General features: G+C 66.3%; 62 protein-coding genes and 1 pseudogene (2 of these 63 running past the window's edge). 45 read left to right on the top strand and 18 right to left on the bottom strand.

The genetic code is table 11. The annotated features are described in order from the left end of the window. The 32 genes from WS78_RS12710 to WS78_RS35840 all read left to right on the top strand — a co-directional run. Positions 1-480, top strand: partial view of a lipocalin/fatty acid-binding family protein gene (locus WS78_RS12710; RefSeq protein ID WP_059575398.1) — the 3' portion only. It extends 342 nt beyond the left edge of the window; only the last 480 of its 822 coding nucleotides appear in the window; its start codon lies off the left edge, out of view; its stop codon occupies positions 478-480. Between the two features lie 61 nt (positions 481-541). Then, complete coding sequence (locus WS78_RS12705) at positions 542-1069, top strand: hypothetical protein (RefSeq protein WP_226377144.1); 528 nt, start codon at positions 542-544, stop codon at positions 1067-1069. Next, on the top strand, positions 1066-1239 hold the full coding sequence (locus tag WS78_RS35850; protein ID WP_156437407.1) for a hypothetical protein: 174 nt from the start codon (positions 1066-1068) through the stop codon (positions 1237-1239). Before WS78_RS12705 ends, WS78_RS35850 begins: the two co-directional genes overlap by 4 nt. After that, entirely contained in the window at positions 1236-1706 is a 471-nt protein-coding gene (locus tag WS78_RS12700) for a RusA family crossover junction endodeoxyribonuclease (protein WP_059575401.1), read from the top strand. The genes WS78_RS35850 and WS78_RS12700 overlap by 4 nt, the downstream gene beginning before the upstream one ends. Positions 1707-1716: 10 nt before the next feature. Further along, positions 1717-2304, top strand: a complete 588-nt coding sequence (locus WS78_RS12695) for a hypothetical protein (protein WP_059575403.1) — start codon at positions 1717-1719, stop codon at positions 2302-2304. Positions 2305-2590: 286 nt separating this feature from the next. Then, the gene (locus tag WS78_RS12690) at positions 2591-3061 is read left to right on the top strand and encodes a hypothetical protein (protein ID WP_059575405.1); all 471 of its coding nucleotides are present in this window, start codon (positions 2591-2593) and stop codon (positions 3059-3061) included. Further along, the gene (locus WS78_RS12685; RefSeq protein ID WP_059575407.1) at positions 3058-4332 is read left to right on the top strand and encodes a hypothetical protein; all 1275 of its coding nucleotides are present in this window, start codon (positions 3058-3060) and stop codon (positions 4330-4332) included. The genes WS78_RS12690 and WS78_RS12685 overlap by 4 nt, the downstream gene beginning before the upstream one ends. After that, the gene (locus WS78_RS12680; RefSeq protein WP_226377143.1) at positions 4333-5790 is read left to right on the top strand and encodes an anti-CBASS protein Acb1 family protein; all 1458 of its coding nucleotides are present in this window, start codon (positions 4333-4335) and stop codon (positions 5788-5790) included. Between the two features lie 3 nt (positions 5791-5793). Then, a complete protein-coding gene (locus WS78_RS12675; protein ID WP_059575409.1) occupies positions 5794-6630 on the top strand; it encodes a hypothetical protein in 837 nt (278 codons plus the stop codon). A 1-nt stretch (position 6631) separates the two neighbouring features. Further along, positions 6632-8479, top strand: a complete 1848-nt coding sequence (locus WS78_RS12670; protein WP_059575411.1) for an NUDIX domain-containing protein — start codon at positions 6632-6634, stop codon at positions 8477-8479. A 3-nt stretch (positions 8480-8482) separates the two neighbouring features. Then, the gene (locus WS78_RS12665; RefSeq protein ID WP_059575413.1) at positions 8483-9079 is read left to right on the top strand and encodes a hypothetical protein; all 597 of its coding nucleotides are present in this window, start codon (positions 8483-8485) and stop codon (positions 9077-9079) included. Positions 9080-9091: 12 nt separating this feature from the next. Then, a complete protein-coding gene (locus WS78_RS12660) occupies positions 9092-10117 on the top strand; it encodes a hypothetical protein (RefSeq protein WP_059575415.1) in 1026 nt (341 codons plus the stop codon). A gap of 79 nt (positions 10118-10196) precedes the next feature. Continuing rightward, entirely contained in the window at positions 10197-10715 is a 519-nt protein-coding gene (locus tag WS78_RS12655) for a peptidase associated/transthyretin-like domain-containing protein (protein WP_059575417.1), read from the top strand. Position 10716: 1 nt separating this feature from the next. Then, positions 10717-11175 carry a hypothetical protein gene (locus WS78_RS12650; protein WP_059575419.1) on the top strand — a complete coding sequence of 153 codons (459 nt, stop codon included), beginning with the start codon at positions 10717-10719 and terminating at the stop codon, positions 11173-11175. Continuing rightward, on the top strand, positions 11175-11609 hold the full coding sequence (locus WS78_RS12645; RefSeq protein ID WP_226377142.1) for a hypothetical protein: 435 nt from the start codon (positions 11175-11177) through the stop codon (positions 11607-11609). The genes WS78_RS12650 and WS78_RS12645 overlap by 1 nt, the downstream gene beginning before the upstream one ends. Continuing rightward, a complete protein-coding gene (locus WS78_RS12640) occupies positions 11609-12568 on the top strand; it encodes a hypothetical protein (RefSeq protein WP_059575421.1) in 960 nt (319 codons plus the stop codon). The genes WS78_RS12645 and WS78_RS12640 overlap by 1 nt, the downstream gene beginning before the upstream one ends. 4 nt (positions 12569-12572) lie before the next feature. Next, entirely contained in the window at positions 12573-12866 is a 294-nt protein-coding gene (locus WS78_RS12635) for a hypothetical protein (protein WP_059575423.1), read from the top strand. A gap of 18 nt (positions 12867-12884) precedes the next feature. Beyond that, positions 12885-14207, top strand: a complete 1323-nt coding sequence (locus tag WS78_RS12630; RefSeq protein WP_059575425.1) for a hypothetical protein — start codon at positions 12885-12887, stop codon at positions 14205-14207. Between the two features lie 12 nt (positions 14208-14219). Further along, on the top strand, positions 14220-14663 hold the full coding sequence (locus tag WS78_RS35845) for a hypothetical protein (RefSeq protein ID WP_065494859.1): 444 nt from the start codon (positions 14220-14222) through the stop codon (positions 14661-14663). Then, positions 14660-15268: a hypothetical protein gene (locus tag WS78_RS12615; protein WP_059575429.1), complete on the top strand. Its 609-nt coding sequence runs from the start codon at positions 14660-14662 to the stop codon at positions 15266-15268. The genes WS78_RS35845 and WS78_RS12615 overlap by 4 nt, the downstream gene beginning before the upstream one ends. A gap of 120 nt (positions 15269-15388) precedes the next feature. Next, positions 15389-17077, top strand: a complete 1689-nt coding sequence (locus WS78_RS12610; protein WP_059575431.1) for a lytic transglycosylase domain-containing protein — start codon at positions 15389-15391, stop codon at positions 17075-17077. A 1-nt stretch (position 17078) separates the two neighbouring features. After that, the gene (locus WS78_RS12605; protein ID WP_059575433.1) at positions 17079-17813 is read left to right on the top strand and encodes a hypothetical protein; all 735 of its coding nucleotides are present in this window, start codon (positions 17079-17081) and stop codon (positions 17811-17813) included. Beyond that, positions 17810-18088, top strand: a complete 279-nt coding sequence (locus WS78_RS12600; RefSeq protein WP_059575434.1) for a phage baseplate plug family protein — start codon at positions 17810-17812, stop codon at positions 18086-18088. The genes WS78_RS12605 and WS78_RS12600 overlap by 4 nt, the downstream gene beginning before the upstream one ends. A 3-nt stretch (positions 18089-18091) precedes the next feature. Continuing rightward, the gene (locus tag WS78_RS12595; RefSeq protein ID WP_226377141.1) at positions 18092-19063 is read left to right on the top strand and encodes a hypothetical protein; all 972 of its coding nucleotides are present in this window, start codon (positions 18092-18094) and stop codon (positions 19061-19063) included. Next, the gene (locus WS78_RS12590; RefSeq protein WP_059575436.1) at positions 19056-19709 is read left to right on the top strand and encodes a hypothetical protein; all 654 of its coding nucleotides are present in this window, start codon (positions 19056-19058) and stop codon (positions 19707-19709) included. The genes WS78_RS12595 and WS78_RS12590 overlap by 8 nt, the downstream gene beginning before the upstream one ends. A 12-nt stretch (positions 19710-19721) precedes the next feature. After that, entirely contained in the window at positions 19722-20069 is a 348-nt protein-coding gene (locus tag WS78_RS12585; protein WP_059575438.1) for a hypothetical protein, read from the top strand. Next, the gene (locus tag WS78_RS12580; protein WP_063889417.1) at positions 20066-21481 is read left to right on the top strand and encodes a baseplate J/gp47 family protein; all 1416 of its coding nucleotides are present in this window, start codon (positions 20066-20068) and stop codon (positions 21479-21481) included. The genes WS78_RS12585 and WS78_RS12580 overlap by 4 nt, the downstream gene beginning before the upstream one ends. Positions 21482-21505: 24 nt before the next feature. Then, a complete protein-coding gene (locus WS78_RS12575; protein ID WP_226377140.1) occupies positions 21506-22384 on the top strand; it encodes a hypothetical protein in 879 nt (292 codons plus the stop codon). 16 nt (positions 22385-22400) lie between these two features. Continuing rightward, complete coding sequence (locus WS78_RS12570; protein ID WP_156432275.1) at positions 22401-23354, top strand: hypothetical protein; 954 nt, start codon at positions 22401-22403, stop codon at positions 23352-23354. Next, entirely contained in the window at positions 23354-23563 is a 210-nt protein-coding gene (locus WS78_RS12565) for a hypothetical protein (protein WP_059575445.1), read from the top strand. The genes WS78_RS12570 and WS78_RS12565 overlap by 1 nt, the downstream gene beginning before the upstream one ends. 12 nt (positions 23564-23575) lie before the next feature. Then, a complete protein-coding gene (locus tag WS78_RS37565) occupies positions 23576-24118 on the top strand; it encodes a hypothetical protein (RefSeq protein WP_059575447.1) in 543 nt (180 codons plus the stop codon). Then, positions 24118-26631, top strand: a complete 2514-nt coding sequence (locus tag WS78_RS35840) for a beta strand repeat-containing protein (protein ID WP_156432274.1) — start codon at positions 24118-24120, stop codon at positions 26629-26631. Before WS78_RS37565 ends, WS78_RS35840 begins: the two co-directional genes overlap by 1 nt. Here the strand turns inward: WS78_RS35840 and WS78_RS12545 are convergent, their stop codons facing one another. Further along, the gene (locus WS78_RS12545; RefSeq protein ID WP_226377139.1) at positions 26632-27411 is read right to left on the bottom strand and encodes an SGNH/GDSL hydrolase family protein; all 780 of its coding nucleotides are present in this window, start codon (positions 27409-27411) and stop codon (positions 26632-26634) included. A gap of 112 nt (positions 27412-27523) precedes the next feature. Between WS78_RS12545 and WS78_RS12540 the strand changes: the two genes are divergently transcribed. The 6 genes from WS78_RS12540 to WS78_RS12515 all read left to right on the top strand — a co-directional run bounded on the left by WS78_RS12540 (position 27524) and on the right by WS78_RS12515 (position 30267). Beyond that, positions 27524-27745 carry a hypothetical protein gene (locus tag WS78_RS12540; protein WP_156432273.1) on the top strand — a complete coding sequence of 74 codons (222 nt, stop codon included), beginning with the start codon at positions 27524-27526 and terminating at the stop codon, positions 27743-27745. Further along, on the top strand, positions 27742-28359 hold the full coding sequence (locus WS78_RS12535) for a glycoside hydrolase family 19 protein (protein WP_059575454.1): 618 nt from the start codon (positions 27742-27744) through the stop codon (positions 28357-28359). Before WS78_RS12540 ends, WS78_RS12535 begins: the two co-directional genes overlap by 4 nt. A gap of 61 nt (positions 28360-28420) precedes the next feature. Continuing rightward, a complete protein-coding gene (locus WS78_RS12530) occupies positions 28421-28972 on the top strand; it encodes a hypothetical protein (protein WP_226377138.1) in 552 nt (183 codons plus the stop codon). A 3-nt stretch (positions 28973-28975) separates the two neighbouring features. Then, on the top strand, positions 28976-29182 hold the full coding sequence (locus WS78_RS12525; RefSeq protein ID WP_059575455.1) for a hypothetical protein: 207 nt from the start codon (positions 28976-28978) through the stop codon (positions 29180-29182). A gap of 42 nt (positions 29183-29224) precedes the next feature. Next, the gene (locus WS78_RS12520) at positions 29225-29662 is read left to right on the top strand and encodes a hypothetical protein (RefSeq protein WP_059575457.1); all 438 of its coding nucleotides are present in this window, start codon (positions 29225-29227) and stop codon (positions 29660-29662) included. Beyond that, positions 29659-30267 carry an alpha/beta fold hydrolase gene (locus WS78_RS12515; RefSeq protein ID WP_059575459.1) on the top strand — a complete coding sequence of 203 codons (609 nt, stop codon included), beginning with the start codon at positions 29659-29661 and terminating at the stop codon, positions 30265-30267. Before WS78_RS12520 ends, WS78_RS12515 begins: the two co-directional genes overlap by 4 nt. Positions 30268-30574: 307 nt before the next feature. On the opposite strand, the pseudogene WS78_RS35835 reads toward WS78_RS12515, so the two are convergent. Next, positions 30575-30685, bottom strand: a pseudogene (locus WS78_RS35835) (AraC family transcriptional regulator); the annotation flags it as partial. Positions 30686-30698: 13 nt separating this feature from the next. Between WS78_RS35835 and WS78_RS12510 the strand changes: the two are divergent. Continuing rightward, complete coding sequence (locus tag WS78_RS12510; RefSeq protein WP_059575461.1) at positions 30699-31055, top strand: pyridoxal-phosphate dependent enzyme; 357 nt, start codon at positions 30699-30701, stop codon at positions 31053-31055. Between the two features lie 503 nt (positions 31056-31558). On the opposite strand, the gene WS78_RS12500 is transcribed toward WS78_RS12510, so the two are convergent. The 4 genes from WS78_RS12500 to WS78_RS12480 all read right to left on the bottom strand — a co-directional run bounded on the left by WS78_RS12500 (position 31559) and on the right by WS78_RS12480 (position 37278). Beyond that, positions 31559-32686 (bottom strand): porin, encoded by a 1128-nt coding sequence (locus tag WS78_RS12500; protein WP_059575465.1) that lies wholly within the window; start codon positions 32684-32686, stop codon positions 31559-31561. 241 nt (positions 32687-32927) lie between these two features. Further along, complete coding sequence (locus tag WS78_RS12495; protein WP_226377137.1) at positions 32928-33323, bottom strand: hypothetical protein; 396 nt, start codon at positions 33321-33323, stop codon at positions 32928-32930. A gap of 732 nt (positions 33324-34055) precedes the next feature. Next, positions 34056-35183 carry a hypothetical protein gene (locus WS78_RS12490; protein WP_059575467.1) on the bottom strand — a complete coding sequence of 376 codons (1128 nt, stop codon included), beginning with the start codon at positions 35181-35183 and terminating at the stop codon, positions 34056-34058. Between the two features lie 694 nt (positions 35184-35877). After that, complete coding sequence (locus WS78_RS12480; RefSeq protein ID WP_059581054.1) at positions 35878-37278, bottom strand: GGDEF domain-containing protein; 1401 nt, start codon at positions 37276-37278, stop codon at positions 35878-35880. A gap of 700 nt (positions 37279-37978) precedes the next feature. Between WS78_RS12480 and WS78_RS12470 the strand changes: the two genes are divergently transcribed. Continuing rightward, positions 37979-38581: a DUF1326 domain-containing protein gene (locus WS78_RS12470; RefSeq protein WP_059581050.1), complete on the top strand. Its 603-nt coding sequence runs from the start codon at positions 37979-37981 to the stop codon at positions 38579-38581. 48 nt (positions 38582-38629) lie between these two features. Further along, positions 38630-39424 (top strand): DUF2182 domain-containing protein, encoded by a 795-nt coding sequence (locus tag WS78_RS12465; RefSeq protein ID WP_038744808.1) that lies wholly within the window; start codon positions 38630-38632, stop codon positions 39422-39424. Positions 39425-39646: 222 nt separating this feature from the next. Here the strand turns inward: WS78_RS12465 and WS78_RS12460 are convergent, their stop codons facing one another. After that, positions 39647-40285 carry an FMN-binding negative transcriptional regulator gene (locus tag WS78_RS12460; RefSeq protein ID WP_059581020.1) on the bottom strand — a complete coding sequence of 213 codons (639 nt, stop codon included), beginning with the start codon at positions 40283-40285 and terminating at the stop codon, positions 39647-39649. A 119-nt stretch (positions 40286-40404) separates the two neighbouring features. Between WS78_RS12460 and WS78_RS35830 the strand changes: the two genes are divergently transcribed. After that, complete coding sequence (locus WS78_RS35830) at positions 40405-40566, top strand: hypothetical protein (protein WP_156437601.1); 162 nt, start codon at positions 40405-40407, stop codon at positions 40564-40566. 390 nt (positions 40567-40956) lie between these two features. Here the strand turns inward: WS78_RS35830 and WS78_RS12455 are convergent, their stop codons facing one another. The 3 genes from WS78_RS12455 to WS78_RS12445 all read right to left on the bottom strand — a co-directional run bounded on the left by WS78_RS12455 (position 40957) and on the right by WS78_RS12445 (position 44119). Next, positions 40957-42288, bottom strand: a complete 1332-nt coding sequence (locus WS78_RS12455; RefSeq protein ID WP_059581015.1) for a carotenoid oxygenase family protein — start codon at positions 42286-42288, stop codon at positions 40957-40959. A gap of 17 nt (positions 42289-42305) precedes the next feature. Then, complete coding sequence (locus tag WS78_RS12450) at positions 42306-43010, bottom strand: DUF2239 family protein (RefSeq protein WP_059581010.1); 705 nt, start codon at positions 43008-43010, stop codon at positions 42306-42308. A gap of 209 nt (positions 43011-43219) precedes the next feature. Then, the gene (locus WS78_RS12445; protein ID WP_059581006.1) at positions 43220-44119 is read right to left on the bottom strand and encodes a LysR family transcriptional regulator; all 900 of its coding nucleotides are present in this window, start codon (positions 44117-44119) and stop codon (positions 43220-43222) included. Positions 44120-44368: 249 nt separating this feature from the next. On the opposite strand from WS78_RS12445, the gene WS78_RS12440 reads away from it, so the two are divergent. Beyond that, positions 44369-45142: an SDR family oxidoreductase gene (locus WS78_RS12440; protein WP_059581003.1), complete on the top strand. Its 774-nt coding sequence runs from the start codon at positions 44369-44371 to the stop codon at positions 45140-45142. 271 nt (positions 45143-45413) lie between these two features. Here the strand turns inward: WS78_RS12440 and WS78_RS12435 are convergent, their stop codons facing one another. The 3 genes from WS78_RS12435 to WS78_RS12420 form a co-directional block, all read right to left on the bottom strand. Then, positions 45414-46781, bottom strand: a complete 1368-nt coding sequence (locus WS78_RS12435) for a DUF2242 domain-containing protein (RefSeq protein ID WP_059581046.1) — start codon at positions 46779-46781, stop codon at positions 45414-45416. 513 nt (positions 46782-47294) lie between these two features. Further along, positions 47295-47771 (bottom strand): DUF934 domain-containing protein, encoded by a 477-nt coding sequence (locus tag WS78_RS12425; RefSeq protein ID WP_082717309.1) that lies wholly within the window; start codon positions 47769-47771, stop codon positions 47295-47297. Beyond that, positions 47768-49561, bottom strand: coding sequence for a nitrite/sulfite reductase (locus WS78_RS12420; protein ID WP_059580998.1), 1794 nt, complete (start codon positions 49559-49561; stop codon positions 47768-47770). Before WS78_RS12420 ends, WS78_RS12425 begins: the two co-directional genes overlap by 4 nt. 656 nt (positions 49562-50217) lie before the next feature. Here WS78_RS12420 and WS78_RS12405 point away from each other — a divergent pair. Next, entirely contained in the window at positions 50218-50406 is a 189-nt protein-coding gene (locus WS78_RS12405; protein WP_038744845.1) for a DUF2970 domain-containing protein, read from the top strand. Positions 50407-50429: 23 nt separating this feature from the next. On the opposite strand, the gene WS78_RS12400 is transcribed toward WS78_RS12405, so the two are convergent. The 5 genes from WS78_RS12400 to WS78_RS35815 all read right to left on the bottom strand — a co-directional run bounded on the left by WS78_RS12400 (position 50430) and on the right by WS78_RS35815 (position 54600). Beyond that, positions 50430-51887, bottom strand: a complete 1458-nt coding sequence (locus WS78_RS12400) for an aminotransferase-like domain-containing protein (RefSeq protein WP_038744846.1) — start codon at positions 51885-51887, stop codon at positions 50430-50432. A 74-nt stretch (positions 51888-51961) separates the two neighbouring features. Next, the gene (locus tag WS78_RS35820) at positions 51962-52159 is read right to left on the bottom strand and encodes a hypothetical protein (RefSeq protein ID WP_145986785.1); all 198 of its coding nucleotides are present in this window, start codon (positions 52157-52159) and stop codon (positions 51962-51964) included. A 301-nt stretch (positions 52160-52460) separates the two neighbouring features. After that, a complete protein-coding gene (locus WS78_RS12390) occupies positions 52461-52862 on the bottom strand; it encodes an Hsp20/alpha crystallin family protein (protein ID WP_059580992.1) in 402 nt (133 codons plus the stop codon). A 31-nt stretch (positions 52863-52893) separates the two neighbouring features. Further along, positions 52894-53331: an Hsp20/alpha crystallin family protein gene (locus WS78_RS12385; RefSeq protein WP_038744815.1), complete on the bottom strand. Its 438-nt coding sequence runs from the start codon at positions 53329-53331 to the stop codon at positions 52894-52896. Between the two features lie 144 nt (positions 53332-53475). Then, positions 53476-54600, bottom strand: a complete 1125-nt coding sequence (locus WS78_RS35815) for a hypothetical protein (RefSeq protein ID WP_156437599.1) — start codon at positions 54598-54600, stop codon at positions 53476-53478. A gap of 210 nt (positions 54601-54810) precedes the next feature. Here WS78_RS35815 and WS78_RS12365 point away from each other — a divergent pair, with 210 nt between their 5' ends. Further along, a protein-coding gene (locus tag WS78_RS12365) for a phosphoenolpyruvate carboxykinase (GTP) (RefSeq protein WP_038744818.1) crosses the window boundary here: on the top strand, positions 54811-55741 show its 5' end (the start). It continues 935 nt past the right edge of the window; the window shows 931 of its 1866 coding nt (coding positions 1-931); its start codon is at positions 54811-54813; its stop codon lies off the right edge, out of view.

The following is a 55741-nucleotide window of genomic DNA, read 5'->3' as shown; positions in this document are numbered from 1 at the left end:
AACGCCGATGTAACGCAGGAAGCGTTACAGAACGGCGAGTCCGGCGTTACAGGTGCGTTAGCTAGAGAAGAGAAGAGAAGAGAAGAACCTAAAACCGAGGGTACTAAGACGGACGTAGGTGAACCTCGCGCGAGCGCGATTGAAAAAGCGCGTCCGTCCGAGCTATCCGCTGCGATGCGAAGGAATTCGATCGAGGCCCAGCCAGGCGATCCGCGAATCGTCGCTGCAGCAGAGGCGGGCATCACCGTCGAGACGATCGAAGCAGCTTGCGCCGAGGCTAAGGCATCCGATCCGACTGGTCGCATCAAGCCCGGTTTCGTGCTGTCGATCGCTGAACGCTGGATTCGAGATGCCGCGAAGACGCCGGCGGCCCGAGCCTCGCCGACGCCGACCTGGAGCGACCAGAACGCCAGCACGATCGCAGCACTCACCGGAAGGAATCGAAGCCATGAACCAGATGACCGAACCATCGACGTTTAAGCGGCCAGACTGGCCGCTTGACGCGCTCCCGCAGCATTGGGTCGAGGCGCTTTTCTCGAAGATGGCCGCGTTCTACGGCTCGCGCTTCGCGTCGATGTGGAACGGCGTGAACGTCAGCGAAGTTCAGCGGGCGTGGGCGATCGAGCTCGGAAAGCTGTCGCGGGATCAGCTGAAGGCAGGGAGCGACAACCTGACCGCGCTGCCGAAGCCCCCGACGTTGCCGGAATTCGTCGCGCTCTGCCGGCAGGCGCGGAGCGAGCAGTCGGCATCCACGACGCAGCGGCTCGCCGACGAGCGACCGGCTGACCGCGCGACCGTCGAGGCGAATCTCGGTGCAATCCGGCGCGTGCAAGAAAGGGTCATGCGCCGCGAGCCGACAGCCGAATGGGCGTTCAAGCTGCTGATGCGGGGAAAGTCGGCCAGCGGCGCGGCATTGCCGTCCGAGGTTGTGCGCTGCGCGCGGGATGCAATCGTGTCGTCGGCCGGATTCAAGGTCATCGGAGCGTGCCAGCAGCCCGAACTGCGGCGTGAGTACGAAACGATCCGCGCGGTGGCGCTGGGTGAACTGACGAACGAGGCGGCAGCATGAAGCGCATCACGAAGGACATGGTCAAGGCCGGCGGCCACCGCTACTGCTGCGAATGCTCCGCGCACGGCCCGCGCGTGAAAGCGCACTGGACGCACAAGGGGCGCGATTACTGCGATGTGCACAAGCCGGCGGAAGCCGCAGTGCAGCACGTGCGCGAGGCGCGGGCATGAGCCAGCAATCGCTCATCGGCGCGCCCGTCGTCGCCAATCGCATCGAGTTCATCGTGCCAGGCGCGCCGGTCGCGAAAGGCCGCCCGAAATTTGCCCGCCGCGGCGCGCACGTCACGACCTACACGCCCGAGAAGACCGAGCGCTACGAGAACCTCGTGAAGATGGCGGCGCGCGCGGCGATGCGCAGCACGGAGCCATACGCCGGCCCGATCCGCCTGATCGTGCACATCAGCCTGCCAATCCCCGCGAGCTGGTCGCAGAAGAAGCGGGAGGCGGCGGCCGCCGGCGCGATCGGCGCGACGAAGAAGCCCGACGCCGACAACGTCGTGAAAGCGCTGAAGGACGGCATGAACGGCGTGGTGTACGTCGACGACGGCCAGGTCGTTGATCTCTGGATCTCGAAGCGATACGCGCGCACGCCCGGTGTGCGAATCGAGGTCATCGAACTGAATCTGCAGCGAGCCTGAGGACTGTAAATTGGACAACATCGAATTCAAATCGGCATTCGACGCAGTGCGGTTCGCACTCTGCTATTCGGCGCAGCAATACGGCGAGACGCTGATGGCGAAGCGGCTGCGGCCGCCGAGCAGCGGCGGGATCGGGCTGGTTGGGCTCGAAGGCGCAGCACAAGCCGGTATGATCCGGCGCGAGCTCGAGGAATTGCCCGAGCTGCACCTGTCGGCGATCGTGGCCAATGCGGCGCCGCGCGACCTGCCATGCTCATGTGGCGCGTCCTGCTGCAGCGGGCGCACGCCGAATCTCGAATGGCAGGCGGCGATCGGCTGGCTCACAGGCGCATCGGCGGCGTACTGCTCGGGCTTTTCGCACTACCGCGTGCGGCGTGCCATCATCGAGCGCATCTTCGGGGTGAAATGCGACCTGGTCGAGATCGCGAAGGATTGCGAGGCGCACGTGAACACGGTCAGCAAGCAGAACGCCGCGGTGCGGAAGTGGCTCGACGGCGATCGGAAGGCGGAAACGCTGGGCGTGATTCAAGTCGCATGGATCGCCGTCGAGAGACGTCTGGCGGCAGCCGGATTGCTCGCCGAGAGCACGACCGCTTGACAATGTGCGTTTGACCCACAATAATCCGCGATATTCGATACACGTCATTCGTGCGACCAAAGCCCGCTGAGCCAAAAGCCAGCGGGCTTTTTCGTTGCCTCGATGTCTCCATCACGCTCCCCCGCGTGATTCGCCCGGCTCGTCCGGGCTTTTTCTTTTCCACGTCCGCAATGGCGAGCGCAAGCGGGCCAGTGCGCAAAAACACCCGCAGTCCGCGATGTGGCGATCCGATGGCATGTCCTCTCCGTCGTGAAACCGGCAGGCGCGGGCAACCCACCGGCCGACCATGGACGATTCAGCCAAGCGCAGGGGCGCCAAGCCTGCGAAGGCTGCCGGCCGGCCCAGCTCGTACCGCGAAGAATTCCCCGACCAGGCGCGCAAGCTCTGCCGCCTCGGTGCGACCGACAAGGAACTCGCCGATTTCTTCTGCGTGTCCGAACGCACGATCGGCTCGTGGAAAAACGAGCATCCGGATTTTTTGCAGGCCCTAAAAGAAGGTAAGGATCTCTCCGACGCCGAGGTCGCGGACAAGCTGTTTCGGCGCGCGACTGGCTACAGTCATCCGGCCGTGAAGTTCTTCGTGATCAACGGCAAAGTGGTGACGAAGAACTACACCGAGCACTACCCGCCGGATACGGCCGCCGCGATCTTCTGGCTGAAGAACCGGCGCAAGGCTCAATGGCGCAACACGCCGGACCCTGAAGGCGGAGGCGGTGAGGGCGGCCCGGGCCTCGATGACCCGAATCCCGACGTATGAAGCAATCCGTCAAGCTGCAGGAGCTTCATGCGAAGCAGGCCGACATCGGCCGTGCATTCAACGAGAACCGGCGCGTCGTTATCCGCTGCGGTCGACGCTTCGGCAAGACGACGCTGCTCGAGCGCTGCGCATCGAAGTGGGCCTACAACGGCCTGAAGGTCGGTTGGTTCGGGCCGACATACAAGCTCAACCTGCCGACGTACAAGCGCATCCTGCGCACGATCCAGCCAGTCGTCGTCGCGAAATCGAAGATCGACCAGGTCATCGAAACGCGGCGCGATGGCTGCGTCGAGTTCTGGACGCTTCAAGACGAGGACGCCGGCCGCTCGCGCTTCTACGATCGCGTGATCATCGACGAGGGTTCGCTCGTCCAGAAGGGCCTGCGGAACATTTGGGAACAGGCGATCGCGCCGACGCTGCTCGATCGCAAGGGCCACGCCGTGATGGCGGGCACGCCGAAAGGCATCGACCCGGACAACTTCTTCTATGAAGCGTGCACGGATAAGAGCCTCGGGTGGCTGGAGTTCCACGCGCCGACGGCCTCGAACCCTATGCTCGATCCGGAAGCCGTCGCGCGGCTGAAGGATGAATACCCGGCGCTGGTCTACCAGCAGGAATACCTCGCCGACTTCGTCGACTGGAACGGCGCGGCGTTCTTCAGCGAGGACTCGCTGCTCGTCGACGGACAGGCGGTCGACTATCCAACCCGTTGCGACCAGGTCTTCGCGGTGGTCGACACCGCGCTGAAGGATGGCCTCGAACACGACGGCACGGCTGTCACCTACTACGCGCGCAACATCATCACCGGCACGCCGCTGACCATCCTCGATTGGGACGTATTGCAGATCGAGGGCGCGCTGCTCGAATCGTGGCTGCCGACGGTGGCGCAGCGCTGCGAAGAACTCGCGGCGCAGGTCGGCGCGCGTCAGGGCAGTCTCGGCGGCTGGATCGAAGACAAGGCGAGCGGCATCGTGCTGCTGCAGCAGGCCAAGCGCCGTAGCCTGCCGTTCCATCCGATCGAGGAAAAGCTGGTCGACCTCGGCAAGGAAGGGCGCGCGCTGTCGGTGAGTGGCTACGTGCACCGCGGCGAGGTGAAGATCAGCCGCTACGCGCACGACAAGGTCACGAACTACAAGGGCCAGACGCGCAATCACCTGATCTCGCAGGTGTGCGGCTTCCGTCTCGGGACGAAAACGCCACACCATCAGGACTTGTTGGACACATTCACCTACGGCGTGGCGATCAGCCTCGGCGATTCTGAGGGCTATTAAATGGGCGGTTACTACGGCGATGCTGACGAAGGCTCGCAAGCGAGTCTGAACGTCGGCACGGCGATGTCCGCCGAGCTCATGCGGCTACTGGGCGCTGATGACCTGCAACCCGGGTCGCCCCCGTCGTACGAGATGTGCAAGGTCATCTACAGCTACCACCCGCTGGGCGCGAAGATGGCCGAGGCGCCTTACGAGGAAGCGCTGTCGCAGGAACGCGAGATCACGATTCCGGGTACGCCCGAGGACGATCTGATCGCTGCGTTCCGGAAGGAATGGAAGAAGCTGGGCGGCGTCGGCGCGGACGAGATCATCAAGAGCTTCATGACGTTGAAGCGCGTCTACGGCATCGCCTCGCTGATCGTCGGCGCCCGGGATTTCCCGACGGATGAGCCGCTGCCGGTCGAGCGCCTGCACGAGCTCGACCTATACTTCAACATCCTCGATCCGCTGAACACGGCCGGCTCGCTGGTGCTGAACCAGAATCCGAATGCGCCGGACTTCCAGAAGCCGCAGTTCCTGCGCGTCGCGAACCACGACTACCACCCGTCGCGCGCGGTGATCGCGCTGAACGAAGCACCGATCTACATCGAATGGACGAACAGCGCATTCGGCTTTGTCGGCCGCTCGGTCTACCAGCGCGCGCTATACCCGCTGAAGTCATACGTGCAGGCGATGATCACGGACAACGCGATCATCGAGAAATCGGGGCTACTGGTCTACAAGATGAAGTCGCCGGGCGCGGTGCTCGACAAGGTTGCGCTCGCCTGGGGAGGCCTGAAGCGCCGCATGCTGAAGGGCGCGAAGACGGGCAACGTGATGTCGATCGGCATCGAGGAAAGCATTGAGTCGATTGACCTGAAGAACATCCGCGACGCCGCGGAGTTCGCGCGCATGAACGTCATTAAGAACATCGCGACGTCCGCGAAGATGCCGGCCGTGATGATCGCGCAGGACACGCTGACCGAAGGGTTCGGCGAGGGCACCGAGGACGCGAAGCTGATCGCTCGGTTCATCGACCGAGTGCGGATCGAGATGGGGCCGGCATACGACTTTCTCGACCCGATCGTGATGCGCCGCGCATGGAGTCCCGAGTTCTATGCATCGATGCAGCGCAAGCACCCGAGCTTGTACGGAAACATGCCATATGCGACGGCGTTCATGGAGTGGAAGAACGCTTTCACCGCCACATGGCCGAACCTGCTGGTCGAGCCGGACAGCGAGAAGATCAAGACCGACGACGTAATCACGAAGGCGGCGATCGCGTGCGTCGAGGTGATGCTCCCCGAGCTGGATCCGGAGAATAAGGCGATGGCGATCGGATGGTTGGCCGAGGTTATGAACGAGCGCAAGCTCATGTTCTCGGCGCCGCTCGAGATCGATCTCGAGGCGCTGAAATCGTACGAGCCGCCGCTGCTGCCCACCGAGCCGCATCCAGAAGTCGAATCGTCGCATGAGTAGCCGATGAGCGTCCGCCCCGCAATTAACCGCACGTTTCATGACGTGCTGACCGAGGCCATCCGCGACATCAGCGAGCACGGTTACGACGATCCGGCCCGGCTGCAGGAATGGCTGCGCCGGCTGCGCTTCGCCGCGATGGCCGATCTGCCGACCGACGCCGAAATGCGCAATCGGATGCAGAGCGCGATGGATGCTGTGTTCCACCGCGCGCTGTCGAAGACCGGCGCGCTGCGCTATCACCCGGGCGTGCCGCGCTTCACGATCGAGCGCATCACGCCGTCGCTGCGCCCGGAGCTCGACAAGCGCGTGCGCGCGAGCGTCGACCTGATCAAGCTGAACCGCGAGCGCGCGGTCGAGCAGTCGCTGCAGCGTCTCGCCGGATGGGTGTCATCGGTGCCCGCCGGCGGCTCGCGCGCGGTGGACAAGCCAGAGGTGCGCGAGAGCATCGCCAAGCCGATCCGGCAGCTGCGCTACGAGGAACGCCGCGTGTCGATCGACCAGGGGCACAAGCTCATGTCGTCGATCAATGCGGTCATCGCTGAGCAGACGCAGGCGATCGCGATGATGTGGCGCTCGCACTGGCGGCAGGCCGGCTACGACTATCGGCCAGACCACAAGGAGCGCGACAAGCGCTTTTACGTCGTGCGCGGCTCGTGGGCGCTTCAGCAGGGGCTGATTACGAAGGGCGACGGCTATCTCGACGAGATCACGCAGCCGGCCGAGGAGCCTTTCTGCCGCTGCTATGGCGTGTACATGAACAACCTGCGCGATCTGCCGCCCGAGATGCTGACTGAGAAAGGTCGGCGGGCGCTGGAAGAAACCCGAATCCGGAAACCCTGAAATGCCGACTGTGAGCGAGAAGCAGCACCGCGCGATGGAAGCCGCGGCGCACGGCCACAGCACGCTCGGCATTCCGAAGTCGGTCGGTGAGGAATTCGTGAACGCCGACAAGGCGCGCGCGGATGCGCAGACGTCGGCCGACTGCGCCGGCATCCTGTTCCGCGCGCCGGGCCCGCTGTTCCTGCTCGTGCAGCGCAGCGACACCGGCGAGTGGGAACAGCCCGGCGGCCATGCCGAGGGCGACGAAACGCCCGAGCAGGCCGCGGTGCGCGAAACGGTTGAGGAAATCGGCGGATGCCCGGAAGGGCTGCGCTGGGCCGCGCGGCGCAACGCAATTTCCGGGGGCGTGGGCGAATACACGTGCTTCCTGCAGAACGTTCCCGAGCCGTTCAAGCCCGTCCTGAACGACGAGCACACGGCTTGGCAGTGGGCCGCGCCCGCCAGCCTGCCGGAGAAGATGCACCCGGCGGTCGCGCAGACGATCGAGTTGCTGACCGGCAACGAGCTGGATATCGCGAAGCGCATGGCGGCCGGCGAGCTGCTGTCGCCGCAGCGCTACGAAAATGTCTGGCTATTCGACCTACGCATCACCGGCACCGGCACCAGCTACCGCACCGAGCACGACGAGTTCGTGTATCGGCCGCCTGAGAACTTCCTGACCGAGGAATTCCGGCAGCGGTGCAACGGCCTGCCGGTGATCTTCGAGCACCCGAAGAAGACGATCCTCAACAGCGACGAGTACCGCGATCGGTCGATCGGCACGATCTTCCTGCCGTATCTGACCGAAACGGAAGTGCGGGGCGTCGCAAAAGTATTCGACGACGACGCGGCCCGGCTGATGCCGACGTCGCACGCGTCGACCAGTCCCGCGGTGATCTTCCGCGACGCGGGCTCAGCCGAAGCCGTCGAGGTCGACGGTAAATCGGTCCTCATTGAAGGCAAGCCGTCCTATCTCGACCACCTCGCAATCTGCGAAGAGGGCGTGTGGGACAAAGGCGGCGAGCCCAGCGGAGTCAACACAGGAGATCCTGAAATGGATGGTATGGAAGAACAGGCCCCGGCATGGGCCGATGCGCTGATGAAGCGCATGGACAGCGTCTGCTCGCGCATGGACGCCATCGAAAACAAGGGTGGCGACGAAATGCCGGCCAAGCCGCTCACGGCGGATTCGGCAGAGAAGGAAGCCGAGCGCGAAGGCGAGAAGGAAATGGGCCTCGAAAAGAAGGCCGAGGGCGAAATCGCCGCGGCCATCAAGGAAGGCGAAGCGGAGCATCGCGAGGAAGAGCGCGCCGACTCGGCCGAGAAGAAGGACGAGGATGAGAAGGAACGCGCGGATTCTGCCGCACGTGCCGACTCGCAACGCCTCGCCCGCGAGAATGCCGAACTGCGTGCCCAGATCCAGCGCATGGACGGCACGCTGTCGACGCTGGTCAAGCCGCTGTCGGTCGAGGACCGCGACGCACTGGCATCCGCCCAGATGCGCGCCGATTCGGTCATGCAGATGTTCGGCCAGAACGCGACCGCGCCGCTGCACGGCGAAAGCCCGATCGACTATCGCAAGCGCCTCGCTTCGAAGCTCGCATCGCACAGCCCGGACATGAAGGGCGTGAAACTCGACGCGCTCGACGGCGCCGCGTTCAAGGTGGTCGAGGACAAGATCTACGCCGATGCGCAAGTCGCCGCGCGTAACCCGGCATCGGCCCCGGCCGGCCGCCTCATCCCGATCGTCTCGCGTGACGAAGCGGGCCGCCAGATCACCCGCTTTGCGGGCGACATCGCAACGTGGATGCAGCACTTCACGTCGCCGGGCGTCGTCTGCAAGCTCAACCGCCAAGCCAAGGGGGCATAAGCCATGTCGATTTCGTTCAACCCGATGGTGACGAGCTCGCCGACTGGCACCTTCCGCATCGATACGGAGGGCTATGTCCAGGGCGCCGTCATGGACGATCCGTCGTCGAACATGTGGCTGGCGAGCGCGATCATCGCTGCGTCGGTCACCGGCCCGGTCTGGGGCGGCATGGCCATCACCGAGAACGTCGCCGCGCCGAACCAGAATGGTCTCGGCAACTCGCTGGTGATCGCCGCGAACAACGCCGGCGTGACGGGCTTCACCGTCATCAACCGGTCGTACAACGCGATCCTGACGCCGGGCAACAACGTGCCGCAGCTCACGGCTGGCATGACGGCGATGTTCTATCGCCTCGGCTCGAACGCGCGCATCGCGGTGCAGTGCGACGCGACGCTGGCCGGCAACCTCGACACGGGCGCGATCAACCAACAGGTCTCGTGGGATTTCACGAACCAGAAGCTGGTCGCATACAGCTCGGGCGCCGGCGCGCTCGCGTGCAAGGTGCTGTCTGTCAACACGAAAAGCAAGATCGTCAGCTACAACTCGGGCACAGGTGCACTCACCTGGACCGAGGGTGCGGCCGCGATCATCCAGATCTAAGGAGCCTCCGAAATGGCAAATTACTTCCCGGCTCAGGCCAAGGTCGCGCCGAGCTTCTCGGAGCCCGAGCTGATCGTCACCTACGCGCAGGCCTCCGGCGCGTTCAACGCTCTCCCGGGCGGCAAGCCGCGCGTGAAGATCGGTAGCGAAGACCTCTTCGTCTACATCAACGCGCTCGACCTGCGCACCGAAACGCAGGCATCGCAGGGCGCGCCGAACCTGCTGCCGTCGGCATCGCTGACCGCGACGTTCTACGGCACGGCGACGTATCTGATCCGCACGCGCGCTCAGTGGGACCACCACGATACGGCCGCCGCGGCTGCATACTCGGTTGGCCTGCCGGCCGCGCAGGATCTCGCACAGCGTCAGGGCATCTTCCAGCAGATGCGCACGGGCCTGCTGTACGGCTTCAACCCGGCGAACGGCGAAGGTCTGGTGAACACGGTCGGCGCCACGGCGGTGACTCTGCCGCCCGACAGCTACGGCAACACGACGGTGTCGACCTACGACAATGGCGAGATGGCGCTGTGGATCCTCGCGCAGATCGTCGCGCTGAAGACGCGCATGTTCCAGTCGGGCGGCAACGTGCGCAGCAAGATCCGCATCGTCAGCCCGCAGCGCGTATTCCTGCAGCTGTCGTATGGCTCGATCGTGCAGGTCGTGCAATATCAGCGCCCCGGCGCCGGTACGGCCACGGTCGGCCAGGTGGTGCAGAATGTCGTCGAGGAAATGGGCGACGAGATCGAGTGGTACTTCGACGACACGCTGATCGGCAAGGGCGCCGGCGGCTCGGACGCGGTGATCCTGACGATCCCCGAGATCGAGAAGCCGGACATCGCGGGCATCAACACCAACGTGGCGGCGGACATCACGCCGAACATGAAGGCGGTCAACCTGATGTACGCGGACGCCGCGGCGCCGATCAAGATCCCGACGCCGATCCCCGATGGCGGCATCACCGAAGTGCAGGAACTGCGCGTGACGTCCGGCTGGGGCGTCCGTCCGGAAGGCATCACGATCCTGTCGATGCCGCACTGAGCAGCACCGTAGCGAGAGTCTGTATCACCACCCTGAAGGGGCGCCCGCGTGGCGCCCCTTTCTTTTTCCCGAGGACGACATGTCGATTTTCATCGCCAACTGCACGAAGCAGCATCTCGATCACCACTTCCGTTCGCCCGAACACGCCGGCAAGGCGCAGGTCGTGCATATCCCGTCGGGCCAGCAGCGCGAGATCGCGCGCGGCGCGTCGAGTGCCGTCATCGAAGCGCTGGTGCGTCACCTCGAGCAATTCGGCTTCCGCAACGCGGCCGAGGTGAACGGCAAGATCAGCGAGTTCTCGGGCTACCTCTACCGCGTCGGCAAGCCCGTTACCGAAACGCACATCGTCACCGGCCACGATCAGCTCGTCGACACGCAGGAGCATCGCTCCGCGCAAGAAGCGACGCGCAGCGCGCTCGCCTTCGACAGCGCCACGCGCGACAAGAAGGGCGGTGGCAAGGGCCGGCGCATGGCGAGCGTGACCTCGGTGGAAGTGAAGCAGGATGTCCCGCCCGGCCAGAAGCCGACCGGTGACGAAGTGAATTTCTCTCTGTCGGTGGCGCCGGACGGCCGCGCCGATACCAAGCTCCCCGTCTGATATGGCCTTCGTCGACCCGACGCAGCCGAATCTCGCGGACTTCACGACGTTCGTCTACAACCAGGGCGTGCCGCAGGCTGACCTGCCGACGGACTCGCAGTACCTGCAGTGGGCGTACACGATGGCGATGAATCTCGCGCTCGTGCCGCCCTGCAGCGTGCCGTCGATCGTCTACGTGCTAGCCGTGTACAACCTCGGCATGCACCGGCTGCTGAAGGTCGCGCAGGACATTCCTCCGTCGACGTTCTTCTCGCAGCAACGCACGGCGTTCAAGCTGATGGCGTTCGTTGGGGGCGTCGTGCAGTCGTCGGCGGACAACGGCACGTCGAACAGTCTCGTCGTCCCGGATTTCATGAAGAACCTGACGATGCAGGATCTCGACCTGCTGAAGACGCCATGGGGAAGGGAATATCTCTCATATGCGCAGCAGTTCGGTCCCGACGTCGTCGGAGTTTCCTGATGCCTACTCTCCACCTCGGCGTGATCGACGTCGCCTATACCGGGCCGGACGCGAAGCCCGGTGTCACCACGGGCGACGTCGCGACGTTCATCGAGGACGAGTACCACGTGATGCGCGTGTTCCTCGAGATGTACGAGGAGGAGATCGGCGAGCTGCTGGCGAACGACATCGCCGGCGAAATCGAAAGCATCGCGCAGGGCAAGCCGGTCGGCCGCCTGTCGGTCGACATATCGACGGGAAAGATCGGTGAGCTGTTTCGGGACTTCCTCGATGCGCGTGAATGGAAGCAGACCAGCGCGCAATCGGTCGCGGCCGCTGACGAAGGCGTGAACCATCGGAAGAAGCGGCCGTACGCCGCCGAGAACCCGGCGCGGCCGGAATTCGTCGACACGGGCCTCTACCAAGCGTCGTTTCGTGCATGGGTGACTGACTGATGGGACTGATCGATGAAGCAGCGGCCGCGCCGGGCGATCTCGCCGCGGCGCTCGAGGCCGGCGTCGAGCAGCTCTCGCGCAACCAGTCGGTCACGTTCCAGCAATACACGAAATCGACGCTTCCCACGGATGGCTACGTGTTCTGGGTGGCGACCGGCACCGCGCAGCAGTTCAGCGGCTCGCTGCACATCCTGACCGACCGTCGGCAGGAAGAAGACCAGACGATCGCCGCGAACAAGCTGCTGTTCACGGCCGAGCAGGAGATTTCGCAGCTCAATACAATCGCCCCGGGGACGATGTGGATCGGCACGTGGCAGGTCGACGGTGCGACGCTGCAGGTCGCATTCTCCGAAACCGGGCTGAACTACCAGCAGGCCGGCCTGTGGCATTACCGCGGCTTCGCGGTGTATCCGGCGCTGGCGTCACAGCTCGTCGCGAGCGCGGCCGACCTGCCGGTCGAGCCGATCGTATCGAACAGCCTGCCGATCTGGCTATCGCTGGCGAGCCTCGCCGGCGCGCCGGTGTATCCGTCGTTTCTCGTGCCGGACAACGTCGAACCGCCATATGTGACGGCGCACATCGAGCCGGGCGAGACGATCGCGATCCAGTCGTTCCCGACCTACACGTGGCCGGGCACGCCGACGCCGCCGACGGCGCTGCAGCAGATGGCGAGCGCGCAGCTCATGCGCGATACCGTGCGGCTCACGTTTTACGGCTTCACGAACCAGCGCGCGATCCAGTTCTACGCGGCGCTGGTCGACTACTCGCTGAACACCGACGACTTCGGATTTTGCAATTCGCCGGCGATCCGCGACGAGAAGCGCATGCAGGTTGAGATTGCGGCGCTTGCGATGAAGAAGACCCTGACGATCCTCGCGTCGTACTACCAGGGAACCGCTGACGCGATCGCGCGGCGGCTGATCCTGTCGGCCAGCATCACCACCACCATCCAGGAGTAAAGCCATGCCCCAGTATTTCCCGCCGCAACCCGGCGGCAATATCACGTCGCTCGACATTACGACGACGACCGTCATCAAGAGCGCGCCCGGGCGCATCTACACCGTCTCCGTCGTCGCGGCCGGTAGCGCGGCGGGCGGCGTCTACGACAACACCGCGACGAGCGGCAATGCGGCGGCCAACCAAGTCGGCGTGATTCCGCAAGCCATCGGCACGTATCAGTTCTATGGCATGCCGACCTCAACCGGGATCGTCATCGTTCCGCCGACCGGCGGGACCGTGTCCGTTTCCTGGGCATAACTTCGGAGACCGCCCACCATGGCGCAAACCATCACCTCGACGATCGTCAATCTGAACGTCACCGTCACCCGGGCGCCCGTGCCGTCGCAGCTTCAGCGCAGCGGTGCGATCGTCTCGGTGGGCGGCACGAACCTCACGGCCGGCACGTATCAGTACATCGGACTGCAGTCCGATCTGACGGCAATCCAGAGCGGCGCTGGTAACTCGACCGAGCTCGCGAACATGGCCGCGACGCACTTTGCGCAGGGCTCGGCCATCGGCTTCTACGTGCTCGAGCTCGGCGTCGAAACGGGCGTCGATCAAGGCATCGGCCTGCTGCAGACGTGGATCTCGAACAACCCGGGCATCTTCTACGCGTACCTCGTGCCGGCGGCATGGGACTACTCGAAGGACGAGGTCGGCAGCGTCGTCGTGACGAACGGCGGTTCGGGCTACACGTCCGCGCCGACGGTCACGTTCTCCGCGCCGACGTCGGGCACGACCGCGACCGGCACGGCCATCATCCAGAACGGCAAGGTCGCGGCAGTCACGATCACGAATCCCGGCTCGGGCTATACCGCGGCGCCGACCGTATCGTTCTCGGGCGGCGGCGGTACCGGCGCGGTCGCCACGGCGAACCTCGCATCGGCACTGAACATCCTCGCGAGCCTGTACTCGTCGCCGACCAGCAAGACGTACTTCTTCGTCACGACGAGCTCGACGAACCTCGCGAACTACTCGACGCTGAAATCGGTGTTCGCAGTGGTGCCGAGCCCGCTCGCGCCGTCGACGGAATTCACGGCGGCCGCGTTCTTCTACCAGTGGCTGGTGAACCAGCCGGGCGCGTCGAACAAGCTCGCGCCGATGGCCTACCGCTACCTGTTCGGCGTCACGGCGTGGCCGGCGCAGGGCTACAACGCGCAGATCACGTCGATCCTGAGCGGTTACGGCAATCTCGTGCTGACGGGCGCGGAGGGCGGAATTTCGACGGCATGCGTGTTCAAGGGCACGCTGATGAGCGGCGATCAGGCGAGCTGGTGGTATGGGATCGACTGGTTCCAGATCCAGGCGAAGCAGCGCATCGCGGCCGCGATCATCAACGGCTCGAACAGCAATCCGCCGCTACTCTACGATCAGCCCGGTATCAACACGGTCGAATCGGTTGCCGAAGGCGCCGGCTCGAGCGCGGTCACGTTCGGCTGCGCGCAGTCGGTATCGATCACGGCCACGAGCTTCCAGCAGTACACGACGCAGAACCCGGGCGATTACGCGGCCGGCATTTACAACGGCCTCGCGGCGACGGTCGTCGGTCAGAACGGGTTCCTGACGATCACCTTCAACGTCGACGCGGTCCAGTTCTAAGGAGAGCCACAAATGGCAAACCCGCTTGTCAGCCAAGGCACCCTGAACCGCGTTCGGTGCTCGGTCATCGTACCGGCCTTCACGTCTCTGAACATCACGGCGCCGTACATGGGGAAATCGTTCGCGCGCATCGCGTTCGAGGGTGACTTCACCGATCAGACCGGCACCGGCACGGGACTCGTGAACTCGCCGGCGCCGTACGTGCCGGCGACGATCACGGTCGGCATCCTGCGCACGCAGGCGCTGTCGATGGCGTGGCGCGCGCAGTGGGAAGCGAATAGCGTGCTCGGCCAGGTCAAGATCAACAGCGATTCCGCCGCGTTCGACTCGTTCACGCTGTATGACACCGCGATCCGTCACTTCGACCCGAACGCGTTCGACGGCATGGACGCAGTCTGTATGCTCGTGCTGCGCGGCACGTACTACACCAACAATGACCTGTGGAGCATGACGTGATCCAGATCAACGAGGCGATGAACCTCGTCGTGCCGGTCGTGACGGACGAGGCCGGTGTACGCGTGTGGGGCTACCACACGCCGATCTCGCGCGCGGTGTTCGAGGCGAACTACCGGGTGCTCGCGGCGACGAAGGCGTCGCTGACGAGCAAGGGCGCCATGTACATGATGGACGCTGGCCCCCTCATCGCGGCGCTCACGCTGCGCGATGAAGGCCTGCGCGAGGCTGCTGCGCGCGGGCTCGTCGATAAGGATGGCGCCCCGGTCGATCTCGCGACACCGGCGCTCCTCGCCGAAATCCGTCGCCTCACGATGGTGCTCGTGCCGACGGCCGCCGGTTGGGATTTGCTGCCGCTCGAAAGCGCCGTATCTGCCGGCAAGATCGATGATGAAGATCAGGCGGAGGTCGAGTCTGCAGTCGTTTTTTTTACCTGCATCTATGCGCTGGCAAGCAAAGCGGAGCGGAAGAATCACGCGAATCGCACAGCTTCCCTGCTGAAGGGGTCGATCACGTCCTTGCCGCCTTTGGAATTCAGCGCTTCCTTGCCGACCTCGACGAAGGGCGCGACTTCGGCGCCGGCGGTGGTGTCGTCGGTTCCGTCCTGAAGTTCGTCGCAGGTGAGGGGTTTCGGGAGACGTTCGAGCGCCATGATTCCCCGCACCGCAGCGCGCGCGACTTCCGCGACCGCAACCTCATCGAACTGATCCGCATCCTGAGAGGCGCCAGTGGCTAACAAGTCGATCATTCCGATCGAGATCAACGACGCGCAATTCAAAGCGTTCTACGAACTGTTCGAACAGTTCGAGTCGAAGATCCAAGGCATGCCGAAGGAGTGGCAGCAGATCGATTCGTCGATGCGCCGGAACGCGGCCACCGCGAAATCGCTCGCGAGCGGCATTCAGTCGTCGACCGAGGCGCAGCGCCAATTCAACGTCATGGCGCGCGAAGGCCTGCATACGATGTCGAAGATGGCGAAGGAGGCCAGCAACGTCGGCAAGGCCGTTTTCGACATCGGCAAGTGGCTGCTGAAGTTCGGCGCCATCGGTGGCGGGATCGCCGGTCTGGGCGGCATCCTCGGCGCGATCAGCCTGCGCGATCTCGCGCATTCGGCTGTGACCGAGCAGCGCGGCGCGCGCGGCGTCGGCCTGACGCCGGGCCAGTACAAGGCGTTCGGGATGGATTTCGGGCGCTTCCTCGACCCGAGCATTTTGTCGCACGTCGCCGACGCGCAGAACAGCTACCAGGGCCGCGTATGGCTCGGTCTTGCGACTGGCCTCGGGTCGCAGGCCGTCGCGAATCAGGGCCCCGATCAGCTCGCAATCCGGCTCGCCACGCGCGCGCATGACTGGTGGACGAAGACACCGGCCTCGCAGCGCACCGCCGAGAACCTCTCGGCTGCCGGCTTCACGCAGTCTGGCCTGACACTCGAAGACATGCGCCGGCTCGGCAATACGCCGCTGTCGGAACTGAACGCCGCGCGCTCGCAATATAGCCGCGATCAGCGGTCGCTGAACGTCAGCAACGGCACGACGCAGGCGTGGTACGAGTTCGATCGCCAGATCACGCTCGCCGGCCGCACGCTCGAGACGTCGCTGACGAATCGGCTGGTCGAGCTCGCGCCGTCGCTGCGCGCGTTCGTGACGACGCTGACGAAGGACGCCGACCAGCTGATCAACGATATCTTCACGCCGAAGAACCTGAAGGCGGTGTCGGACGGCATCACGAGCCTGACGACCTACCTCGGTTCGCCGGGCTTCAAGCAGGATCTGAAGGACTTCGCGGATGGCATCGCCGACATCGTCGGCGCGATCCGGAAGGTGGGGAAGTTCTTCGGCGGCGGTGGACCGGAAACGGATGCAGAGAAAGCCGCCGCATGGGCTGCGCTGCAGCCGACGACGGTCGACAAGCTGGCTGGCGGCGTGCAGAAGTTGACCGGCGAGCCGAACTATTTCCCCGGCATGGAGAAGGCGCAAGGCTTGCCCGCAGGCCTGATGTACGCGCAGGAGATGGTCGAATCGCGCGGCGACATCAACGCGGTATCGCCGCGCGGTGCGAAAGGGCCGTTCCAGTTCATGCCGGCGGCCGCCGAGCAGTACGGCCTGAAAGATCCGTTCAACCTGCACGACTCGGCAGACGCGAATTCCCGAATGATGGGCGACCTGATGCGCAAGTATCGGGGTGATATTCGCAAAGCGCTGGCTGCGTACAATTGGGGGCAGGGCAACCTCGACAAGGACATCGCGAAGAACGGCGCGCAGTGGGAGCAAGGCCTGCCGGCCGAGACGCGCAAGTACATCGCGTCGATCACCGCCGAGATGGCGAAGCGAACCGGCGTCAAGGTGAAGGTCGAGGTGAGCAACAACACGTCCGCGCGCGTCGCCGTGCAGGCCAACGCAGCAGCACCGGGAATGTGACATGGCTGGACTCGACCTCTCTTCGGGCTTTCGCTCGGCGTACGACCTGTCATTTCAGGTCTCGCCGATCATCCTGAACGGCGGGATCGTCGCGAACACACTCGGCGGCATGATGCCGATCATCGGCCTCGTCGGTCAGCTCGGCGCGCTCGCGCAGAGCATCCTGTCGAGCGGCAGCGTAAGCCTCGACAACTTCTTCGCGCGGTTCGTGGTGCTGCCCGGCGGCACGATCATCAACAACGCGGTCGGCACGTATCCGTTCGCGAACCAGCAGGTCGCCGGCAACGCGATCGTGATGCAGCCGAAGAACGTCTCGCTGCTGATGATCGCGCCGGTGAAGGACACCGGCGGCTACCTGACGAAGCTGGCGATCTTCACGTCGCTGCAAAGCTCGCTCGAAGCGCACTGCGCGGCGGGCGGCACATTTCACGTCGCCACGCCCGCGCGGATCTACACGAACTGCATCCTGACGTCGATGACCGACGTCACGAGCGGCGAGGGCAAGCAGCAGCAGATCCAGTGGCAGCTCGATTTCGTGCAGCCGCTGTTGACGCAGCAGGCGGCGAGCAGCGCGTTCGGCGCGCTGATGAGCAAGCTGGCGGGTGGTCAGCAGGTGACGTCGCCGGCATGGTCCGGCGCCGTCGCGGCGGCCGGCTCAGCAGTGCAGGGCGCGCTCGAGGGCGTCGGCAATATGGCCGGTGTCGTGAATCAGTTCCTTTCGCAGCCCGTGCTATGACGACGCTCATCGCTTTCCTGCCGTCGAACGCCACGACACCGCCGTTCCAGGCGACCGTTTCGCTCGACGGCGTCTCGTATTCGCTGTCCGTGACGTGGAACATCGCCGGCCAACGCTGGTACGTCACGCTGACCGACCAAAACGGCAACGTCGCATGGTCGGGTGGAATGGTCGGCTCGCCGCTCGGCTACGACATTCCTCTCGCGCCCGGCGCCTTCTCGACCTCGACGCTGCTGTACCGAGAGGACAGCGGCAACTTCGAAGTCAACCCCTGATCGATGCGCTACTACGACATCACCATCACGCCGGAAGGCGGGACGAAGCCGTTCCGACGCTGGACATCGCACCAGAATGGCGTGTTCGATCCTGGCGCACTGAACGTTGAATTCGACATTCCGGTCGCGACGTACGGCACGCCGATGGGCGGCCAGTCGATCCTGATCGAAGGCGTCCCGCTCGAGGATCTGCTTCAGGCACAGCAGTTCGCTGGCATGAACCTGTCCATGAAGGGCGGCATGCAGGCCGGCCTGCCGCTCGCTAATCCGAAGCAGGCCGGGCTGCTCGCGGCCGGCCAGATATGGCAGTCCTTCGGCAACTGGGAAGGCACCGAGATGACGCTCGACCTGGTGCTGAACCCGGCGGTGTACACGCTCGACCAGCCCGGCAACATCGTCCTGAACTGGACCGCCAACATGCCGCTGGCGCAGGCGCTGAAGCAGACGCTGTCGATCGCCTATCCGACGCTTTCCGCGCTGATCAACATCAGCGACAAGCTGGTGCAGTCGCACGATGAAGTGCATCGGTGCTCGACGCTCGAGCAGCTCGCGCAGCTGCTCTCCGAGATCACGCAGGGAAACTTTCTTGGCGCCGATTATGCGGGCGTGCAGGTCACGATTCAGGCCGGCCAGATCGTCGTCTACGACAGCACGTATCAACCGAACACGGTACAGCTCGCTTTCACGGATTTCGTCGGTCAGCCGACGTGGATCGCGCCGAACGTGATGCAGGTCAAGCTCGTGATGCGCGCGGATATCCAGCTCGGCACCGAACTGCTGATGCCGCAGGGGCTGCAGAACACGCCTGACATTGTGCTGACGTCGGCAGCCGCATTGCCATCGAATCTGAAATACAAAAGCGCCTTCCAGGGCAAGTTCTCGGTGATCGAGCAGCGACACATCGGCAACTTCCGCGCGCTCGACGGCGCGTCCTGGGTGACGATCGCGAACTGCGCGGTGATGAGCAATGGCTGACAACTACGCAAAGTTGCCGCTGCAGAAGTCGCTGAATCGGCTGGCAATCGACCGCGCGCAGAAGGCGATCGAAGACACGGGCAATGCGCTGCCGTGCCGCGTGACGAAGGTCACAGGCGCGATCGTGACCGTCGAGTTCGAGATGCAGGGCACGTGGACGTTGCCGCCGGTGAGGATCCCGAAGGCCGAAAGCCCGTGGGTTCGCATGCCGACGCAGGTCGGCGACAAGGGCGTGACGATGCCGGCCGATGCGTACTTGGGCGGTGTTTCGGGGCTCGGCGGCGGCACGGCCGACTTCCGGCGCCGCGGCAACCTGTCGGCGCTGGTCTTCGTGCCGGTCAGCAACGCCAGTTCTGCGCCCGACGATTCCAATGCCGCGCAGGTGTGTGGCCCGAACGGGATGATCGCGCGCACGACGCAGGGACCGACATCATCGTGTGTCGTGAACCAGAGCGGCGTGACGCTCACGTTCGAATCCGGCTCGCTGTCCGTGACGGGCGCCGGAATCGTCATGAGCTTCGGCGGCCACACGATCACGCTCGACGCGAGCGGCCTGTCGATCGACGGCAACAGTTATGAGAACCACACGCACGGGTACTTCCCGGGCACCGGGTCGAAGACGCAGACCGACCCGCCCATCAATTAAGGGAGCGACGACGTGCGCACGTGGGGCAGGATCTACAACGCGGACGGCTCGTATCGCTGGGTCTCCGTCACGACAGACGCCAACGGCTACAACGACAACGTCTATCTGACGACCCTTTGTCAGGTGCTGAAGCTGAACCTTGGCGAATCGCCGTTCTATGCGAATTACGGAATACCGGCGCAGCAGACCGTCGTCACGCAGGTGTTCCCCGACTATTACGCGATGGTCACGCAGCAGCAGTTCGCGCCGTACTTCGCATCGCTCGCGATCGTGCGCGCTCCCGGCAGTTTTCCGCCCGTCTACAACATCCAGGCCGTCGCGCATAGCGGCGCGCTTCTGAACGCGACCGTAGCGATATGAGCCAGATTCCCCTCGTCATGACTGCGGCCGGCCCGGTTGCGACCGATCCGGCCACGCTGCGGCAGAACCTGGTCAATGATGTCGCCGCCGAGGTACCCGATTACACGGCCAATCTGCCGGGCAGCCTGATCGAGGATGTCGCGTCGACGGATGTCGGCGCGCTGACGACGATCGATCAGGCGCGCGTGGAAGCGGTCAACAGCGTGACGCCATACGGCGCAAACGCCTTCGTGCTCGCGCAACTCGGCGCACAGTTCGGCGTGCCGCAAGGTACGAGTGCGAACGGAAACGTGTATGTCGTTTTCAGCGGGCCGGCCGGCTACGTGCTGCCGCCCGGATTCGTCGTGAGCGACGGATCGAATCAATACGCGCTGCAGGACGGCGGCGTGATCCAGTCGACCGGCCAGTCGGCGCAGCTCTACGCGGTCGCCACGAACAACGGTACGTTCGCGATCCCGGCCAACACGGTCAACCAGATCGTCACGTCTCTGCCGAGCGAGTATGTCGGGCTGATCTCGGTGAACAATCCGGGCGCCGGCGTTGCGGCAACGAGCGCGGAAAGCCCGCAGACCTATCGCGGCCGGGTTCTTCAGGCCGGACAGGTTGCATCGGTCGGAACTCCGGCATTCCTGAAAACGTTGCTGGGGAAGATCAACGGCGTGCAGCAGCGCTTGATTTCGATCAACCAAGTGACGGGGGGCTGGCAGGTGGTATGCGGAGGCGGTGACGCTTACGCGGTCGCCGCGGCGATCCTGCAGGGTGTCGCCGACATCGCGCTGTTGCAGGGTTCGAGGCTCGGCATCACCGGCATGACGAACGCGAATCCGGTCGTGATCCAGACGAACTTGGCGGCCGGTTACACGGTCGGGCAGACATTCACCGTGACCGGCGCGACGCCGAGCGCGTTCAACGGCACGTATACCGTCGCCGCGATCTCGGGCACGTCGATCACGACGAGCACGAACGGTACCGGATTCGGCACGTACACGGGTGGCGCGACGTTCTCGTCGAATCCGCGCAACGTCAATGTGTCGCTGTTCCAGAACCCGAACACGTACAACATCCCGTTCGTCAATCCGCCGCAACAGGTCGTGACGCTCGCGGTCACATGGAACACAACACTGCCGAACTTCACGGCCGGTAGCTCGGTGAACCAACTGGCGGCGCCCGCGCTGCAGGCGTACATCAATTCGATCTTCTCGGGTCAGCCGATCAACCTGAACGAGATGGTGGCGACGTTCCGCGATGCCGTGTCATCTGTGATCGATGGCCCGAACATCACGACGTTGGAATTCTCGGTGACGATCAACGGAACGCCGGTGTCGCCGGCGGCCGGCACGGACATCATCACGTCGGACCCGGAAAGCTACTTTTTCTGCTCGGCGACGGGCGTGACCGTAACGCAGGGGTGACGCATGCAGATCGAGTCATTCGGCATGCAACCGCTGCAGCAGGTCATTCCGTCGTACCTCTACAAGGAATACGAAGACGATCCGTCGCTGCAGGCGTTCGTCAATAGCTTCAACGGCCTCTCGCAGGGGTATCTCGACTGGTTCAACCAGGCGCCCCTCGGCCTGTACACATCGCCGTTCATCACTGGGGCGTTGCTCGACTGGATCGGTAGAGGTGTGTACGGCATCCGGCGTCCCGTGCTGGCGACGCAATCGACCGTGCGGCGGGCCGGCTATAACGCCAATCCGTACGACACCATTGCATACGACGCACAGTACTATTCGACGAACGAGACGACGTCAGTCGCGAGCGATGACATCTACAAGCGCGTGCTGACGTGGCATCTGTACCGCGGCGACGGCATGCAGTTCACGATGCAGTGGCTGAAGAATCGCATCTCGCGGTTCATCAATGGCGTGAACGGGAGCGATTACCCCGTGCTGAACGATCCGCCGTCGATCACGGTGGCGGGCACGCTTTTCACGGTGACGGCGCTCGACAGCGTCGGCTTCGAGGCGTTGCAGCTCTGCTATGCGAACGGCGCGATCCAGTTCCCGTTCGAGTATCAGCTGCAGTTCGATTTCGTCCGGTTCGCGAACACTGACGGGCTGCTGACGATGCAGTTCCCATTCAACTATCCGACGAGTCCGGTCGGCCTGTCGCCGGGCGCGGTGTGGTGGAACGGCGGAACGATCTCTGTCATCCCTGGCGTGACGCCCGATCCGACGGCACCCCCGCTGTATTTCGGCACCACCTTCCCGCCTGAGCTGCTCGCATTGGGCGGCGGGAATCTCCCGCTGACGCCGCGCACCGACGGCTCGGGCCAGCTCTGGAACGACGGCGGCTTGATCGCGATCTCGTAGCACTGACCACTCGACCATGACCATTTTCACATTCGCCAACAATGTGGCAACGACGTTGGCGGGGGCGATCTCGTCCACCGCAACATCGCTGACGCTCTCGAGCGCGGCGAACTTGCCGTCATCGATTCCGGCGAGCACGGCGCTCGTCATCACGCTCAACGACCGCGCGACGCAGCAACAGTTCGAAATCATCTACGCGACGTCGATCTCGGGCGCGACGCTCAGCGGTCTATTGCGCGGGCAAGAGGGCACGACCGCGCAGGCATGGTCGACGAACGATTTCGCCTTCAGTGGGCCGACGGCGGGGCAGATGCAATCGATCAACCCGGGGCGGCTGATCGGGATTCAGACGTTCACGACGGTCGGCTCGACGACATACACGCCGACGCCGGGGATGAGCTTCGTGATCGCTTCCTGCCAGGCAGCGGGCGGCGGTACGGGCGGCGTGTCGGCCGCGAGCGCAACGCAAATTTCGATCTCGGGCGGAGCTTGCTCGGGGGCTCTGGCGGTCGGTCGGTTCGTAGCCGCAACGATCGGATCGTCGCAACTGATCACCGTCGGCGCGGGCGGCCTGGCTGGCGCAGTGGGTAACAGCCTCGGCGGCAACGGTGGAAATTCGTCTTTCGGCTCTTTGATGACGGCGCAAGGCGGTTTCGGCACACAAGGCTTCGGCCCCAATGGATCAACCGTGTTCGGCGTTCCGGGATCGGGTGTGCAATCGCCGCCGACGGCAACGGGCGGGAACATCCTGAATGTCTCTGGCGAGCCTGGCTCGATGAGCATTGGCGGTTCGACCTTCGGTCCGTCGGGGCAGGCAAATGCGATCGGTGGTCCGGGCGGCGGCTCGCCGATTGCGGGTGGTGGCGTCGGCCCGGGCGCGGGTGCTGCTGGCGTCGCAATCGTAGGGGCTGCTGCAACTGCGGGGAACACCGGCTTCAACGGCATCGTCCTCGTCTACGAGTACTCGTGATGAGCGGGATCTACGGACTCCCGCAACCGCTCACCGGCAACGAGCTGGTGACGATCAAACAGATGCAGAACGGCAACTGGGCGGAATGCACGATGCCGCTCGCCGCGCTGATCCAACTGATGTCCGCATTCGCGGCATCGCTTCCCACCGACAAGCCGTCAACCGCCGGCCAGCTCTGGAACGACGCAGGCGTCGTCGCCATTTCGTAAAGGTCTCCCACAATGAAACGACTGCTCGTCGCGGCGCTCTGCGCGCCGCTGGTGGCGCTCGCCCAGACGTACCCGAGCCCGACGTTCAACAACATGACCGTCAACGGCACGGCCACGATCACGAACGCGACGTTCACGAATCCGCCGTCATTTCCGGGCGGCATCGCGATCAGCAGTCTCGCGAACATCGCGGCGAATACCGTGCTCGCGAACGTCACATCGGCAACGGCCGGCGTGACGGCGTTCGCGATGCCTTCGTGTAGCGCGGCCGGCAACGCGCTGACCTATACGAGCGGGACGGGCTTCACATGTGCAACGGGCCTCGCGTCACTCGCATCGCCCACATTCACCGGCACGCCTGCCGCACCGACGGCAACCACCGGCACGAACACGACGCAGATCGCGACTACCGCGTTCGTGAACAGCTCGATCACGGGCATGTCGACGTCGACCTTCGGCACGCTCTACCTCGCATGGTTCAACAGCCTGCCGACGACGCTCCCGGCAAGCGCAGGCGTCCTCTGGAACAACGGCGGGGTTCTCTCGAAATCGTGATGAAAAAACTGCTGATTTCCTTTCTTCTTGTTCCGCTGGTCGCGCTGGCGCAGTCGTATCCGTCGCCGACGTTGAGCAACCTCACGGTCACGGGCGGTTCGGTGACTGCTGGGGCAGGCGTATTTTCTGGTCAGGTTAGCCTCGGCGGCACAGCAGGTGCTGAAGCGCTGCGCGCAGTAACGACCGCAAGTGCAGTCAATTGGGTGCAAGTGCAGGGCAATATAACTGGCAACGGTGCTAGTGTTTCGGCGGCAGGTAGCGATGCCAATGTCAACTTGAATCTCAGTTCGAAAGGGACGAACGGGATCGGGTTCTATACAGGCAGTCTTACGCGCGCACAAATGTCTATCGTGGACACGCCGGGCGCCGTGAACTATCTTCAAGTGACCGGGGCGCCGACCAACAATGGTGTCACGATCTCTGCACAGGGTAGCGACACAAACGTCAACCTGAATGCCAACGCGAAAGGCACTGGCGCGGTCGTGATGAACACCGGCGGTGGCACCCAGGCCGTCGTTTCCAACACTGCCGGAGCCACTCGCTATCTCACACTCACGGGTTCGAACGGTGGGAATCCGACCATCGGCGCGAGCGGCGGCAGAGTGGCAATTTCGCCCGGCCTCGACGCGTCACCGATTGGCGCGGTAACGCCAAGCACCGGCGCGTTCACGTCGCTTTCGGCCACCACGTCAGGTTCTACCGGGACGCTCGTCGTAACGGATACCGGTGGAAACGGCGCCAACATCAGCTTGAATGGGAATGGTGCGACCACACCGAACAAATCGATCCGTTCGCAGAATGGCCAATTGCAAGTAGTCAACAGCGGATATAGCACTGCTATTCTGACGCTTACCGATTCGGGCAGTTTGTCAACAGCCGGAGGCATTAACAGTACCCCTGTCGGCAACGTGACGCCGAGCACTGGTTCATTCACAACGCTTTCTTCGACTGGCACGACTGGCCTCGGCACGCCGACCAGCATCGGTACGTCGGTATTCCCGACCATCGTCGCGCCGATCAGCACGACTGCCACGACGACAAACGGCTCGACGAGCATCACGGTCACGAGCGCGACCGGAATCGCGGTCGGCATGGGGATCTACGCGTCGTTCGTCAACGAATGCTCGACGCCGAATGCCGCATATTCGAAAGCCTATGTGACCGCAATTTCAGGTACGACGGTCACTATGAACTGCCCGGCAACCGCTACGAACTCGACGGCTGTAGCAGTGCAATTCGGTCAGCAGCGCTACAGTACGACATCATCGGTGATCGCGAACGACGTCGGCACACAGACGCTGAAGGTTGGTTCAGCATCGCAGGGAAATTCGGCTGCATGGCTGAATCAAGTTTCGGCTGGACAGGACTTCCGCCTTACGAGTGCCGCGCAGATCGTATCGCCGCCGACCGGCGGCTACGCGCTGACGCTTGGCGCGCGGTCATCCGACGCGACGAGCGGGGCTGCTGCGTTCCCGCTGCAGAGTTTCTTGTACCTGGATTCCTGGGGCAACACTGGGTATCCCGCTGAGAACGTTTATCTGCAGGACAACCTCGCAGCGGCGACGGCTGGCTTTGGACCGCATATCCAGATGGAGCAATCCATTAACAGCCTGTGGGGTTCGCCGCCTGGTGAAGATCCGTTCAACATCAACGCGACGAACCAGACGGTCGCCCATCGTTACGATTGCGGTACAGGGCAATCGACGACGGCGGGTCTGAGTGGCTGTACGACGGCGATCGACATCGTCCCGAACCCGCAGACGTTCCAGAACGGAATTGTCATCGGGAACGGGGCGCTTGATACCGGTGGCGGCACGCGTCAGGCGAATGTGATCTCGATGCCGTTGATGACCGGCTTCACGTGGTATTCAGCGGCCTCGACGTACTCGGTTGCGATGTATTCGCCGAGCGCAGGCGTGCTCAATTTCATCGAGCCGAGCGGCGGCCAGTACAACTTCATCATCAACGGCGGCACGGCGGCGAACATCACCAGCACGGGCCTCAATGGTACGGCGATCGGGCAGACGACGGCCGCCGCAGGCAGCTTCACGACGCTCAGCGCGAGCGGCCTGATCACGCCATCGACGACCGCCGGGATCAAGGGCACGGCGGCGGCGGACAACGCGAACGCGGGCAGCGTGGGCGAATTCGTCAATTCGACCTTCTCGAGCGTCAACATGACGACGAGCGGGACAGCACAGAACCTGACCAGCATCAGCCTGACTGCCGGGGATTGGGATGTGACTGGTGCCGCGACATATACGTCGGGCAGCGGCGCGACGTCGACGATCTGGATCGCCGGCGTGAATACGACGTCGGCGACGCTGCCGTCTCTGGGGAACTACTTTCAGAGCGGCGGATCGATCACGGCGACTGGCGCCGCCACGGCGATTCCGCCTGTCACGCGCATCAACGTGTCGAGCACGACGACAGTCTATCTGGTCGGCGAAGCGGTATTCAGCGGCGGCTCGGTTTCCGCCGCCGGGTTCTTGCGCGCGCGCCGCGTGCGCTGATTACTTCGCGCTCGCCTGCGTCGAATCGTGCATGTTGTTCAGTCCGGACTGCAGGCGATATGCGACGAGCTGCGCAATGATCTGGTGGCCGAGGTCATTCGGGTGAACCGGGTCGGCTGTTCGGTCGACGGGGTTGAATTTACCTGCTTTTTCGAGAGGCATGATCGATTCGCGCAATGCGATCATCGGGACATTCAACTCTCGTCCGATCGGAATTTGATTATCTTCGGAGTTCGACCAGTCCCGGCCCATCGTGAAAAGCATCAGCACGGCGGGGTGATTCGGCGCCGCCAGAATGCGCTCGACGACTCGCTTGTAACTCGCCCGCATTTCGGGCGTGCCTGCGTCGTTATTCGCCCATTCGGTGATGACGAAATCGGGTTTGTATTTCAGCAGATCGCGCTGAAGTCGCTTTTCCCCGAACTTCGAATCGGTCTGCCCGATACCGGCGTTGATGAGTTTCATCTTGCTCTTCGGGAAGGTGGCTTGCCACCAGCCGAAGACACGGCCGACATAGGTCTTGTCGGGCGAGGTCGCCCATGCGCCTTGCGTGATCGATCCGCCGATCGCTGCGATGACGATCGGTTTCCCGGCTTCGGCTTTTTTGAACACCTTCCAGAGTCGCGAATCATCGCCGTATTGCAGGACCGAGCGGTTTAGCGCTTCGGCATCTACGACGCAGCTTTGCGGCGATTTCGGATTCGGAATGAAGCATTGATCTTCGGCTGCGAATGCGCTGGCCGACAGACACATCAGTGCGACTGCAACGATTTTTTTCATTTTGTAATGAATAAGTGAAAAAGCATGGATCGGGATATTACACCTCCCGGGAAAACGTGCGTTTTATGACCAGCCGCCCGTCGAGGCGGCTTTTTCAATTCGGGGATCACCTGTGACGAGTCACGACGATATGCAAGCAGACATCGCTGAGAACGAACAGCGCATCGCGGTCCACGAGGCCGTATGCGCGGAGCGTTATGCGGGCATCCAGGATCGCCTCCAGCGCGGCGACAAGCGGATGCAGCGCATCGAATACATCCTGTACTTCCTCGCCGCTGCGGTGCTGGTCGGGCCGGCCAATGCGATGAAGCTGCTCGAGGTGCTTTTCAAGTGAACCTGACCGCAGCCATCGTCGCCGCCGGGTGCGGCGCTGCGCCAGCGCGTGCGGCGCAGTGGGTCGGGCCGCTGCAGGCCGCCTGCGATGCACAACAGATCAGCACGCCGCTGCGCGCGGCCGCGTTTCTGGCGCAGGTCGGCGTCGAGAGCGCGCGTCTGTCCGCCATCGCCGAGAACCTGAACTACAGCGCGGAGGGGCTGCTCGCGACGTTTCCGAAGTACTTCACCGAGGCCGAGGCGCAGCAGTACGCGCGGCGGCCGCCGGCCATCGCGAATCGCGTCTATGCCGGACGGTACGGGAACGGTGACGAGGCGAGCGGTGACGGCTGGCGGTATCGCGGCCGCGGCCTGATGCAGATCACGTTCCACGACAACTACCAGCTGTGCGCCGTGGCGCTCGGCCTGCCGCTCGTGCAGCAGCCCGACCTGCTCGTCGAGCCGGCGAATGCCGCCGCGTCGGCTGCCTGGTGGTGGGCTGCGCACGGCCTGAATGCACTGGCCGACGCCGGCCAATTCCAGCAGATCACACGCGTGATCAACGGTGGTCTGAACGGCTATTCGCAGCGCCTTTACCTGTACGGCGCGGCGAAGAAGGCGCTCGGCATCGCCTGATGCGCGCACACCACAATCCCGCCCGGCCGCGCGCCGGGCTTTTTCGTTTCTGGAACCAGACATGACCCGATGCAGCCATGACGTGCCGCTCGAGCATCCGTGCGAACACTGCACGGCCGAGGGGCTCGCGCACGTGACGCGCGCGCATACCGAGAAGGAAACGCTCTCGGTGGCCGTCAACATTCCGGAGCACGCCGAGCGGAAAACGACTGCGCTGTTCGAGCGCACGCGCAAGGAGTTGATCGCGCGCGAGGGCGGCCGCTGCTTCATCTGCAACGCGACGGCCGAGGAATCCGGCCATCCGCTCGAGGCTCACCACCATCCGATTGAGCGCTCGCTCGCCGAGCTGATCGACTGGGAGCGCTTCAAGTTCGACGCGCAGGCCGGTTTCTGGGGCGAGCACATCAAGGCATTCGACTGGGCCAGCTTCACCGATTGGACCCAGTTCGTCGACGACATGACCGTGAACGGCATGTTGCTTTGCAAGGCGCACCACATCGGGAAGGACGAGGGATTACACACCATGCCGTTCCCTCTGTGGATAGCACAGAAGTACGCGAAGGAGGGCTACCAGTTCTCCGACGTCGAAGTCATCCACCACAACCAGGAGTAAGCCATGCCCATGAAATCCAGCCTCGTCAGCGGTGGCATCACGCTCGGCGTCACCGACCTCATTCCGACCGTCGACTGGGCGCTCGGCGGCTTCCACGGCGCCGTGCCGACCAGCGCGTCGTCGCTCGTCGCGACGCTGATCGTCGCCGGCTTGCATGCGGCCTACAACGCGCTCGTCGCACGCGCGGCCGCCAAGGCCGTCCAGCAGTAACCCTCCCGCCGCGCGCCGCGGCGTCACCCGAAGGATCCCCCCATGAAGAAGCTCATGCTGCTCGCGGCAGGCATCGTCGCGTCCGTCGCCATCGTCGCCTGCAACTCCCTCCCGACCGTCCAACAGCAGTTCCAGACCGGCTGCACGATCGTCAACGGCGATCTCGCCATCCTCGCAACGTCGCCGCTGCTGAATGCCGACCAGCAGGCCACGATCTCGAAAACGATCCTGCCGGCCAATCAGGCCATCTGCAAGGTCGGTGCGCAGCTGTACGTCGCCGACCTGAAAGCGCTCCACGATTCGCTACTGCCGGCCGCGATCACGATCGTGCAGGCGGTGCCCGCGCTGCCGCAGCAGCAGGCCATCCTGCTCGGGCTCCAGACGTTCGGTCCGATGGTTCAGGCTCTCATCGACCAGCTCCTGACGGCGGCGGCACCGGCGGCCGCGTCGACGCCGCTCGCGGGTGAGCCACTGAAATGAGCCCGCGAGAGTTCGCACTGCTCGCCCAGGAGGCGTATTCCGCGAAGCCGGACATCGGCAAGGCGGACAGCGCCTCACGCGCGATCGTGCGGCAGACGGCCGGCGGGCTGGTCGTCGCGTTCCCGGGTACGGACAACCTCGACAGCGTCGGCGCGGACCTGGACGTGATGCCAGTCGACGTGCCCGGCGTCGGCCAGGTGCATCGCGGTTTCTGGGCGGCGTGGGGCGCCATCGCCGTGCCGGTGCTGGCCGCCATCGACGGCCGGCCGGTGACGCTCGTCGGCCACTCGCTCGGCGCCGCGATCGCGATCATGGCCGCCTCGGCGATGGTGGCCGGCGGCAACCCGCCGGCGGCCGTCTACGGATTCGAGCCGCCGCGGGTGTGTACGAACGGCGATGTCGCGGCGCTGCTCGCGAAAGTATCGCTCAGCCTGTACAAGAACGGCAACGACATCGTGCCGGATCTGCCGCCGGACTGGCATCACGCCGGCGCAATCCAGCAGATTGGCCGCGCGGCGTTTCCTTTTCCGAACGTGACGGATCATGCGATCGCGCGGGTGATCGCGGCGCTGACCATCGTTCCGTCATCCGGCGTTCCGGTATGATGATGCGCGCCGGTTCGATTCCCGCGCGTCCGGCGCATCGCATTTCTCTCCCTGCTACAAATCCGCACCATGCTGCCGTAAGTATTTGATTCGGCACGCTTCTAGATTCCGGTCCCCGGCACCATCCCGCCTTTGGGCGGCACCGAGTTCGCCCGCCGCGCCTCGAAACCGCAAGCGTTTGCCGGACGTCTTCGTTCCCGCGAGCGCAAGCGGCCGCACGATGGCCGAATCGAACCCATTCTGCGCGAGACTCGCGGCCGGAGACCGGATGCGGCGGCGCAGCCCAGGTCCCGATGCCTCATTTCTCTTACGCGCCGCGCGGCTCGCGCACGCCTTTGCCCAAGCGCCTGCGCAGCGGCGTGCGCAACGTGACGCTGTCCGCGTAGCCGACCTGCTCGGCGATGCGCTCCACGGGGAACTCGCTTCACGGCGTGGCCGATGGGCTGCGGGCGCGCAACCCGGGGCTTCTCGTCGTCGCCGCGGAGCCGGCTGAGTCGGCGGTGCTGTCCGGCGGGCCGAAAGGCTCGCATCGGATCGAAGGCATCGGCTTTGCGCCGCCTCGATGGCGGCCGAATGAAGTCGACGATGTCCAGTCGGTCGCGACCGAGGCGTCGATGCAGATGTGCAGGCGCTTGGCGCGCGACGAAGGGATCTTCGCCGGCACGTCGTCCGGGCTCAACGTCATCGCGGCGTTGCGCGTCGCCGAGCGCCTCGGGCCCGAGGCGACGGTCGCGACCGTCGCAATCGATTCGGGATTGAGGTACTTGACCGCCGAAGTGTATCGGTAAGAGACGTCGCGTCGGCATCGCCGCTTCTTACGCGGCGATCGTCGGATCGAGTTCGCCCAAGCCGGGGCCGTGGCTCGCGACGCATCGCGACGTGCGAAGGAATCGCGCGATTCGGGCCGCGATCGCGTTTCGGGGCGACTGCATCGAACGCGAGCCGGCGCTGCGCACCGGCAAGCCGCGCCGGCGATTCGACGGCGCGTTGCCGCGTTCGATGCGTTTGCGATGCCGGCGGCGGATGCCGGCGCACGGTGCGTTCTCCGGCGATCGTCCAATGGCGCGCCGGCGCTGCGCTTTCACGTCGCGCCGTGCCTGCCGCCGGCTGCGAACGAGATGCGATGCACCGGATGCTTGCTCGCCGCGACGCACGCGCGTCGTCCGGCAAGCGAAGCCGCTTGCCGGATGCGTGACGCCGATGCGTCGCGCAAGCGCGGCGCGATTCGACGCAGCGGCCGTGCGCGAGCATGCGTGCCGGCCATGGACGACGTTGCGCCGTCGGCGCAACGTCAGAACCGATGCCGAATCCCCACGGTCGCCGCGACTTGCGTGTTCGTCGACGATGCGTCGAGGCCGTTGATCGACGCGAAGCCGAGCGCCGCATCCGGCGGCACGCCGAATTGATGCTGGTACACGCCTTGCGCGTATACGTCCGTGCGCTTGCTCAACGCGTAATCGGCCAGCAGCGTGACCTGATGCCACTTGGGGCGGCCCGCGGCGGCACCGTCGTAGCGACCGTCGGTGAACGTATAGGCGCCGGCGAACGAAATCGCGGGCGTCAGTGCGTAGCGCGCGTTGATTTCGTAGTTGTCGAAACGCAGCGCGCGCGTCGCGCCCGGCGCCGACGCGGACGCGGTATCGTCGAGCATCGTGTGGGTCCACAGGGCGCCGACGGTCGCCGGGCCGAACGAATAGCTGCCGCCCGCGCCCATCACGCGTTGGCGCGCGGCGGGAAAGTTCGGCCCGTCGTTGGCCGACAGCGCGCCGTTCGCCGTCGTGCCGCCGCGGTTCAACTGCAGGTAAGCCGCGGCCAGATTGACGGGCCCGTTGCCGTACGACACGCCGACGCTATACGCGCGGTTGTTCGCAAAGCCCGTCTGGTTGCTGAATCCGTACAGCGCGCCGAACTGCATCCCGGCGATCGTGGGGCTCGCGTACTTGAGCGCGTTGTCGATGTAGAACGAATCGTCGACGTTGTCGTTGTCGAACGGGTGGGCCGCCAGATTGTTGCCGTCGCCGTTGTTCGCGAGCGCGATCGGCCCGAGAAAATCGACGACCGAATCGTACTGCCGGCCGAGCGTCAACGTGCCGTAATCGTCGTGCTGCAGGCCGACGTAGGCCCGGCGTCCGAACATGGCGTTCTTGTAGGATGTCGAACCGTTGTCGAGGTTGAATCCGCTTTCGAGGCGGAAGATCGCGTGCAATGCGCCGCCCAGATCCTCGGCGCCGCTCAGGCCGAACACCGTGTTCGACAGCAGGCCGCTGCCTTGCTGCCATGCCGGGTGGCCCGATTGATTGTTCGTGTAGACGATGCCCGTGTCGAGCAGGCCGTAGAGCGTGACGCTGCTTTGTGCGTGTGCGCTCGCGGTTGCGCCGAGCAGCGCGGCGCAAACCGTGCGGGTGATGCGTTTCTTCATAGGGGGTTTCGGGAGATGAAAGGAGACGACGACCGTCGAGCGTGGACGGCGCCCGACGCGCCGCGTCGATGTTCGAGGCGGCCTCGTCGGCGCTGCCCGCGCTCGCCGGAGCAAAACACGCGAATCGACGGCGCGGCGCGAATCGTTGGATTGCCGCCGCGCGATGTCGAATCCACGTATCGAATTGCCGCTGCCGTGAAAATGCGGTGTCCCGTCGCGATGCGGGACCGGCAGCCGACGATCAATCCGACGTCCGCATGCGCGCCGTGGGCGCGCGGGATGCGGGGTCGCGCGCCGAGCGGCGGATCTTGCCGAACTCGGCTTCGGGCAGGATGCGCATGATCGACGACATTGCATCCTGCACGCGCGTGCTCGCCAGTTCCAGCTCGAGGCACGCCTGTCCGGTTTTGTTGTCGATGACCGCCGTGTAGAGGTCGAGCGCGGAGCCGAGCACCCGATGCAGCTCGCGCCGCACGGTGGTCAGATTGTCGGTGCCGACGCGTATCGACATCAGGACGCGATAGTCCGCCTGCGCGGTGCGCGGGCGAATCGGCGCGGATCGATCATGAACGGTCGCGCGCGATGCGTGGAAGGCAGGCAGGGCGATCGAATCGGAATGGAATCTGAGCGGCTTCATGCGTTGGCCTCCGCGCCGCGGTGCGGCTCGAGTCGCGGAGATCTCGTCTGGAACATGAAGGGCATTCTAGAAAGCGGCGCGAAGATTCGGCGTATAGAGTCCGTGGTGCGACGCAAAAAATGCGTAAACCGCGTGGAGCGTCACGATGTTCGATGCATCGAAGATCGAAGATCGAAGATCGAAGTTTGAAGTTTGAAGTTTGAAGTTTGAAGTTTGAAGTTTGAAGCTCGATGCTCAATGCTCAATGCTCAATGCGCGAGACACGAGACACGAGACACGAGACACGAGACACGAGACACGAGACACGCGAGATGCGAGATGCGAGATGCGAGATGCGATGCGGACGGGCGGCGCGCCGTGCGTGCGGCCGCAGCTCGATGTCGATGATCCGCTCGGCGATCGCGCAAATCGACACCGCCGCCTCGGCGGCGGCGTCGCTCGTGGACGCCACGCCGGCGCGAGCACACGCACGGCGAGACGAGCCTCGGCCACGCGTCGTTCGGCGCGCCAGATCCTGCGGACGCTGCGAGCCGACGATGCGTTGCGTCGGTGAGCGATGCCGTGGCCGGAAGCCGGAGGCGGCGCTGAAGCCCGATGGGCGGGGCGACGGACGCATCGCCCGTCGTGTGAAGCGGCGACCGTTCGCGGAGGCGGGCCCCGATCGCCGCCGCCGCCGAATCGAGACGAACGGCGACGCACTTGCTGCGGCAAACGATTCCGCCGGGGCGTCCGTCACACGAACTCGAACGTGCGCTCCCGGCGTGGCCGGGCGCGCCCGCGCGATTCGCCCGCTCGCAGGTCGCCGACAGCATCGTCGACGACGCGCACCGCGCGCCCGCTCCGCGGCTCGAGCCGCAACGAGCCGAGGCGCGTGACGCGTCCGGGTTCGGGCAGCCAGAACGCGTCGTCGGACACCTTCGCCTCGAGCGGCGCGGGCGTCGCCTTTGCATCGTGCAGCGAGCCGCTCGCATAGCCTTTTTCGCGCCATTTGCGCAGCACGCGGTCGATTTGCGCGGCGAGCGCCTGTACTCGATTCGTGTGCAAATCGCGCTCGTCGACGCTCAATGCGATAGCGATCACGATGGCGTCGATGTCGTGCGACACGAAAATGCTTTGGCCGCACATGCCGCCCGCCGCGTCCGCGATCGCGTGCACGTCGTCCTGCAAATCGACATGCGCTTCGCGCCAGGCGTCGATGCCAACCTTCGGCGCGCCGCCGTTGCCGTTCGATTTCGCGCCGCACGGCCGGGAGCGATGAAACGAAAGCGTGACGATCGAGGGCGGGCGCACCTCGTCGTACAGCAGGAAGTAGTAGGCGGCGGACAGGGCGGCGATCGGCACCGCGAAGAGCGCGACCGCCCCGATCGCGCCTTCGGACGCATAGGCCGCAATCGCGACAGCGAGCGCTGGAACCGCGAAGGCGAGGAATTTGCCGACGAGCAGGCCGAGCGCGAAGGGCAGTGCGTAGACGACGGGGCGGTCGCGGCGGTTGAGCCAAACGCCGCGCGCCGGCCGTTTCAGGATGCGATGGAGCACGAGCGCCACGAGCGTCGCGATGAGCGCCGCGCCGGTATAGGCGAAGGGCCTCGAATTGGCGAGCGACATCAGTTCGGACATCACGTCGAGCGCGACGCCATGCCCGACTTGCTCCGGCAGCAGCGCTCGGTAATGCCGCACGAACGCGCCTGTCAGATGATAGGCCGCGTAAGCGGATGCACCCGTGGGGACGAGCCAGTCGACGAACCAGCGCTTGGCCCAACCGAATCGGCCCGTCTCCAGTTTCGGCAGCGGCATTCGCAGATGACGGCGGATGAAAACGGAGAGTCCGGTGCGCTGCGTCGGTCGGTCGGAATGGTTCATCGTTGGAATCGGTTGTTGTCGTGATGGCCGGCGAATGCGGCGAAGCGCCCGCGCGTCGTCGGTCAGGCGGCCCGACAAGGTTATCGGCACCGTGCGCAGGAACTGAATGGCGCGTCGCGCCGCGCGGACCGGCGAACCTATTCGGACTTGCTTCGTCGGCTCGATGCCGCCGTCAACCGAATGCGGCCGCCCGTTCGTCTTGGTCATGCCCGCGAAGCCGCCGATCGCGAATCCGGCGGCGGGCCGAACGCCGGTCGGCGCGGGGCCGCGTCGTGTCGCGTGATGGGGGATCGCCGCGTCGGATCGCTTGTCGCGTGCGTGGCGGCGAGCGTTTTCCGGCTGGGGGCGGATGTCCGATCGTCCTCTCCGGCATGAGCCCTTTCGACCGGATCGCGTTGCGGCGACGATCCGCAGGCGATTCGTGGTCTCGAAGAGTCCGTCGCTTGCCATCCATCGCCCGCTGGCCGTCGCTCATCGCCGACCATCCACCGCCGACCGCCGACCGCCGACCGCCGACCGCCGACCGCCGACCGCCGACCGCCGACCGCCCACCGCCCACCGCCCACCGCCCACCGCCCACCGCCCACCATCCACCATCCACCATCCACCATCCACCGCCCGCCATCCACCGCCCGCCATCCACCGCCGCGCCGAATCGATCGCGTTGCGCGGCTCGGTCTTTTCGTCCCGCCGCCTATGAAGCGACGACGCGATTGCGGCCTTCGTTTTTCGCGCGATAGAGCAGCTTGTCGGCGGCGCTGAGGATCTCGTCGACGGTGTCGCCGTCGCGCCCGTATTGCGACACGCCGATGCTCACGGTCACGGGCGTGTGCTTGCCGTCGATGCCGAACGGCGTGTTTGCGATCGTCGTGCGCACGCGCTCTGCGATGCCGCTCGCCGTGTCGGCGAGCATCCGCGGCAGCAGCACCATGAACTCCTCGCCGCCGACGCGCGCGATGTGATCGTAAGGGCGGATCGCGGCGAGGCATTGGCGGACGAAATTGCGCAGCACGACGTCGCCGACCTGATGGCCGTAGTTGTCGTTGATCTTCTTGAAGTTGTCGAGATCGAGCGCGAGCAGCGAAAACGCGGTGCCGTCGCGCTTCGCGCGCGCGATTTCCACGTGCATCTGCTCGATGAACTTGCGCCGGTTCGACGCGCCTGTGAGCGGATCGGTGGTCGCGAGATGCTCGAGTTTCTGATTGGTCCGCTTGAGCTCCTGCAGCGCGCCCTCGGTGCGCGCCATCGATTCGGCGAGCCGCGCCATCAGGTCCTGCTGGCTGTAGACGGTCGCGAACGAGCGGGTCGTCGTGAGCGCCTGGACGACGCCGAAGCTCAGCGTGAAGAAGCCGGTCGCGAAGATGACGTGCGCGAGCCACCACATGTGGTTCCACGGCTTGCCGAGAATGAACGCGATCGACGACAGCGCGAACGACGTCACCGAGACGCCATAGATGAGCATCAGCGGCGTGCGGATGCGCCGCACGAGCAGGAGCGCCACATTGACGAGCGACACGATCATCGCGCCGCCTTCCATCGACACGCGCGTCCACAGATTGCCCGCGATCGGCGAATAGGCGATCGTCGCGACGACGACGCAGACGGCGACGTAGCCGGCGACCCACGGCAGCCACACCGATAGCTGGGTGCGCCGCTCGGGCGCCTCGGTATCCTTGAAGTACGACAACTGCCCGACGAACAGCAGGATCGACATCACGAGGCGCGACGCGGGCCCGTACAGCAGGAACAGCCAGATGTTCCGATGCGCCATGCCGGTGAACGCGCCGTGCAGCGAGTAGATCACCGCGAAGCCGAGGAAGCCGAGCGTGAGCCAGCGCAGCAGCGGCTCGCCCGACGACAGATAGCAGCGCCACGTCACATAGGTGACGAACAGGCCCTCGAGCGTCGCGGCGGCGATCGCCAGTTCGTGAAACTGATGGTTTTCGAAGATGAGATGCGGATCGATGAAGCGCCACACATAGACGATCAGCACCCCGGGGACGAGCGCGAAGCCGATCAGCAGGCACGCGGCGTAGATCCGGGCGATCGTGCCGATTACGCGCGACGATTCATGGGCGGTGAAGACGGTGCTCACGGTGGCCTCCGCAATGCTGTTCTGTATCCCGAAGTGGGCAATCAGCACGGAGCGTCGCCCGGCGAATCGCCGTCGCGTCGGGTCTCGCGCTGCCTCGTTTCGTCATGCGTCGTTCGTTTGTCTGACGAGAGTATAGGCGGCGGCTTTCGTTTGACAATACGGCCGGACCGGTTTCATGCACTCGCACGGGTAGCCGAAGCGGCGGATTGTTCAGCTTTGTGGCGCAGACGCGAGCCGCGAAATTGGTGATGAAACATTCGCATGCGGCGGGCCGCGAAGTTCACGGGGATGCCCGCCGCGCGAAATCGGTGCGGACGTCGCATGGTTGCACGTCGCGCCGCATTGCCCGAATGGGGCGTTCCGTTGCCGGCAACGGGCGTGTGCGTCCGGCGCGGCGCGCATCGAAGCGGGCTCGACATTGCGCATCCGAGGCGCGTCGCGGGCATTGGTCGCGATGGTCGCGTCACATCGCATTGCATTGCATCGCATCGCATCGCATCGCATCGCATCGACGAAGCGTTCGACGAAGTGCGCTCGGCGTTTGGCGTTCGACGCTCGGCGTTCGGCGTGACGCGCATCGGCATTCCGTCTGCCTAGGGTTTTCATATGTCGCGAGCGGACCGCCGCATCGAATCAACGTGAATATAGTTAAGTGATGGACCGGCTCGAATCCGGTGTGTTCGTCGCGGTGGAGGTCATCATGAGCTACAGCCTGGAGGGACGCATACTGGAGGTATGCGATTGCAAGGTGCTTTGCCCGTGCTGGATCGGAGAGGACCCCGACAACGGCACGTGTCGGGCGACGGTCGCCTACCACTACGACGAGGGCAAGGTCGACGACGTGGACGTGTCCGGGCTGACGGTCGCGTTCGCCGCGTTCGTTCCGGGCAACATTCTGCAGGGCAATTGGCGGGTGATCATCTTCATCGACGCGCGCGCGACCGACGCGCAATTCGATGCGCTCGCAAGCGTCTATCGCGGCGAACGCGGCGGGCCGCTCGCCGATTTCTCGAAGCTCTTCGGCGACGTCGTCGCGATCGAGCGGGCGGCGATCGATTTCGACGTGCGCGACGGCAGGGGCACGCTGAAGGTGGGCGACACCACGTACGCGGAGCTCGAGCCCTACCTCGGGCCCACCGGCGAGCCGACGAAGCTCGTCGAAAGCATTTTTTCGACGATTCCCGGATCGCCCGCGTTCGTCGGCAAGGCGGGCACGTTCCGCATGCACGCGCAGAAGCTCGGCATCGATCTCGATCTGAGCGGGCAGAACGCAATTCAGGGCTTCTTCACGTTCCATTCGTGACACGCGGACGCACGAGCGCCGGCCTGCGCTATCCGGGCGCGCATTGCGATGAGCGCGATCTCGTCGCGTCGCGTGTTCGTGCCGCTCGCGATCGCGTCGATCGCCGCGGCGTGGATCACGTTGTGGGTGTGGGATGACAGCCCGTACGCGCGTTTTCTTCATCACGTCGACTGGTCCGAGACGAATCTCGCCGGGTTGTGCCGGCTGATTCCGGCGGGGAACGTGGTCGTGCCCGCGCTGCTGCATGTCGCCGCATGGCTGCTGATGATCGTCGCGATGATGTTGCCGACCGCGCTGCCGCTGCTGCGCACGTTCGAGCGTCTGACGGCCGCGCGGCCGGACCGCAACCGCCTGATGCTGCTCGTGGTGCTCGGCTACCTCGCCGCGTGGAGCGCGTTCGGGCTGGCCGTCCATGCAGGCGACGCCGGCCTGCACGCGCTCGCGCGACGCACGCCGTGGCTCGCATGGCATGGATGGCTCGTCGGCGCGACCGTGCTCGCGCTCGCGGGCGCGTATCAGCTCAGTCCGCTCAAGTATCGCTGTCTCGACAAGTGCCGCTCGCCGCTGATGTTCGTGAGCGAGCAGTGGCGGGGCGGCAATCCGCGGCGCGAGAGCTTCGTGCTCGGCGTGCGGCACGGCGTTTTCTGCGTCGGGTGCTGCTGGATGCTGATGTGTCTGATGTTTGCGGTGGGCGCGGGCAGCATCGGCTGGATGCTGGCGATCGGCACGGCGATGTCGATCGAGAAGAACCTGCCGCACGGCCGGCGTTTGAGCGCGCCGCTCGGCGTTGCGTTGCTCGGGTGGGCGGCGTGGATCGGGGCGGCGGGGTGGCTGCCGCTTTGAGCGGCGGGGGCGGCCGCCGCTCGAAACGCCGCGGCCGTCGATTCCGGAGGAACGCTGCGTGAGATGCGCCGCGATTCTCCGCGAGTGCGGAATGGAGGCGCGGGAAAATGGCAGGCGCGCGGCCGGCCCTCGACGCGCGGAGGGCGAGCGCGGCGCCGCTCGCTGCGGCGACGTTCCGGATACCGAATGAACCGTGCGCCGCGCGCGCCGACGCCGATTTCGCTACTCCGGCTTATCCTCCGCCCGCGCGAGCATCATGTCGCCGATCGCATCGTTGCCGCGCGCCTTCAGCGCTTCGCCCGCGCCGCGGATGTCGCGGACCTCCTTGTTCTGCCCGAGCTTCCATTTGCCGACGAGCCGCGTGATGTCGATCTGCAAGCCGACGATCGAGCGCAGCATCGTGTCGATGTAGTCCTTCGGCGCGTCGCCCATCTTCCACGGCTCGGGCTGCGCCGCTTCGTGCGTGCGCGTGAGGCGCGCGACCACGCCGCGTACGAACGGTTCGTCGTCGCGAATGGCGATCCGTCCGTGCGCGTGGACGACGACGTAGTTCCACGTCGGAACCTGCCGGTGGAATGCGTGCTTGCTCGGATACCAGCTCGGCGAGATGTACGCGTCGCCCGCCCGGAACACGACGAGAACCTCGTCGCTGCTCGACACGTCCCGCCACAGCGGATTCGCGCGCGCGACGTGCGCGCGCAGCGTGCCGAGCGTTCCTTCGCCGGGCGCGAGCTCGAACGGAAGATGGTTCGCGTCGAGTCCGCCCGCTCCGTGCGTGATCAACGTGCCGAACGGGTGCCGGGCGATCAGCGCGTGCATGACTTCCGTGCGGCGCTCTTCGAAGTGGTCGGGGACGTACATGGCGGCTCCAGGGTCCGGCTGCGTTTGCGCAGCGCGTCGAAGTTGGGGGGACGCGGCGATTGTCGCGCCAAACGGATTGATTCTGTAGAGCCAGTTCGAAGAATTTCGGGTGGGCCGGAATGGCGGCGAGAATCTCGAGGGTCGCGAGGATCATCGAGGCTCCGTCGATCGGCGCGCTCGACCGGCTCGCCGGCAAGCCGAGCCGGCAATTGGCGCGGGCGCTGCGGGATGCGATCCGCAGGGGCGGAATGAAGCCGGGCGATGCGCAGCCGCTGCCGTAGCCGCTACTGCTACTGCTACTGCTACTGCTACTGCTACTGCTACTGCTACTGCCGCTACCGCTACCGCTACCGCTGCCGCTACCGCTGCCGCTGCCGTTGCCGTTGCCGTTGCCGTTGCCGCTGCCGCTGCCGCTGCCGCAGCCGCAGCCGCAGCCGCTCGCGTCCTCGCTGCGGTTTGCGTGCGGGGCGTCGTCGACGCATACGGGCAACGGGTCGCGCAGGGGGAGGCTGGAGCCGCCCGGCCGCGCGTCGGCACCCGGCTGCGTGCGCTGCGCCCGTCGTCATGGGGCATCGAGCCGCGTGCGAACGACGCGCATCCGCCCGCGCCCCGTTCGCGCGACGGCCCGCGCGGCGGCCGCATCGCCGCCGCTCGACCGATCGGGCGGTTGCTCAGCCGTCGCTCGCCACCCACGCGCCGTGAAAGCCGGCCGGAATGCGCCGCGGCAGATGCACGGTCGCGACCGGTTCGCCGTCGACGGCCCGGCCGTCGAGGATCACGACGTCGCTCGTATCCGTTGCATGGCGGTACACGCAGACGAGCACCCAGCCGTCGTCCTCGTCGGTCGCGCCCGGACGCGGGACGAACACGGGCTCGCTGTTCTGGTCGCCCGGCGGCACGCGGTAGCGCTGGATCGAGCCGCCGTCGACGTCGTAGCGCGCGACGCCGCGCAGCGCTACGTGGCTCGGCTGCTCCGCCGCATACAGGTACCGATGGCGGTGGCCGGTGGGGCTTTCGTTGATCCGCGGCAGCTCGATGCCGGCGTCGTCGAGCGGCTGCTCGGCGACGATCCCGGTGACGAGGTCGATCACGTAGCGCCACAGCACGCCGCACGGATTGTCGTCGAATGCGCGCCCGCCGCGCGCGACGCGCAGGAACCACGGATAGCGGACGACGTCGAGCACGATCGCCGAGCGGTCGAGGTCGTACGCGTTGACGACGTGCTGGATGAAGCACGGCGTCACGTCGAACCAGCGCACGTCGCCGCCGTGGCGCGGCACGACGCCGATGCGCGCGCCGCGCTCGTCGTGCCAGCGCAGCGGCATCCGGTGGCCGCGCGACAGCATCGAGAAGTCGTACGCGACGTTCAGATCGAAGACGATGCTGTGCGTCGCGGTGATCGCGATGTCGTGCATCATCGACGGCGCGGGCAATTCGATTTCGACGTCGACGGTTTGCTCGCCCGCCGCGTTTGCGACGCCGTAGCGCAGCCACGGCCTGTTCCAGTCGGCGCGAAACGCGATCAGCTCGCCCGTGCGCGGATCGATCTTCGGGTGCGCGTTCATGCCGTGCGCGAGCGCGGAATGACGGCGCGACGCGCCGATGCTCTCCAGCCCGGCCGTGATCGCGAGCGGCGCGCCGCCTTCGGCGAGCGCGAGGATCTCGCCCGCGTGAACGAGCACGTTGACGTTCGGATTCGTGTCGACGAGCGACGGCGCACGCTCCGGCGCGACCGCGTGTGCCCAGCGCCGCGTGCGCGCCCAGCGGTTCCGGTAGCGCGTCGCGCGGCCGTCGCGGAACGCCACCGCGTGCAGCATCGCGTCTTCCGGCCACCACGACAGCACGCCGCTGCCTTCGAAGCGGCCGCGCAGCGGGTTGGGGCCGTTGCGCACGAGCGCGCCGTTCAGCGCGCGCGGAATCGCGCCCGTCACGCGAAGGTCGAAGGCGTCGATCTCGTCGGCGACGGGCGCCAGTGCGCCCGCATTCAAGTCCAGGGTCTGCATGTGGGCTGGAAGCGGAATCAGCGTGCGGCGGGCGGCGGCGGCGCGTCGTCGTTCGACGATGCGAGCGCGATCGCGTGATCGCGCACGTCGGCGGGCCACGCGGCGATCAGCTCGCGCAGGCGCGCGCCGTCGTTCGCGAAGAGCGCGCGCGTCGCCTCCTCGAAACCGGGCATGTCGCCCGCGATCGCCGACATGAAGTGATACGCGCGCTCGTGCGCGCGGCGGCTGCGGTCCTTGTGCGCGTGCGTGCGCCGGGCGTCGTCGACGAGGCGGCGCAGCGCGACGGATGCGCCGCCCGGCTGCGTCGCGAGCCATTCCCAATGGCGCGGCAGCAGCGTGACTTCGCGCGCGACGACGCCGAGCTTCGGACGGCCGCGGCCGCGCGGCTCGTTCGCGAGGCCGCCGGGATCGGCCGCGTCGTCGGCCATGCCGTCGGCGTGGGCGCCTGAGGCGGCGTCGCGGGCCGTGCCGGCGCGTGTCGCGTCGGCCGGGGCGGCCGATGCCTCGGCCTGCGCGTAGCGCGCCGCGACTTCGTCGTCCGAGCCGCGCGTGTCGATGTCGATCGAGCGTCCGGCCGCGTTGTCGAAGATCAGGATCGCGCCGGCCACCGCGTCGTTCTCGACGGCCCGCTTGATCGCGAGCGCGACCGTCGACAACGGGCCCGCCGCGAGACGCCGGTAGCCGTCGAAGGCGATATGGGAAGAAAGGGGGGAAGTCGTCATCGCATGGGTCTCATTTGTCCGAGCAATGCGATATTTATACCCGGATATAAATTGATCGTCAATAATATCCGGGTAATATTTGTGGCCGAGCCGAGCCGAGCCGAGCCGAGCCGAGCCGAGCCGAGCCGGCCGAGCCGGCCGAGCGACGTCGAGCGCGTCGCTTGCCGCTTGCCGTTCGCCGCACCGATCGAAGGCGCGCGCGCTTTCGCCTACAGGATCTTCGCCTTCAGCAGCGCCTCCAGCCAGTCCGCGAACACCTGGACGCGCCGCGACAGATGTTGCCGATGCGGGTAGAGCAGCGTCATCGGCATCGGCGCCGCGCGATGATCGGGCAGCACTTCGACGAGCTCGCCCGCGCGCAGATGCGCGTCGACGTCGTACGCGGGGATCTGGATGAGGCCGAGGCCCGACAGGCAGCACGCGATGTAGGCCTCCGCGCTGTTGACGGTCACGCGTCCCCGCAGCGCGAGCCGCCTGACGGTGTCGCCGTCGACCCATTCCCACGGCGCGATGCGCCCGTTCGCGGGCGACGCGTAATTGATCGGCTGATGGCGTTCGAGATCGGCGGGCGTGCGCGGCACGCCGTGGCGCGCGAGATACGCGGGGCTCGCGACGTTGATGAGCGGCAAGTCGCCGATCGCGCGCGCGACGAGCCCCGAGTCGCTCAGCGCGCCGACGCGCAGCGCGCAGTCGACGCGCTCCTCGATCAGGTTCACCGCGCGATCGGTGACGCCGAGATCGACGCTGATCTGCGGATACCGGTCGAGAAACTCGGGCAGCGCGGGCGCGACGATCAGGCGCCCGATCCGGCCCGGCATGTCGACGCGCAGCGTGCCGCTCGGCCCGACGATCGAATGGCGGAACAGATTCTCGGTCTCCTCGACGTCGGCGATGAGGCGAAGGCAGCGCTCGTAGAGCGCGGCGCCGTCCTGCGTCGGCGTCACCTTGCGGGTCGTCCGGTTCAGCAGCCGCGCGCCGACGCGGCCTTCGAGCTCCTGGATCGCCGCCGATACCGACGAGCGCGGCATGCCGAGCGTATCGGCCGCGCGCGTGAAGTTCGCGCATTCGACGACGCGTGCGAACACGCGAAAAAGATCAATGCGGTCCATCGGCGTGGGCGCGGCGAAGCGCGGCGGGCGGCCCGTGCTCCTTGTCGGAGGCGGCGGCCGGTGTGGACACGGGCGTGGATTCGGGCGGGGTCATCGTCGCGGGATCAATGTGCGCGAGCCGACTATTCGTCGGAATTTCTGACAGGTGATGTCAGAAGTGTCGGCTTTATGTGGATTTTCTGGACTATATCATCCGAAGGCATGCGAGGCCGTATCGGACGGCCTCGCGCGAAGAAACGGAGAGCCACCATGGCAGACCACGGCATCAAGGGCAAAACCGCCATCATCGCGGGCGGCGCGAAGAATCTCGGCGGGCTGATCGCGCGCGATCTCGCCGCGCAAGGCGCGAAGGCGGTCGCGATCCACTACAACAGCGCGCGCACGAAAGCCGACGCGGAAGCGACCGTCGCCGCGGTGAAGGCGGCGGGCGCGCAGGCGGTCGCGCTGCAGGCCGACCTGACGACGGCGGGCGCCGTCGAGAAGCTGTTCGCCGATGCGGTGGCCGCGCTCGGCCGTCCGGACATCGCGATCAACACGGTCGGCAAGGTGCTGAAGAAGCCGTTCGTCGAGATCACCGAGGCCGAATACGACGAGATGGCGGCCGTCAACGCGAAGTCGGCGTTCTTCTTCCTGAAGGAAGCGGGCAGGCACGTGAACGACAACGGCAAGATCGTCACGCTCGTGACGTCGCTGCTCGGCGCGTTCACGCCGTTCTACGCGGCCTATGCGGGGATGAAGGCGCCCGTCGAGCACTTCACGCGCGCGGCGGCGAAGGAATTCGGCGCGCGCGGCATCTCGGTGACGGCGGTCGGCCCTGGCCCGATGGACACGCCGTTCTTCTATCCGGCCGAAGGCGCGGATGCGGTCGCGTATCACAAGACGGCCGCGGCGCTGTCGCCGTTCTCGAGGACGGGCCTGACCGACATCGAGGACGTCGTGCCGTTCATTCGCCATCTCGTCAGCGACGGGTGGTGGATCACGGGGCAGACGATTCTGATCAACGGCGGGTATACGGTGAAGTAAGCGGCGAAGTAAGCGGTGAAGGGAGCGGTGAAACAGGCGACGAGATAAGCGGCGAAGTGAGCCGCGAAGGGAGCGCCGAAGCCGCATGCCTGCGACGAGGGCGACGCGGGCGACGAGGGCGACAAGAGCGGCAAGAGCGACAAGAGCGACGCCGCGGCGCAGGCTGCGAGCCGGGTTGCCGGCGGTCGATGGCGACGCGCCTCGGGGCCGATGCGTCAGGTGCGGTGAGCGACATGCGGCGTGCGGCGTGCGGGCCCGACGGGTAGCGCGATCAGCGCGCGTCGACGCCGTTGGCGTTGGATTGCGTTGCGGCTTCGGTTGTCGCGGCGTTCGCCGTCGCGGGCGCCGATGCCGACGCTGTAGTGGTCGTCGCTGCTGTCGCCGCTGCGGCCGTTGCCGCCGTCGTTGTCGGCGTGGGAGCGAGCGTGGCTGTCGGAGAGGCCGCCTGCGCGGCATTCGCCGGGGGCTGCGCGCCGGGCGACGGCGTCGATAGCGGCATCAGCGGCATCAGCGGCGGCGGCGCGACAGGCAGCGGCGCATCGAGCGATGCCGATGTTGCCGGCTGCCGCGCGGGTTGATGCGCCGGTTGATGCGCGGGCGCGACCGGCGCCGTCGGCGGCGCGATCGACGACGGGTGGCTCGTCTCAGGCGGCGAGGCCGGCGCGGACGCCGGCGCTGGCGCGGACGACGGCGGAGGTGAAGGCGAAGGCGAGGACGACGGCGACGGCGAGGAAGCCGGTGCGGGGGCCGATGCCGGCGCGGGCGATGCCGTTGGCGTAGATGCGGCCGCCGCAGGTGCCGAAGCGGATGCCGAAGACAAAGACGACGAAGACGAAGACGCTGACGCAGCGGACGCCGGCGCGGGTTTCTGCGCCGGCGCGGATGCGGCGGCGGGTGCTGCCGATGCGGATGCCGCCGCCGAAGCCGCCGAGGCCGCCGAGGCGCCGTCAGCCTCGGCCGGATGCACGGGCTGCGCGGGCGGCGTCGGCACGGCGGGGGTCTTCATCTTCATCGGCGCGCCTTCGGCCGTTTCCTCCGGCTCCGGCAGCGGCGCGACGCGCTCCTTCTCGGCCGCCTTGACGGCGGCCTTGTCGCGCCGCGTCGGGTCGATCTTCAGGAAATGGTCGACGAGATTGAAGAAGCGCTCGTAGAACACGCCGGCCGGAATGGTTTCGCTCGCGATCTTGACCATCGCGTCGTCGCTCGAGCCGATCGGCAGCGACAGCGAGCCGAATACGCTCAGGCCGACGCTCGCCGACGTATTGCTCTTCTTCAGCGAGTAGCGATCCTGCACGGCGTTCACGTACGCGATGCTCGACGTGCCGTCTGCGTCCGCGTCCGCGCAGACGACGTGGAATTCGATGACGACGTGCGAATCGTTGCTCGGCTGGAAGTTCTTGCTGCCTTCGATCGCATCCGCGCGCGTCGCGCTTGCCATGTAGCCCTGGCTCAACAGCGCGCGGCGCGCGGCTTCGCACGTCGCGGCCGATTTTTCGTGGAATGTGCGCGCGTAAGGGCTCGCGGTCGCGTCGAATTGTTCTTGCTGATACAGCGGCTTCGGCGCGGACGAGCAGGCGGACAGCACGGTCGCGATCGCAACGGCGGACGGAACGAGGAACGGTCGGAATCGGTTGTGCATGGCGTAATTCGAAGTGGCCGGCCACGTGCGGCGCGCCGCGGCCCGCGCGCACGCGCGGACGGGGCGCTGCCGATCGGCGCGGCCGCGCGTGCGAGCCGCGGCGGCGATCCGAGCGGCCTTCCGCGCGCCGATCAGGCTGACGCGATGTGGCTTGGCGAGCCGGCTATTATAAGTTTTCTTGGTGCGCGGCAGCATGAACGCGCGATCTGGCGCAACGCGCGCCGTACTTTCGGACGCCTTTCGAAGCGAACGGTCGGGCCGCGGCACGCAAGATGCGACGTCGAATCATCGGGCCCGGCGTGCATCGGCCGCGCGGATTCCCCGCAATTGCCGGCGCGGCTCGACGCCCGCATGCCAGCGAATTTCCCGGGTCGTTCGGCGCACGGCGGGCCGCCGTTTCGCCACGCGCGCCGCGCCGGATGCGGTGGTTTCGGGGGGGCGGGGCCGACGTTCCGGAAACCTCGGACGCTTGCCTGCAGCGCGTCCGCCGGACGCGACGGATGCCGCGACGCTTCATCGATGCGGTGTCGTCCGTTCGGTCGCGCGATCCGGCGCGGCGTCGTCGTCAGCCGGAGGCGGGCGCGTGTGCGCGTGCGCTGCCACGCCGCGCTGATAGAACCCGCCGAACCGCTCGAGCTGCCGCCGCGCGGCGTCGATGTCCGCGTCGTCGGCGAGCACCGCGCTCGAAAAGCCCATGCGCTCCATCTGCAGCAATTGATCGATCAGCACGTCGCCCGTCGCGCGCAGGTCGCCCGCGAAGCCGAGGCGCTTGCGCAGCAGATACGCCTGGCTGTATGCGCGGCCGTCAGTGAACGCCGGAAAGTGCAAATCGATGCGCGCCGCGCGCGCGATGCGTGGCGCGAGCGGCGTCAGGTCCTCGTCGTTCGCGACGGCGAGCGCCGCGTCGCCGTTCGCGATCGCGGCCGCGGCGCGCGTCTCGTCGTCGTGGGCGCTCGCGCTCAGCAGGCGCAGGCGGTTCGGCGTGCTCATGCGGCGCTCGTCGCCGGGTGGCGCGCGGCGTTCGCGGCGGCCTTGAAGGGTTCCGGGCCGACGCGCCGGTACGCGTCGATGAAGCGCTCGCTGCGCCCGCGTTCGGGCCGCCGCATGCGCAGATAGGTCGCGACGATCGCCTCGACGACGTCGACGATCTCGTGGGCCGAGAACGACGGCCCGATCACCTTTCCCGGCTGCGCGGGGCCGCTCGCGGCCGCGCCGTCGGAGCCGCCGAGCGTGACCTGATACCACTCGTCGCCGTCCTTGTCGACGCCGAGGATGCCGATATGGCCGCTGTGATGATGGCCGCACGAATTGATGCAGCCGCTGATGTGCAGATCGACGTCGCCGATGTCGTTCAGCTCGTCGAGATCGTCGAAGCGCTCGGCGATCGCATCGGCGATCGGGATCGAGCGCGCGTTCGCGAGCGCGCAGAAATCGCCGCCGGGGCACGCGATCATGTCGGTCAGCAGGCGCACGTTCGCGCTCGCGAGGCCCGCGTCGCGCGCCGCTTCCCATAGCGGGTGCAGATCGTCGACGCGCACCCACGGCAGCACGACGTTCTGCGCGTGCGTGACGCGCGCCTCGCCGGCGCAGAAGCGCTCGACGAGATGCGCGAGCGCGTCGAGCTGCTCGGGCGACGCGTCGCCGGGCGCTTGATGGCGGCGCTTGAACGACAGCGTGACGATCCGCAGCGAAGGCTCCCGGTGCGGCGCGACGTTGCGCTCGAGCCAGCGCGCGAACGCCGGCTGCGCGTCGGCGAGCGTTCGCACGCGCGCGAGCGCGGCGGCGACGTCGGCATCGGTCGAGCGCTGCGGCGGCACGGGCGGCACGAACGACGCGCTCACGCGATCGAATTGCGCCTGCGCGATCGTGTGCGGCCCGCCGTCGTGCTCGACGATCTGGCGGAATTCTTCTTCGACGTCGTCGATGTAGCGCCGGCCTTCGGTCTTCACGAGGATCTTGATGCGCGCCTTGTATTTGTTGTCGCGGCGGCCGTAGCGGTTGTACACGCGCACGATCGCCTCGATGTAGTTCATCACGTGCCGCCACGGCAGGAACGCGCGCAGCAGCGTCGCCGTCATCGGCGTGCGCCCCATGCCGCCGCCGACGCTCACGCGAAAGCCGAGCTCGCCCGCCGCGTCGCGCACGAGCTTCAGGCCGACGTCGTGCCAGTCGGTCGCCGCGCGATCCTCGGCCGCGCCCGTGATCGCGATCTTGAACTTGCGCGGCAGGAACGCGAATTCGGGATGCAGCGTCGTCCATTGGCGCATCACCTCGGCGAACGGCCGAGGATCGGCCACTTCGTCCGGCGCGACGCCCGCGCGCTCGTCGCACGAGATGTTGCGGATGCAGTTGCCGCTCGTCTGGATGCCGTGCATGTCGACGCTCGCGAGGAGATCCATCACGTCGGCCGCCTTCGCGAGCGCAATCCAGTTGAACTGAACGTTCGTGCGCGTCGTGAAGTGTGCGTTTTGCGTCGGCAGGCGCGTGGTGCCGAGCCGCGCCTGCGCGTCGCACGCGGCACGATGCAGCGCCGGGTCCGGCACGTCGTAGTCGCGCGCGATGCGCGCGAGCATGCGGATCTGCGCGCTCGACAGCTCGCCGTACGGCACCGCGACGCGCAGCATCGGCGCGTGGCGCTGCACGTACCAGCCGTTTTGCAGCCGCAGCGGGCGGAACGCGTCCTCGCTCAGCGCGCCTTGCTGCCAGCGTTCGAGCTGGTCGCGAAACTGGGCGGCGCGGCTTCGGACGAACGCCCTGTCGAATTCGGTATATCGGTACATGGCCGGGAAATGCGGTGAGGCGTCGCGCGGCGGTGCGCATCGGTTGCGCTGCGCCGCGGCGGCGCAAAGACCTCAAAGCGTAGGGAGCGCGGCTGCGCGAAACAAGCAGCAGTTGCGGGCGAATCTTGCGCAGCAGATGCGGGAGGCGCGGCGGTATCGCGGGATGCGCGCGATGGCGGTGGGGCGGCGGCGAGCGGCGGCGAGCACGACGGGCGCCGACGCCTCCGGGAGATGGCCGCGATGCGGCCGGGCGCGGAGGTTCGAAGGCGAAGAGGCGACCGCTTATCGTTGACTGCCGACCGCCGACCGCCGACCGCCGACCGCCGACCGCCGACCGCCGACCGCCGACCGCCGGCTACCGACCACCGACCGCCGGCTACCGACCACCGACCACGGACCACCGACCACGGACCACGGACCACGGACCACCGACCACGGACCACGGACCACGGACCACGGACCACCGACCACCGACCACCGACCACCGACCACCGACCACCGACTACCGACTACCGACTACCGACTACCGACCGCCACCACGAAGCTGCTGCGCAAAATCAGTCGCGAACTGCTGCTTTTATCGTTCGCCGCGCGCGGTTACCGTGATGCGCATGGAACGCGGCGCGACTCGTGCGCCGCCATGTCGGAGAATGGCGATGGGTTTGACGAGAATGCTAAGGATGGTGCTGTGGAGTTTCTTCGGCGTGCGCAAGGGGGCCGAGCATCAGGCCGATCTCGCGTCGGTGAAGCTGCCGTGGGTGCCGGTGATGGCGATCCTGCTCGCCGCGTGCTTCGGCGGCTTCCTGTTCGCGATGGCGAAGGTCGCGACCACCGTGATGCGCTGAGCGCGGCGCCGGCTCGCGAGCGGTCAGCGCCGCTTGCGCACGGACGGCCGCGCGACGAGCTCGCCGACGATGCGGATCGCATCGTCGACGCTCGCGCTCCACGGATGGCCGAAATTGATCCGCACGCAGCGCTCGAATGCATGCGCGGCGGAAAAGAGCGGGCCGGGCGCGACGCTGACGCCGCGCCCGATCGCCTCGCGATGCAGCGCCATCGCGTCGATCGCATCGGGAAACGCCAGCCACAGGAAATAGCCGCCGTCGGGCAGCGTCCAGTGCACGTCGGGCGGCAGGTGGCGCATCAGCGCCTCGTTCATCCGGCCCATCTGGCCGCGCAGCGCGCCGCGCAGCTTGCGCAGGTGCCGATCGTAGCCGCCGTGCTCGAGATAGTCGGCGATGCCGACCTGCGCGGGAGTGCTCGCGGACAGCGTCGTCATCAGCTTGAGCCGCCGCACTTTCTCGGCGAAGCGCCCGGCCGACGCCCAGCCGATCCGGTAGCCGGGCGCGAGCGTCTTCGAGAACGAGCTGCAGTGCATGACGAGCCCGTGCTTGTCGAATGCGCGCGCGGGCAGCGGATAGTCCGGCCCGTGGTGCAGCTCGCCGTAGACGTCGTCTTCGATGAGCGGCACTTCGCGCGCGGCGAGCATCTCGACGAGCGCCTTCTTCTTGTCGACCGACAGCGTGACGCCCGTCGGATTCTGGAAGTTCGTCATGAACCAGCACGCGCGCACGTCATGGCGGTCGAGCGCCGCGGCGAGCGCGTCGAGGTCGAGGCCCGTGCGCGGATCGACGGGAATCTCGACCGCGCGCAGATCGAGCCGCTCGATCGCCTGCAGCGCCGCATAGAAGCCGGGCGCCTCGACGGCGACCACGTCGCCGGGGCGCGTGACGGCCATCAGGCACAGATTGAGCGCTTCGAGCGCGCCGTCGGTCACGACGATCTCGTCGATCGGCTGCGGCACGCCGATGCCGAGGTAGCGCAGCGCGATCTGGCGGCGCAGTTGCTCGCTGCCGGGCGGCAGGTCGACGACGGTGCTCCGCGGGCTCACGAGCCGCGTCGCCTGCGCGAGCGACTTCGCGAGACGCGGCAGCGGAAACAGATGCGCAGACGCAAACGCGGAGCCGAGCGGCACGATGCCGGGATGCGTCGAGGCTTCGAGCACGGAGAACACGAGATCGCTGATGTCGACCTTGCGCGATTCGGCGGGCGCGGCGGCGCGCGCGATCCGGCCGCCCGGCGCCGGCTGGCCGTCGTTCGCGCGGGCGCTCGCCTGCGCGCCGTGCGCGACGTAGTAGCCCGAGCGTTCGCGCGCGCGGATCAAGCCCCACTGCTCGAGCAGGTAATACGCACGAAACACGGTCGACTGACTGACGCGATGCTGGGCGATCAACTGGCGCAGCGACGGCATGCGCGTGCCGGCCGCGATGTTGCCGGACCGGATGTCGCCGGCCATCGTGCGGGCGAGCGTTTCGTAACGTTTCATCGATGAAGGGCGGGTTGAGCGGCGGCGCGCCGGCGGCGGCCGATTGGCGCGGCCGGCGCCGCCGGCGCGGCCGCTCATTGTCTTATGCCGGCCGACAAAAGAAAAGTCGCTGCGTGGCGAAGGAGGAGCGGCGCGGCGCGCGCGTTGCAGCGCGCCGTCTCGAATCGAGATGCATGGCGCGCACGTTCGTACGGCACCCGGGCTTCATCAGTCGGCGAGGCAGTGGCTTCGCGAACGGCGTCGCGGTCGAGCGCGACGAGATGGATGTTCAAGAAGGACATCCTCCGGCTAGCATCGCGAGCGCGCGGCACCGGGAACATCGATCGATCCGTGATCCGCTCCGTGCAGCGGCCGCGACCGGCCGCGTTTGAGCGGCGCGTTTGAGCCTATGCGCGACGGCCAGCGCCTGCGCTTGCATTCGGCGGCATCGCGCGACGAGCGGCGGATCGAGCGGATTTCTCGCTGGGCCGCCCGGGTTTCGACGCGCCGGAGAATCGTGCGTGCCGCGCGTGGCTCGCGCGGCACGCACGCGGCCGCATTCATGCTCGTGCGGCCGCGTGCGCCGGCGCGACGTTACTTCACTTCGACGCGCCGAGGCTGCGCTGCGTCGCGCCGCGGAATCGTCAGCTTCAATACGCCATCCTGAAGATTCGCTTCGATCCTCGCCGTGTCGAAGTCCGGGCTCAGCCGGAACGTGCGTGCGAAATGCGGCTCGCGCACTTCGACGTGCTGCGCGCGCGGGCCCGCCGGCATCGGCAGTGCCGCGTGCGCGTCGATCGACAGATGGCCGTCGTGGATCTTCACTTCGAGCCCCTCTTTCGCAACGCCGGGCAGGTCGGCCCACAGCGTCACGCCGTGCTTGTCTTCGTACACGTCGACGGCCGGCGCGACCGTGATCGCGCGCGATGTTTCGCCCGCGTCACGGCGAGACGGCGCGGCGGATTGACGTTCTGCAACTGAATGGCTGGTATTCACGATCGGCTCCTTGATTCGAGGCGGGCGGGGCTCATTGAACGGTGATCGCGCGCGGCTTCGACGCTTCGCGCTTGCCGACGCTGATCAGCAGGCAGCCGTTTTCGTAACGGGCCCGGACCTTGTCGGGATCGGCGTTTTGCGGCAGCTCGACGACGCGCCGGAATGCGCCGCGAAAGCGTTCCTGCGCATAGGCGCGCGCGTCGGCGTCTGCTTGCTGGACGGGTTTGCGCTCGCCGCTGATCGTGAGCAGCCCCTTGTCGATCGACACGTCGAAGTCGGCCGCGCGCATGCCGGGCGCGAACGCGACGATCTCGATCGAATCGTCGGTCGTGCCGACGTTGAGCGGCGGGAATGCGCCGAGCCGGCTCGCGCGAAGGCTGGACGGGGAGCCGCCGAACAGATTCGCCATCTGTCGATGCAGACGATCGAACTCGTTGAAAAGATCGGCGCCGAAATAGAGATCGCTCATGGTCGTGTCCTCCTGGAACGCGGCCTGCGAACGCGAGGGCATGCGTGCCGGTCCGTTCGCGTGGCCGTGACATATCGGTCGAAACAGGCAGCGCGCGGGTGCGGCTGCGTCAGCGTCTCGAAGATAGGCGCGGCGAGCGCGATTTCAAGAGGCGCGCGGCGATCGGTGCGACGATCGATGCGCGGGGCGACGTGCGGCGTAGCGGCTCGCGTTCGACGACGTGCGGCGGACTGCGCCGGATGCCCGCGATCGGGACCGGTTTCGCGCGCGTTTGCGGCATCGAGTTTGCGGCATCGAGGCCGTGTCGCATAGTCGGCGCGGAGGTTGCGGATTGCGGTGCTCGCGAAGGTCGATGTTGATGTTGATGTTGATGTTGATGGCGGTGGCGGTGCGGCCGAGCGACGAGGGCGACGTGACGACGTGGCGAGGCGCCGCACTCGTGGTCGCAAGCACACGTGTCCGGGCGCTTCGTCGCGCCGGTGTCGGCGACGCAGCGGCGGGCGTTACGAAGCAAACGAGTTCGCTGTCGTGCATGCGCATCATGGATGCGTGCCATGCCGTGCCATGCCGTGCCATGTCGCGTCGTGTTGCGTCCCGCCTCGCGCCGTCTCGTCCCGTCGCTTCGCGACCGCCAAGGCGAATTCGTTCGCCGACGCGCCTGCATCGCGCGCGTTTCAGTTCCATCGAACATCGAACCGGCATCGGCTCCGTCCGTCCGCGGCGCGCGCGTGACGCACGTCCGAGTAGAAGAAAAGCATGTCGGCGACGGAACGGGGCGCGCGTCGCGTTCGCCGCGTTCCCGCCGTGCGGATTCGAATCGCGATCGGCGCGCCGGACGCGCACCGTCCAGAGCGCACGAACATGGCCGGACGCTTGCCGAACGACGGCAACGTGCGACGCGCCGAAACGTGTCGCTTGCGCGCGCAACGAAGGCGAACGTTCGCGCGCCGCGCCGTATCGGGAATTCTCGCGAATGTCATTCATCGCACACAGGCCATGCGCACACAGGCCATGCGCGCGCGGCCGACACGCGTCGCCGCGCTTGCGCCGCGGAGGCCGGAGCGCGCATTCGCGTCGGTAATAACCCGCGTCGGCGCGCATCGGGCTTATGCTGGATTGCTCCAATTGCGCTCGGCGAGCGGGCCGGCGCGCGTTCGTCGCGAGCGGATCGCGCGTCGCGCCGGGCGCCCGCGGCTTGCTGCGGTGCAGCGCCGGCACGCGCATCGCGATGGTATGCTGGCCTTCACCTTGATCGTATGGCAGGTGCATGAGCAAGCTTGGCGATACAATCGTTCCCACCCCCAAAAAAAACGAACGCTCCTCGATTCTCGGAGTCGGAACGTGGAGTGCGACGCCCACGCTGCGCGCATGCGCATGCGTCGCCACCAGCCATCGCGTAGCGCCGCTACGCCAGCCGCCGCGCGCGTCGTCGCGCGGCGCGCGCACGGAATTCTGGTTCTACAACACGGAGACATTCTCATGACCCGAAGCAACGTGGTCGCGGCGACGCGCACCATTCCGATCGACGTTCCCGACTACGTAAAGCACCGCGGCCTGATCGACTGGGTCGCGCGTATCGCGGAGCTGACCGAGCCGGATCGCGTCGTCTGGTGCGACGGATCGCAAGCGGAATACGACCGCCTCTGCGACGCGATGGTCGAGCAAGGCACGATGGTGCGCCTCAATCCGGCGAAGCGGCCGAACTCGTTTCTCGCGCTGTCCGATCCGTCCGACGTCGCGCGCGTCGAGGACCGCACGTTCATCTGCAGCGAGCATCGCGACGACGCCGGCCCGACCAATCACTGGGTCGCGCCCGCCGACATGCGCGAGACGCTCGGCGGCCTCTTTCGAGGCGCGATGCGCGGCCGCACGCTGTACGTCGTGCCGTTCTCGATGGGGCCGCTCGGCTCGCCGATCGCGCACATCGGCGTCGAGCTGTCGGACAGCCCGTACGTCGTCGTCAACATGCGGATCATGACGCGCATGGGCCGCGACGTGCTCGGCGCGCTCGGCGAAGACGGCGAATACGTGCCGTGCGTGCACAGCGTCGGGCGGCCGCTCGCCGCGGGCGAGAGCGATGTCGCATGGCCGTGCAATCCGACCAAGTACATCGTGCATTTCCCCGAGTCGCGCGAGATCTGGAGCTTCGGCTCCGGCTACGGCGGCAACGCGCTCCTCGGCAAGAAGTGCTTCGCGCTGCGCATCGCGTCGACGATGGGCCGCGACGAAGGCTGGCTCGCCGAGCACATGCTGATTCTCGGCGTGACCTCGCCCGAGGGCCGGAAGTACCACATCGCCGCGGCGTTCCCGTCCGCGTGCGGCAAGACGAACTTCGCGATGCTGATCCCGCCGAAAGGCTTCGACGGCTGGCGCGTGACGACGATCGGCGACGACATCGCATGGCTCAAGC

The sequence above is a fragment of the Burkholderia savannae genome, assembly GCF_001524445.2.
In the GTDB taxonomy this organism is placed as follows: domain Bacteria; phylum Pseudomonadota; class Gammaproteobacteria; order Burkholderiales; family Burkholderiaceae; genus Burkholderia; species Burkholderia savannae.
The sequence above is the reverse complement of the archived record's forward strand: the minus strand, read 5'-3'. Positions and strand labels throughout refer to the sequence as shown.

Excerpts from the sequence above, each read along its gene's own strand:
- WS78_RS12460 (WP_059581020.1), bottom strand. The coding sequence starts at position 40,285 with ATGTACGTCCCCGACCACTTCGAAGAGCGCCGCACGGAAGTCATGCAC.
- WS78_RS12420 (WP_059580998.1), bottom strand. The coding sequence starts at position 49,561 with ATGTACCGATATACCGAATTCGACAGGGCGTTCGTCCGAAGCCGCGCC.
- WS78_RS12530 (WP_226377138.1), top strand. The coding sequence starts at position 28,421 with ATGACCCGATGCAGCCATGACGTGCCGCTCGAGCATCCGTGCGAACAC.
- WS78_RS12385 (WP_038744815.1), bottom strand. The coding sequence starts at position 53,331 with ATGAGCGATCTCTATTTCGGCGCCGATCTTTTCAACGAGTTCGATCGT.
- WS78_RS12425 (WP_082717309.1), bottom strand. The coding sequence starts at position 47,771 with ATGAGCACGCCGAACCGCCTGCGCCTGCTGAGCGCGAGCGCCCACGAC.
- WS78_RS12465 (WP_038744808.1), top strand. The coding sequence starts at position 38,630 with ATGAGCGCGATCTCGTCGCGTCGCGTGTTCGTGCCGCTCGCGATCGCG.
- WS78_RS12650 (WP_059575419.1), top strand. The coding sequence starts at position 10,717 with ATGGCCTTCGTCGACCCGACGCAGCCGAATCTCGCGGACTTCACGACG.
- WS78_RS12675 (WP_059575409.1), top strand. The coding sequence starts at position 5,794 with ATGAGCGTCCGCCCCGCAATTAACCGCACGTTTCATGACGTGCTGACC.
- WS78_RS12500 (WP_059575465.1), bottom strand. The coding sequence starts at position 32,686 with ATGAAGAAACGCATCACCCGCACGGTTTGCGCCGCGCTGCTCGGCGCA.
- WS78_RS35840 (WP_156432274.1), top strand. The coding sequence starts at position 24,118 with ATGAAAAAACTGCTGATTTCCTTTCTTCTTGTTCCGCTGGTCGCGCTG.
- WS78_RS35850 (WP_156437407.1), top strand. The coding sequence starts at position 1,066 with ATGAAGCGCATCACGAAGGACATGGTCAAGGCCGGCGGCCACCGCTAC.
- WS78_RS12570 (WP_156432275.1), top strand. The coding sequence starts at position 22,401 with ATGACCATTTTCACATTCGCCAACAATGTGGCAACGACGTTGGCGGGG.
- WS78_RS12490 (WP_059575467.1), bottom strand. The coding sequence starts at position 35,183 with ATGAACCATTCCGACCGACCGACGCAGCGCACCGGACTCTCCGTTTTC.
- WS78_RS12525 (WP_059575455.1), top strand. The coding sequence starts at position 28,976 with ATGCCCATGAAATCCAGCCTCGTCAGCGGTGGCATCACGCTCGGCGTC.
- WS78_RS12405 (WP_038744845.1), top strand. The coding sequence starts at position 50,218 with ATGGGTTTGACGAGAATGCTAAGGATGGTGCTGTGGAGTTTCTTCGGC.
- WS78_RS35830 (WP_156437601.1), top strand. The coding sequence starts at position 40,405 with ATGGCGGCGAGAATCTCGAGGGTCGCGAGGATCATCGAGGCTCCGTCG.
- WS78_RS12470 (WP_059581050.1), top strand. The coding sequence starts at position 37,979 with ATGAGCTACAGCCTGGAGGGACGCATACTGGAGGTATGCGATTGCAAG.
- WS78_RS12455 (WP_059581015.1), bottom strand. The coding sequence starts at position 42,288 with ATGCAGACCCTGGACTTGAATGCGGGCGCACTGGCGCCCGTCGCCGAC.
- WS78_RS12600 (WP_059575434.1), top strand. The coding sequence starts at position 17,810 with ATGACGACGCTCATCGCTTTCCTGCCGTCGAACGCCACGACACCGCCG.
- WS78_RS12595 (WP_226377141.1), top strand. The coding sequence starts at position 18,092 with ATGCGCTACTACGACATCACCATCACGCCGGAAGGCGGGACGAAGCCG.
- WS78_RS12680 (WP_226377143.1), top strand. The coding sequence starts at position 4,333 with ATGGGCGGTTACTACGGCGATGCTGACGAAGGCTCGCAAGCGAGTCTG.
- WS78_RS37565 (WP_059575447.1), top strand. The coding sequence starts at position 23,576 with ATGAAACGACTGCTCGTCGCGGCGCTCTGCGCGCCGCTGGTGGCGCTC.
- WS78_RS12545 (WP_226377139.1), bottom strand. The coding sequence starts at position 27,411 with ATGAAAAAAATCGTTGCAGTCGCACTGATGTGTCTGTCGGCCAGCGCA.
- WS78_RS12690 (WP_059575405.1), top strand. The coding sequence starts at position 2,591 with ATGGACGATTCAGCCAAGCGCAGGGGCGCCAAGCCTGCGAAGGCTGCC.
- WS78_RS12635 (WP_059575423.1), top strand. The coding sequence starts at position 12,573 with ATGCCCCAGTATTTCCCGCCGCAACCCGGCGGCAATATCACGTCGCTC.
- WS78_RS12515 (WP_059575459.1), top strand. The coding sequence starts at position 29,659 with ATGAGCCCGCGAGAGTTCGCACTGCTCGCCCAGGAGGCGTATTCCGCG.
- WS78_RS12400 (WP_038744846.1), bottom strand. The coding sequence starts at position 51,887 with ATGAAACGTTACGAAACGCTCGCCCGCACGATGGCCGGCGACATCCGG.
- WS78_RS12590 (WP_059575436.1), top strand. The coding sequence starts at position 19,056 with ATGGCTGACAACTACGCAAAGTTGCCGCTGCAGAAGTCGCTGAATCGG.
- WS78_RS12640 (WP_059575421.1), top strand. The coding sequence starts at position 11,609 with ATGGGACTGATCGATGAAGCAGCGGCCGCGCCGGGCGATCTCGCCGCG.
- WS78_RS12450 (WP_059581010.1), bottom strand. The coding sequence starts at position 43,010 with ATGACGACTTCCCCCCTTTCTTCCCATATCGCCTTCGACGGCTACCGG.
- WS78_RS12655 (WP_059575417.1), top strand. The coding sequence starts at position 10,197 with ATGTCGATTTTCATCGCCAACTGCACGAAGCAGCATCTCGATCACCAC.
- WS78_RS35845 (WP_065494859.1), top strand. The coding sequence starts at position 14,220 with ATGGCAAACCCGCTTGTCAGCCAAGGCACCCTGAACCGCGTTCGGTGC.
- WS78_RS12700 (WP_059575401.1), top strand. The coding sequence starts at position 1,236 with ATGAGCCAGCAATCGCTCATCGGCGCGCCCGTCGTCGCCAATCGCATC.
- WS78_RS12565 (WP_059575445.1), top strand. The coding sequence starts at position 23,354 with ATGAGCGGGATCTACGGACTCCCGCAACCGCTCACCGGCAACGAGCTG.
- WS78_RS12660 (WP_059575415.1), top strand. The coding sequence starts at position 9,092 with ATGGCAAATTACTTCCCGGCTCAGGCCAAGGTCGCGCCGAGCTTCTCG.
- WS78_RS12435 (WP_059581046.1), bottom strand. The coding sequence starts at position 46,781 with ATGCACAACCGATTCCGACCGTTCCTCGTTCCGTCCGCCGTTGCGATC.
- WS78_RS12630 (WP_059575425.1), top strand. The coding sequence starts at position 12,885 with ATGGCGCAAACCATCACCTCGACGATCGTCAATCTGAACGTCACCGTC.
- WS78_RS12440 (WP_059581003.1), top strand. The coding sequence starts at position 44,369 with ATGGCAGACCACGGCATCAAGGGCAAAACCGCCATCATCGCGGGCGGC.
- WS78_RS12645 (WP_226377142.1), top strand. The coding sequence starts at position 11,175 with ATGCCTACTCTCCACCTCGGCGTGATCGACGTCGCCTATACCGGGCCG.
- WS78_RS12580 (WP_063889417.1), top strand. The coding sequence starts at position 20,066 with ATGAGCCAGATTCCCCTCGTCATGACTGCGGCCGGCCCGGTTGCGACC.
- WS78_RS12520 (WP_059575457.1), top strand. The coding sequence starts at position 29,225 with ATGAAGAAGCTCATGCTGCTCGCGGCAGGCATCGTCGCGTCCGTCGCC.
- WS78_RS35815 (WP_156437599.1), bottom strand. The coding sequence starts at position 54,600 with ATGCACCTGCCATACGATCAAGGTGAAGGCCAGCATACCATCGCGATG.
- WS78_RS12445 (WP_059581006.1), bottom strand. The coding sequence starts at position 44,119 with ATGGACCGCATTGATCTTTTTCGCGTGTTCGCACGCGTCGTCGAATGC.
- WS78_RS12705 (WP_226377144.1), top strand. The coding sequence starts at position 542 with ATGGCCGCGTTCTACGGCTCGCGCTTCGCGTCGATGTGGAACGGCGTG.
- WS78_RS12670 (WP_059575411.1), top strand. The coding sequence starts at position 6,632 with ATGCCGACTGTGAGCGAGAAGCAGCACCGCGCGATGGAAGCCGCGGCG.
- WS78_RS12575 (WP_226377140.1), top strand. The coding sequence starts at position 21,506 with ATGCAACCGCTGCAGCAGGTCATTCCGTCGTACCTCTACAAGGAATAC.
- WS78_RS12685 (WP_059575407.1), top strand. The coding sequence starts at position 3,058 with ATGAAGCAATCCGTCAAGCTGCAGGAGCTTCATGCGAAGCAGGCCGAC.
- WS78_RS12495 (WP_226377137.1), bottom strand. The coding sequence starts at position 33,323 with ATGAAGCCGCTCAGATTCCATTCCGATTCGATCGCCCTGCCTGCCTTC.
- WS78_RS12605 (WP_059575433.1), top strand. The coding sequence starts at position 17,079 with ATGGCTGGACTCGACCTCTCTTCGGGCTTTCGCTCGGCGTACGACCTG.
- WS78_RS12665 (WP_059575413.1), top strand. The coding sequence starts at position 8,483 with ATGTCGATTTCGTTCAACCCGATGGTGACGAGCTCGCCGACTGGCACC.